54 protein-coding genes are annotated in these 56651 nt (G+C 60.8%); 16 read left to right on the top strand and 38 right to left on the bottom strand.

The genetic code is table 11. The features are described from left to right. Positions 1-343: 343 nt before the first annotated feature. The 6 genes from QTI33_RS31915 to QTI33_RS31890 form a co-directional block, all read right to left on the bottom strand. Complete coding sequence (locus tag QTI33_RS31915; protein WP_286510590.1) at positions 344-2260, bottom strand: site-specific integrase; 1917 nt, start codon at positions 2258-2260, stop codon at positions 344-346. Beyond that, positions 2257-2664: a hypothetical protein gene (locus tag QTI33_RS31910; RefSeq protein ID WP_286510589.1), complete on the bottom strand. Its 408-nt coding sequence runs from the start codon at positions 2662-2664 to the stop codon at positions 2257-2259. The genes QTI33_RS31915 and QTI33_RS31910 overlap by 4 nt, the downstream gene beginning before the upstream one ends. 77 nt (positions 2665-2741) lie before the next feature. Continuing rightward, positions 2742-2987, bottom strand: a complete 246-nt coding sequence (locus QTI33_RS31905) for a hypothetical protein (protein ID WP_286510588.1) — start codon at positions 2985-2987, stop codon at positions 2742-2744. Positions 2988-2997: 10 nt separating this feature from the next. Next, positions 2998-4077, bottom strand: a complete 1080-nt coding sequence (locus QTI33_RS31900) for a hypothetical protein (RefSeq protein WP_286510587.1) — start codon at positions 4075-4077, stop codon at positions 2998-3000. A gap of 17 nt (positions 4078-4094) precedes the next feature. Next, positions 4095-4304 (bottom strand): hypothetical protein, encoded by a 210-nt coding sequence (locus tag QTI33_RS31895; RefSeq protein ID WP_286510586.1) that lies wholly within the window; start codon positions 4302-4304, stop codon positions 4095-4097. Between the two features lie 123 nt (positions 4305-4427). Beyond that, on the bottom strand, positions 4428-4832 hold the full coding sequence (locus QTI33_RS31890; protein WP_286510585.1) for a hypothetical protein: 405 nt from the start codon (positions 4830-4832) through the stop codon (positions 4428-4430). 217 nt (positions 4833-5049) lie between these two features. Between QTI33_RS31890 and QTI33_RS31885 the strand changes: the two genes are divergently transcribed. Beyond that, positions 5050-5262, top strand: coding sequence for a hypothetical protein (locus QTI33_RS31885; RefSeq protein WP_286510584.1), 213 nt, complete (start codon positions 5050-5052; stop codon positions 5260-5262). Positions 5263-5369: 107 nt separating this feature from the next. Further along, complete coding sequence (locus QTI33_RS31880) at positions 5370-5627, top strand: SWIB/MDM2 domain-containing protein (RefSeq protein ID WP_286510583.1); 258 nt, start codon at positions 5370-5372, stop codon at positions 5625-5627. Between the two features lie 271 nt (positions 5628-5898). On the opposite strand, the gene QTI33_RS31875 is transcribed toward QTI33_RS31880, so the two are convergent. Together QTI33_RS31875 and QTI33_RS31870 are read right to left on the bottom strand one after the other, a co-directional pair. Further along, positions 5899-7401 (bottom strand): DUF1254 domain-containing protein, encoded by a 1503-nt coding sequence (locus tag QTI33_RS31875; RefSeq protein ID WP_286510582.1) that lies wholly within the window; start codon positions 7399-7401, stop codon positions 5899-5901. 234 nt (positions 7402-7635) lie between these two features. Further along, positions 7636-8349, bottom strand: a complete 714-nt coding sequence (locus QTI33_RS31870; RefSeq protein WP_286510581.1) for a transporter — start codon at positions 8347-8349, stop codon at positions 7636-7638. A gap of 381 nt (positions 8350-8730) precedes the next feature. Between QTI33_RS31870 and QTI33_RS31865 the strand changes: the two genes are divergently transcribed. After that, positions 8731-9264, top strand: a complete 534-nt coding sequence (locus QTI33_RS31865; protein ID WP_286510580.1) for a PAS domain-containing protein — start codon at positions 8731-8733, stop codon at positions 9262-9264. Beyond that, positions 9155-9391, top strand: coding sequence for a LuxR C-terminal-related transcriptional regulator (locus QTI33_RS35220; RefSeq protein ID WP_353506367.1), 237 nt, complete (start codon positions 9155-9157; stop codon positions 9389-9391). The genes QTI33_RS31865 and QTI33_RS35220 overlap by 110 nt, the downstream gene beginning before the upstream one ends. 835 nt (positions 9392-10226) lie before the next feature. Here the strand turns inward: QTI33_RS35220 and QTI33_RS31860 are convergent. Further along, positions 10227-11054 carry a replication initiation protein gene (locus QTI33_RS31860; protein WP_286510579.1) on the bottom strand — a complete coding sequence of 276 codons (828 nt, stop codon included), beginning with the start codon at positions 11052-11054 and terminating at the stop codon, positions 10227-10229. A gap of 946 nt (positions 11055-12000) precedes the next feature. Here QTI33_RS31860 and QTI33_RS31855 point away from each other — a divergent pair. After that, a complete protein-coding gene (locus tag QTI33_RS31855) occupies positions 12001-12525 on the top strand; it encodes a PH domain-containing protein (protein ID WP_286510578.1) in 525 nt (174 codons plus the stop codon). Positions 12526-12621: 96 nt separating this feature from the next. Here the strand turns inward: QTI33_RS31855 and QTI33_RS31850 are convergent, their stop codons facing one another. The 7 genes from QTI33_RS31850 to QTI33_RS31820 all read right to left on the bottom strand — a co-directional run bounded on the left by QTI33_RS31850 (position 12622) and on the right by QTI33_RS31820 (position 19820). Further along, positions 12622-12801 carry a hypothetical protein gene (locus QTI33_RS31850; RefSeq protein WP_286510577.1) on the bottom strand — a complete coding sequence of 60 codons (180 nt, stop codon included), beginning with the start codon at positions 12799-12801 and terminating at the stop codon, positions 12622-12624. Then, a complete protein-coding gene (locus QTI33_RS31845; RefSeq protein ID WP_286510576.1) occupies positions 12798-13949 on the bottom strand; it encodes a KfrB domain-containing protein in 1152 nt (383 codons plus the stop codon). The genes QTI33_RS31850 and QTI33_RS31845 overlap by 4 nt, the downstream gene beginning before the upstream one ends. A gap of 106 nt (positions 13950-14055) precedes the next feature. Next, positions 14056-16005 (bottom strand): type IV secretory system conjugative DNA transfer family protein, encoded by a 1950-nt coding sequence (locus tag QTI33_RS31840; RefSeq protein WP_286510575.1) that lies wholly within the window; start codon positions 16003-16005, stop codon positions 14056-14058. Further along, on the bottom strand, positions 16002-17045 hold the full coding sequence (gene virB11 / locus QTI33_RS31835) for a P-type DNA transfer ATPase VirB11 (RefSeq protein WP_286510574.1): 1044 nt from the start codon (positions 17043-17045) through the stop codon (positions 16002-16004). Before virB11 ends, QTI33_RS31840 begins: the two co-directional genes overlap by 4 nt. Then, positions 17042-18295 carry a type IV secretion system protein VirB10 gene (gene virB10, locus QTI33_RS31830; RefSeq protein ID WP_286510573.1) on the bottom strand — a complete coding sequence of 418 codons (1254 nt, stop codon included), beginning with the start codon at positions 18293-18295 and terminating at the stop codon, positions 17042-17044. The genes virB11 and virB10 overlap by 4 nt, the downstream gene beginning before the upstream one ends. Further along, on the bottom strand, positions 18292-19062 hold the full coding sequence (locus tag QTI33_RS31825; protein ID WP_286510572.1) for a TrbG/VirB9 family P-type conjugative transfer protein: 771 nt from the start codon (positions 19060-19062) through the stop codon (positions 18292-18294). The genes virB10 and QTI33_RS31825 overlap by 4 nt, the downstream gene beginning before the upstream one ends. A 32-nt stretch (positions 19063-19094) precedes the next feature. After that, entirely contained in the window at positions 19095-19820 is a 726-nt protein-coding gene (locus QTI33_RS31820; RefSeq protein ID WP_286510571.1) for a VirB8 family type IV secretion system protein, read from the bottom strand. Positions 19821-20003: 183 nt separating this feature from the next. On the opposite strand from QTI33_RS31820, the gene QTI33_RS31815 reads away from it, so the two are divergent. Beyond that, the gene (locus QTI33_RS31815) at positions 20004-20513 is read left to right on the top strand and encodes a lytic transglycosylase domain-containing protein (protein ID WP_286510570.1); all 510 of its coding nucleotides are present in this window, start codon (positions 20004-20006) and stop codon (positions 20511-20513) included. A 366-nt stretch (positions 20514-20879) separates the two neighbouring features. Then, on the top strand, positions 20880-21305 hold the full coding sequence (locus QTI33_RS31810; RefSeq protein WP_286510569.1) for a hypothetical protein: 426 nt from the start codon (positions 20880-20882) through the stop codon (positions 21303-21305). Positions 21306-21361: 56 nt separating this feature from the next. On the opposite strand, the gene QTI33_RS31805 is transcribed toward QTI33_RS31810, so the two are convergent. The 21 genes from QTI33_RS31805 to QTI33_RS31705 form a co-directional block, all read right to left on the bottom strand. Further along, a complete protein-coding gene (locus QTI33_RS31805) occupies positions 21362-21838 on the bottom strand; it encodes an alanine-zipper protein (protein ID WP_286510568.1) in 477 nt (158 codons plus the stop codon). Between the two features lie 130 nt (positions 21839-21968). Further along, positions 21969-23618 (bottom strand): hypothetical protein, encoded by a 1650-nt coding sequence (locus QTI33_RS31800; RefSeq protein WP_286510567.1) that lies wholly within the window; start codon positions 23616-23618, stop codon positions 21969-21971. 83 nt (positions 23619-23701) lie between these two features. After that, complete coding sequence (locus QTI33_RS31795) at positions 23702-24280, bottom strand: type 4 pilus major pilin (protein ID WP_286510566.1); 579 nt, start codon at positions 24278-24280, stop codon at positions 23702-23704. A gap of 68 nt (positions 24281-24348) precedes the next feature. Then, positions 24349-25446 carry a hypothetical protein gene (locus QTI33_RS31790; RefSeq protein ID WP_286510565.1) on the bottom strand — a complete coding sequence of 366 codons (1098 nt, stop codon included), beginning with the start codon at positions 25444-25446 and terminating at the stop codon, positions 24349-24351. After that, positions 25443-27233 (bottom strand): GspE/PulE family protein, encoded by a 1791-nt coding sequence (locus tag QTI33_RS31785; protein WP_286510564.1) that lies wholly within the window; start codon positions 27231-27233, stop codon positions 25443-25445. The genes QTI33_RS31790 and QTI33_RS31785 overlap by 4 nt, the downstream gene beginning before the upstream one ends. Next, positions 27234-27713: a hypothetical protein gene (locus QTI33_RS31780; RefSeq protein ID WP_286510563.1), complete on the bottom strand. Its 480-nt coding sequence runs from the start codon at positions 27711-27713 to the stop codon at positions 27234-27236. Then, complete coding sequence (locus QTI33_RS31775; protein WP_286510562.1) at positions 27697-29034, bottom strand: type 4b pilus protein PilO2; 1338 nt, start codon at positions 29032-29034, stop codon at positions 27697-27699. The genes QTI33_RS31780 and QTI33_RS31775 overlap by 17 nt, the downstream gene beginning before the upstream one ends. Positions 29035-29047: 13 nt before the next feature. Further along, positions 29048-30958: a hypothetical protein gene (locus tag QTI33_RS31770; protein ID WP_286510561.1), complete on the bottom strand. Its 1911-nt coding sequence runs from the start codon at positions 30956-30958 to the stop codon at positions 29048-29050. Continuing rightward, positions 30955-31470 (bottom strand): TcpQ domain-containing protein, encoded by a 516-nt coding sequence (locus QTI33_RS31765; RefSeq protein WP_286510560.1) that lies wholly within the window; start codon positions 31468-31470, stop codon positions 30955-30957. Before QTI33_RS31765 ends, QTI33_RS31770 begins: the two co-directional genes overlap by 4 nt. After that, the gene (locus QTI33_RS31760; protein ID WP_286510559.1) at positions 31467-32333 is read right to left on the bottom strand and encodes a TcpQ domain-containing protein; all 867 of its coding nucleotides are present in this window, start codon (positions 32331-32333) and stop codon (positions 31467-31469) included. Before QTI33_RS31760 ends, QTI33_RS31765 begins: the two co-directional genes overlap by 4 nt. A gap of 30 nt (positions 32334-32363) precedes the next feature. Then, positions 32364-33587 carry a TrbL/VirB6 family protein gene (locus QTI33_RS31755; protein ID WP_286510558.1) on the bottom strand — a complete coding sequence of 408 codons (1224 nt, stop codon included), beginning with the start codon at positions 33585-33587 and terminating at the stop codon, positions 32364-32366. Further along, positions 33587-33898 carry a hypothetical protein gene (locus tag QTI33_RS31750; protein ID WP_286510557.1) on the bottom strand — a complete coding sequence of 104 codons (312 nt, stop codon included), beginning with the start codon at positions 33896-33898 and terminating at the stop codon, positions 33587-33589. Before QTI33_RS31750 ends, QTI33_RS31755 begins: the two co-directional genes overlap by 1 nt. A 9-nt stretch (positions 33899-33907) precedes the next feature. Beyond that, positions 33908-34624 carry a type IV secretion system protein gene (locus QTI33_RS31745; RefSeq protein WP_286510556.1) on the bottom strand — a complete coding sequence of 239 codons (717 nt, stop codon included), beginning with the start codon at positions 34622-34624 and terminating at the stop codon, positions 33908-33910. Continuing rightward, the gene (locus QTI33_RS31740; protein WP_286510555.1) at positions 34621-37020 is read right to left on the bottom strand and encodes a VirB4 family type IV secretion/conjugal transfer ATPase; all 2400 of its coding nucleotides are present in this window, start codon (positions 37018-37020) and stop codon (positions 34621-34623) included. The genes QTI33_RS31745 and QTI33_RS31740 overlap by 4 nt, the downstream gene beginning before the upstream one ends. Then, the gene (locus QTI33_RS31735) at positions 37017-37337 is read right to left on the bottom strand and encodes a VirB3 family type IV secretion system protein (RefSeq protein WP_286510554.1); all 321 of its coding nucleotides are present in this window, start codon (positions 37335-37337) and stop codon (positions 37017-37019) included. The genes QTI33_RS31740 and QTI33_RS31735 overlap by 4 nt, the downstream gene beginning before the upstream one ends. Continuing rightward, the gene (locus QTI33_RS31730; protein ID WP_286510553.1) at positions 37337-37600 is read right to left on the bottom strand and encodes a TrbC/VirB2 family protein; all 264 of its coding nucleotides are present in this window, start codon (positions 37598-37600) and stop codon (positions 37337-37339) included. Before QTI33_RS31730 ends, QTI33_RS31735 begins: the two co-directional genes overlap by 1 nt. A gap of 367 nt (positions 37601-37967) precedes the next feature. Then, on the bottom strand, positions 37968-39290 hold the full coding sequence (locus tag QTI33_RS31725; protein ID WP_286510552.1) for a sensor histidine kinase: 1323 nt from the start codon (positions 39288-39290) through the stop codon (positions 37968-37970). A gap of 2 nt (positions 39291-39292) precedes the next feature. Further along, entirely contained in the window at positions 39293-39922 is a 630-nt protein-coding gene (locus QTI33_RS31720) for a response regulator transcription factor (protein ID WP_286510551.1), read from the bottom strand. Positions 39923-40060: 138 nt separating this feature from the next. Beyond that, positions 40061-40435, bottom strand: coding sequence for a hypothetical protein (locus QTI33_RS31715; RefSeq protein WP_286510550.1), 375 nt, complete (start codon positions 40433-40435; stop codon positions 40061-40063). Then, positions 40432-41139: a StbB family protein gene (stbB, locus tag QTI33_RS31710; protein WP_286510549.1), complete on the bottom strand. Its 708-nt coding sequence runs from the start codon at positions 41137-41139 to the stop codon at positions 40432-40434. The genes QTI33_RS31715 and stbB overlap by 4 nt, the downstream gene beginning before the upstream one ends. Before the next feature lie 32 nt (positions 41140-41171). Beyond that, the gene (locus QTI33_RS31705) at positions 41172-41828 is read right to left on the bottom strand and encodes a hypothetical protein (protein ID WP_286510548.1); all 657 of its coding nucleotides are present in this window, start codon (positions 41826-41828) and stop codon (positions 41172-41174) included. 288 nt (positions 41829-42116) lie between these two features. On the opposite strand from QTI33_RS31705, the gene QTI33_RS31700 reads away from it, so the two are divergent. From QTI33_RS31700 to QTI33_RS31670, 7 genes are all read left to right on the top strand, one after another. Continuing rightward, positions 42117-42548 carry a plasmid mobilization protein gene (locus QTI33_RS31700; RefSeq protein ID WP_286510547.1) on the top strand — a complete coding sequence of 144 codons (432 nt, stop codon included), beginning with the start codon at positions 42117-42119 and terminating at the stop codon, positions 42546-42548. Next, positions 42532-45543, top strand: coding sequence for an LPD7 domain-containing protein (locus QTI33_RS31695; protein ID WP_286510546.1), 3012 nt, complete (start codon positions 42532-42534; stop codon positions 45541-45543). Before QTI33_RS31700 ends, QTI33_RS31695 begins: the two co-directional genes overlap by 17 nt. Positions 45544-45741: 198 nt before the next feature. After that, positions 45742-47739, top strand: coding sequence for a DNA topoisomerase 3 (locus QTI33_RS31690; RefSeq protein WP_286510545.1), 1998 nt, complete (start codon positions 45742-45744; stop codon positions 47737-47739). 139 nt (positions 47740-47878) lie between these two features. After that, complete coding sequence (locus QTI33_RS31685) at positions 47879-48109, top strand: hypothetical protein (RefSeq protein ID WP_286510544.1); 231 nt, start codon at positions 47879-47881, stop codon at positions 48107-48109. A gap of 163 nt (positions 48110-48272) precedes the next feature. Beyond that, a complete protein-coding gene (locus QTI33_RS31680) occupies positions 48273-49037 on the top strand; it encodes a ParA family protein (RefSeq protein WP_286510543.1) in 765 nt (254 codons plus the stop codon). After that, entirely contained in the window at positions 49034-50176 is a 1143-nt protein-coding gene (locus QTI33_RS31675; protein ID WP_286510542.1) for a ParB/RepB/Spo0J family partition protein, read from the top strand. The genes QTI33_RS31680 and QTI33_RS31675 overlap by 4 nt, the downstream gene beginning before the upstream one ends. Then, a complete protein-coding gene (locus QTI33_RS31670; protein ID WP_286510541.1) occupies positions 50173-50511 on the top strand; it encodes a hypothetical protein in 339 nt (112 codons plus the stop codon). Before QTI33_RS31675 ends, QTI33_RS31670 begins: the two co-directional genes overlap by 4 nt. 1028 nt (positions 50512-51539) lie before the next feature. Here the strand turns inward: QTI33_RS31670 and QTI33_RS31665 are convergent. Continuing rightward, a complete protein-coding gene (locus tag QTI33_RS31665) occupies positions 51540-52172 on the bottom strand; it encodes a hypothetical protein (RefSeq protein ID WP_286510540.1) in 633 nt (210 codons plus the stop codon). 452 nt (positions 52173-52624) lie between these two features. On the opposite strand from QTI33_RS31665, the gene QTI33_RS31660 reads away from it, so the two are divergent. After that, positions 52625-54709, top strand: a complete 2085-nt coding sequence (locus QTI33_RS31660; RefSeq protein ID WP_286510539.1) for a DUF3560 domain-containing protein — start codon at positions 52625-52627, stop codon at positions 54707-54709. 80 nt (positions 54710-54789) lie between these two features. Beyond that, positions 54790-55845 (top strand): hypothetical protein, encoded by a 1056-nt coding sequence (locus tag QTI33_RS31655; RefSeq protein ID WP_286510538.1) that lies wholly within the window; start codon positions 54790-54792, stop codon positions 55843-55845. The last annotated feature ends 806 nt before the right edge of the window (positions 55846-56651 follow it).

Here is a 56651-nt window from a genome sequence, read left to right as displayed (position 1 = left end):
GCCTGCACGATGCGTCGTCCCGGTCGCTAAGCTCAATTCCGTTGAGACAAATTCCGTGGGCTTGTTGAAGTATGCGAATAGGAACGTGGCTCTCGTGCCGCGGTACTGATTAGCGTCATTGAACAGAAGTGCCCTTGGTCGGAGTTCGACTTTTTCTTCATGACGTATAGAGCCTCTTAGATGCGCAGGTTGGCCTTGTTCACTCGACATGCGGTTCTCCTGTTTCGTTCGATCAAGCAGGATGTGCCCATACGTGCATAGGAGGTGATGTACCAGATGTACGTGATCAAGTCATCCTCACATTGAGGGAGGCCAGTTCCCTTGAAACGGCTAGCCGGATCAATCACGTCGTCGGCGCGTTCTTGCCCCAGAAAGCAGACATTGCCTTGAGGCGCTCGGTTTCTTCCGTGTTCAGATAACCCGAGGTTGTTGCGATCGACGAATGGCCGAGGTTGTTTTGCACAACCAGAAGCGGGACCGGCGTCTGGCCTTCCCGCCCCTTCAGCGCATGTGAGGCGTGCGTATGGCGCAGCCAATGCGTCGATGCCATCCGGATCCGCTTGGCGTCACTTTCATCGAGCTGCAGCGCGAGGCGCTGCATGAAGCCATGGATAGCCTTGTACAAACCGGAGTCGGACCAGGTTGCAGGCGGCACAGCGGCACCTCCTTTGCTGAACCTGGCCAAGATGGCGACATCGGCGTTTTCCTCTGCCTTGACGTTCATCGATCTGCCCATCCGAGCAAATTCGTCACCCAGCTCGTCAATCAGCTCTGGAGGCACAGGGACTTCCCTGAACTTGCTGCCTTTCCCAACTACACCAAGCAGCCAACCCACTCTTTCGACCCCTTCCGCGTCCCTGAACTCGTGCTGACGAAGATCCGAGCATCGTGCGTCCACCATCTCAGCTAGGCGTAGGCCGGTGGCATAGAGCCAGCGAATCGCCCGATCGCGCCGGCGCGCCGCGATGTTGTCGGGATCCTGTCCGAGCTGCGAGCTGATGATGTCCCATTGCTCAAACGATAGGGCCCGTTGAGAGCCCAGTTTCCGGCTGGTTTCGGCAGGCAAGGTCACCCCGGCAAACGGGTTGCCCACCATGTAGTTCTGATCTCGCAAGAACGTAAACAGCCCGCGCAGGATGATCAATGCTTGTCGCACGGCAGAAGGTTTCAAGGCGCCCTCAAGGGGTCGCCACAAGGGCGACCACCGCTGGTGATACCGGTGGCCGCACCACGACCGCGGCGGAGCTTCCAAGAACGCTTTGAATGCAGTGACGTCTGCGACTGACAGCGAGGAAAGGGGCTTTTGTCGCTCCAGGATCGACCAGAGAAGTAGGCGCTCCGCCTCCTTGCGATAGGCCCGCTGGGTCGACGATTGCTTGTCGCCTTCTGCGCTGCGCTTGCTTGAGAGCCATTCGACGATCGCCTCATAGTCATTCGCGGCTTCCAGCATGCACAGGGCGGGATCCGCACGGTAGCGGCCGGCCGATCCGTCCAGCTCGGCCGGCACAAGGAATTTCTCGAAAGGGACAAGCGCTGTCGACTGCGGCACCACGGCGCCAAGTTCTGCCGGCTGCAGCTGCATGCGGGGCTTTCGTGCGTGCTCACCGATCGTCATGCCGATCGCGGCCTCATGTATCTCCAGCCATTCAACGATGCGGGCGGCTTTCAGCTCGCCAATCCCAGGAATGCCGGTCCACCACCGCCGGCCGACTCCGTTGATGCGCTCGACAAGCGCGAAAAGGGTCGGCATACCGGCCCGCTCGATGCGATCTGCCAGCGCCGGCGTGAGCCACACGCCAACAGCGTCCCCGGGCTTTGGATCTTGCGCTACCAGGTGCTCGAGCCATCGAAGGGCATCCAGCTGTCGGTTGACGAGCTGGGCCCTGCGCGAGGTGCGGCGAGACTTGCCACCGTAGGTTTCCTCATAGGCCTCGGCCTGCTCGGCCTCGGAGAAATCCTCTAAGCCGCGCTCACGCGCGAATTCTTCGAGGGTCGGCAGCTTCACCGTTTCCGGCAGCAGCGAGGCATCGATGAGGACCAGGCGCGCTGTCCCCGGCTTGGCTTCGCGCCGTGCCGCTGCAGCAAATTCAGAGCGTATCCATGCGATCGTCGAGTTCACCTTGCGGGTGTCGACGTGCTCACCTTCCAGGCGCAGGTAGCGGTCCCAGGCCGAGCGCGCGTCGAGCCCTTGGGCCACCGCCCGCATGAAGGCGAAGTGGCCGCTGTGCAGCTTGCGAGTTCGCTCGGGAGCGCGCTTCACGGGCGGGGAAACCTCTGTGGGCGATCCTCGGCTTCCGCTTCGACGCGCTTGAGTTCCGCCTGAAAGACCTCCATCACGGCGTCTTCAAAGTTCGACGAATAAATGCGCGTTCCATCTGGTCCGAACAGTTCGAAGACCGAGCCTTGCTCGCAGCCTTCGCCGTCTACCACGACCTGGCGCAGCAGGAGAAAGCCGCGGTCGGCACACACGAAGTGCGTGCGCCAGTGGCGCTGTCTGCGCAGATCTTCCTGGCGGGCTTCGATCCACCGAAGTGCTGCAGTGGCGTCCTCTTGCAGAAGGCCGGGTTTGCCGCGACGCGCGGCTTCCAACAGCAAGGCGTGGATGCGCCCGGGGAAGGGCTCGTAGGAACGTTCGGGGGCGGCGTCAGGATCGAGAGTCAGCATGCCTGCTTTCCTTTTCATGGTTGGCGTTCAAATTCACGTCCACGGGGTTCGCCAGCGCGCGCCTCGCGGGTTGGTCTTCACGCATCAGGGAGCGTGGGCGGCGCTGTAGCGCCTCCTACGTCGTCGGCAATCGGACGCGCGAGCAAGGCGGTCATCGCCGCCATGGCCTCATGCACCTGTCCAAACACGGGCGGCATGGTCACGCCGTCCGGGCCGACAAGCTCATAGGCCACTGTGCCCTTGCTCGTGTTCACCTTGTAGACGCGGTAGCTACCGGCCGAGGCCACCTGTTCGCCTTCGTGTGGATCGTCGGGTTTTCTCATCTGAGCCTCCTCAGAAACCGTAAGGATGCACGCTCCAGGCCTTGAGGACCTGATAGTCATGCTCAGGCAAGACGATTTCTCCATTCTCTGCGGCCTTGATGACGCGATAGGCGGATTCGTCATGGACTCGATTGCCGTGCAGCATGTAGAAGTACCACGCGAAGGGCACTCCTACGCGGCGGTCCAGCTTGTCGAGTCGCTCATACAGCTCGTGCACACTGCCCTTGCGGCCTTCTACCTTTGCGACCTTCTGGGTGAAGGTCCAGGCCGGGATGATCGACATCCAGCGTTCGCCCTTTGCGTCCGTGTGATCTGCTGTCTGAATCACCCACTTCTCGCACAAACGGGCGCCGCTGCGTCCAGCGCTTGAGGCGGCCCAATCCAAAAAGAACCGTCTGGCCTTCGTCGGGCGGCGGTCCCATCCGGGATTGAGTTCGTCGAACGACATCATGCGGTCCGTACCCGAGTCCATATTGGTGACGCGGAGTTTGTGACCTCGACGCAGATCGTTTTTTTCAGATTCAAGCGTGTCCAGTTCGGCAATGAATATGCCGATGTCCACGACCTTTTGCAGTCTGTAGACCATCGGGCGCACCCGCTTGCGATCCGCTTGGTCCAACTCCAGGCCGGGCTGGTCCATCAGGTCGCGCACGTCCCGTGGCGTACTGAAGGTCCAATCAGAAAGCAGATGCCTGTCGGTCCATTCGTCTTCGACGAGGACCTCGGCCTGTACAAACTCCGCGGGATTGCCGGTGCCCTGATCGTGGACCAGGTACAGCGTGGTTAGGCTGCAGTGCGACAAAATATATCCGGCGCCCTTCAGGCGCTCGTATGTGCGTGCAGCATCCCCGCCATCGGCTGCAAGTTGTTCCCCGAACCATGCCTCGTGATCCTCGTGCACCACAGTGCCATCGGCGTTCAGGACCATCCTCTTGACCAGCGAGTAACCGTCGCGCGTTGTCGCTAGCCGAGCGTTCTTCAGCGGCTCGAATGACCGAAGGGTAGCGATGAGCTTTTCATGCTTGGGCGTCACGCTCGACGCGGCGATTGCCTCTGCGAGGCCAGCGATTTCAAGTCTGCTGTTGGGCATTCTTTTTCCCTAGATCCTCAGGTATTGGCTTCGAGCCAGTTCTCCGGCGTGAGCCACGAGTCGTTGTCGATGCCCGCCTCGGCGGGCAGGCTCCCTGCAACCCAGACCATTGCGCCAAGACAGCGCGCTGCGGCGTCCAGGCCTTTGACGTACCCGATGAGTTCATCGATGTCCGCAGCATCGAGGCCGGTTTGCTTGCCGTTGTCGAACCTGCAGAAGAGCATCATGGGAACACCACGGCTGTAACGAGGATGGATTTAAGGGTCCGGTTCATGGTCGATTCGGGTTGAGCTAAAGCCCTGGCAGGGGGGCCGGGGCAGCAGATCGTAGGGCCTCGAGCTGGTCGGGGGTTAGACGAGAGCTGCTTTCAGCCGGGCCTGCAGCGCCGGCGAAACCGGACTCCAGCGCGGGTTGACGAACAACCATCCAATCGGGTCCTTGTTCGCCCTGAACACCTTCTGCAGCCAGGAGCGCTTCGGGTGGATCGGGCCAGCTTCGAAGGTCACTTCTTGCCATTCGATCAGCGGGTCGAGGTGCTTCGGGTAGTGCTCGAAGACCCGGATGCCTTGGGGCAAAGTGTCTTTCAAGAACTTCGCATGGACCTTCGTCGTTAGATCCTCGATGAGGTTTGTGATGCTGGTTTTTCCCAGATCGTCAGCGACGAAAACCAGGGCCGTCTTGCCGTCGAGCGGCGCAGTGTTGAATGGGTAGCTCTGCGACTTGAAGTCGAAGCCTTGGATTGAGATGGTCCGCATAGCGCTCCTTAGGTTGCCGTTTAGATTGACGTTAAGGATTCTAGGCGAACTCCTTTTCTTGACAATCCCTATTCTCATCCATTCTATTTTTCATAAATAAAAATCTGGAACGTCCATGGGCAGAAATGTGTTCGCGGTTTTTGCGCAAATGTGGTCGCGCCTTGATGTCGACGCTCACCGTGCTTGAAGTTTGCTTCCTAAGGCTATGCTGGCGGTCATGTGGGAACCCAATCCGCCGATCGTTCGCCACGGCATCACGCTGAACCCGCGCCAGGCGTGGATCCACCTGTTCCACCAGGAATGGGTGCGCCTGGCCGAGGGACTCGCCGAGGACCAGAGCGTCCTCGAGGTGGCGGCCGAGCTTCACGAAAAAGAAGGCACGCGCGACCCCATCGAGGTTGCCCGCGAGTTGTTCGGGCCCGCCGCCTAGATGGATCCGGCCAGGTCTGAATCCGGCCACAACGGCCTTTCGGCGCCGGCGCCCAGCGAAACCTTTTTTGGGGCGTTCGTAGAATTCACCGCTTTGCCGAGACAAACATGACCACTGCCAAGAAGCAAACGGCGTTCACGCGCCCCCTGACACCCAGCGTCGAGCTCGCAGCCGTCATTGGCTCCGCACCCCAGCCTCGAACCGAGGTCACCAAGCTGCTGTGGGACTACATCAAGCTGAACAACCTCCAAAACCCGGCGAACAAGCGCAATATCCTTTGTGATGCCAACCTTCAAGCGGTGATGGGCAAACCCGAGGTGACGATGTTCGAAATGTCGGGTCTTGTTGGCAAGCACCTGTCCTGACGAGCGTTGCCGCACGCACGCAGCCGGCTCCTGCCGGCCATGAGCCGCCCTTGGGTCGAGTGATCTGGATGACCGCTCAACCTGGTAAAGCGGTCATTTCTTTTCTACTTCGACGCCGCTGCGGCACTGCCCAGCTTGTCATGTCCCGCCGTTGCCGAACAGGTATGCGGGGGTCCGCTACGGGCCGGCCCTAAGCCGACTTCTGCGTCGCTCCGAACCGGACCTTCATGGCGACCGGCTTCCGCAGATTGTGCTGCTCACCAGCTGGGCCTCAGCGCTCCCTGACCACTGCTGGTGGGGACCACTGCCTATTCACGATGGCCGGGTCCGGCCAGTATGCGCGGATGTAGACGGAAAACTCGCCCGCCGGGGCAGGCAGCCAGTTGGCCACCTTCTCTGCCTCGCGCGGCTTGTCGTGCGAGAGGTAGAGGGTGAGCGAACCGTTCGCTGCGTACTTCAAGTCCTTGTTCTTCGTGCCGATCGAGAAGCGGTTGATCTCGTTGGGCTCAAAGAAATGCTCTTTGTTGTACATGGTCAGAGACCAGAAGCCCTTCACAGGCGGAACCGCGCCTGCGGGGAAAGTCAGCGTGTAGTCGTTGGCACCGCTCAGGCGCTGGCCATCCGGGCCCAGGTCCAATGCGAGGTACATGGTCTCGTTCGGCGCATTGGAGAAGATGTTGGCCTTGGCCGCCGACACGCGCGTGAGGTAGTCCGCGCCCCACTGCGCGGCATTGGTCTGCATGGTCCAGCCCGTGGGCAGGCGCAGACCCTGGTTGCGCCATTCGAAGAGTTGGCTCTTGAGCAGTTCCTGCTCGGTTTGCGAGGCCGCCTCCTTCAGCGCCGTCGCCACGGCCGGGTCGCGCTTGGCGGCCGCCACAAGACTACGCGCCTGCGTGTAGATGGCCTCTTCGCCCGCCTGCGGCGGCACTTCGTCCAGCAGCGTGGGCAGCAGCTCGAAGAAGGTTTCAGGGTTGACCCACACGGCCTCGCCCGAGCCGCCGGCCGCCGCCGGGAACTTGCGCGACTTGCTCCAGTCGCGCACCTTTATCTTCCCGTCGAACTGCGAGATCGGATACACGCCGATCCGATTGATGAGCGGTTGCACTGCTGCCTTGTCCTCCGGCGTGTCGTCCTGGAACACGCGCGGGAACACGAAAGCGCCTTTGGTCGGCGATCGGAAGACCGCCGTGATGCCCTTGGGCACGTTGCCCTTCCAGTCCGGCCCCACCAGCAGGTAGAAGCCGGGCTTGCTGCCATACATCTTGCCCAGCCGCCCGAAGCCATCGGTGCGCTGGTCGGCCATCTGAAACACCCAGAAGCGCGAGCCGAAGTCGGGCACCTGCACCACCACCGCTTCCTTGTCCAGGCGCAATGCCGACAGGCCATAGACCACGTCCTGGTTGGGCGCAGCCACGAAACGTTGAGCGGGATCGATGTAGTCGGTGAGCATCGACAGGCTGTTGATCGGCGCCACCGGGAGAATGCCGCCCTGCAGGCCCGGCTCAGGCACCTGCTCCATCGCCGCTATGCGGGCGTGCGTATTGGCCATGGGCCAGGCCCACACGTAGATGAAGCGACCCAGCAGGCGCGCGTAGTCCAGAGGCATGGTCGTGCCTTCAGGCGTGCCCTGAATCGGAGCTGCGGATGGCGGCGAGATCGCGGGTCTGGAACTCACCGCGGCGGCGGTTTCCCGAGATTGGGCCGTTGCCACAGGGGCTTCGACGACGACGATCGCCGCCGCTAGAACTGCCACGCGAATGCTGAATTCCTTCATTTGACACTGCCTTTCTGACGAACAGGCAAGCGAAGCACTCTCTCGCTTGTTGAAACGTGTCTTCGCCCGTCGGAGCATGCCCTTAGGAGCTACGAGTTCGCTCCTCATCCAGTTCTGACCGATCCGGCCGCGCCTGCTGGCTTCAAAGATGTTGCGAACGATCGCTACCGCAAGCCCGACGAGCAAACCGAGTAACGACACGACACGGCACGCGGGGGGATTCGACATCGCGAGTTACTTCGGAAATAGGAAGGTGACGACAAGCCGAACACCCAGGTCGTGCGGGCCAACTTCCGTGCTTTCAGCCCAGTACCGCAACCCGCCGCCGATGCTGACCGGCTGATCTCCAAACTTCATAAGCTTGGTGACCAGCAGGTTGATGGGCACCTGCCACTGCTTGTTCTTCCAGTCGTAGGTGGATTCGGTATTGAGCGAATAGGTCCAGGCGTCCTTGGTCGTGTACGAAAGAAAGGGCTGCAGGAAGGTGCTACTGACATCCGGGCGCGTGCTGACGCCTCCCGCGCCCCAGATATGGTTCGCCAGCAAGCCGTAGGTCCAGGGCCCATCCTGCTTGAGAACGACACCGGTCGGGCCGGCGCCCCACTTGCGAGCGCTCAGCTGAGACTCGGTCCCGGTCGGCAGCAGGAACACGGGGCCGATGCCCCAGATCAAGCCGCCCGCGGTGGGCTCCTTGGGCGAGAAGAAGAGGCTCTGCGTGATGTCGCCAAAGCCGCTCTGGCTCGATCCAGGCACCACGTTGTGCTGGCTGATGATCGGCACGATTGTGCGGCTGATCACGTTCCAGTCGGCGTTTAAGCTGATCGGGACGACGGGTTGAAAATTGAGGTAGCTCTTGTGCCCGTCGTCGGGTCCGATGTGATGGTCGTAGTTGTATTGCAGAGGCACGCTGATGAGCGCGGCGACCGGGTTGGACAGCTTTTTGGCCAAGTCCGCATCGCTTTGCGCGCATGCGACGTCTAGGCCGAATACAGTCAAGATCAGCGCTGCACCAACGGCCGGCACCTGCCGGCAAGTCACGGCACGCCGTATCGGGGCCTCGCACCAATGCTTGGAGGGCGACCGTCGAGCAGGCCAGTTTCCTTGTGTCACGCGCCCTTCCTTTCTCCGCCAGGCGACCCTCGGCGACATGCCTCTGCTCACGCCGAAACTACGGCGTTCGACACACCGCCCGGGCCCGCTCACCCCTACAGCTGGAGCGGCTTTAACCCTACTTTAGGATCCGGCGCTCTGCGCGGCAATACGGCCTTTAGGCCATGTCCGTGCGCCGGATTCGCGGCCCGGGCACGAACAAAATCTGAGACTTCATCGATGAACGCTCCTCCTAGGATTGCAGGCAACAGCCTAGAGGCCGCCCTCAGCAGTTCGATCGTCATTTCGCCCATAGCGACCGTCCTCACCGATCCACGGCAAACTGACAATCCGATCGTCTGCGTCAACGATGCCTTTTGCGAGTTGACCGGATATGACCAGGCAGACGTTCTGGGTCGGAACTGTCGCTTCCTGGCAGGAACCGCCACAAGCGCTCGCAGTCGGGCTTCGCTTCGGGAAGCGGTCACGAATGCGCAGCCCTTGCTGACAGAGGTTGTGAACTACCGGAAGGATGGGAGCCCGTTCCGTAACGCCGTGATGATCGCGCCGGTTCGCGCGCCGGATGGTGAAGTTCATTTCTTCATCGGGTCGCAGATGGACGTGTCGAAACAAGCCCAACTGCCATCGAGCCTGCAGGCGCAAAATGCGGCACGCCTCGTCGCTTCGCTCTCACCACGGCAAACGGCAAGTGCTCGATCGCTTACTGGACGGTTATCGCAACAAGCAGATTGCCCTCGAACTCGGGATTTTTGAGAGGACAGTCAAGATGCATCGAGCTGCCATCTTGGTGAAGCTTGAGGCCCGCACGACGGCCGAGGCGATTCGCATAGGTTTAGCAAGCTCCTTGGTCATTGGTGATCGTGGAGGCTCGAACGGATGAGCTGTCCTGACGCCTGCAATTGAGCAGGATTTGGACCGCAGACAACCATGGGGTGTTGTCCTTCAAGCCTCCGTGCCAGGGGTGCCGGACTGCAACGGGCCCATTCCGACTGTACAAGGGGCGCGATAGCGGGCATCGATCGTCCCCGTCCACCCGCATGACGTCCGACAGCGCACGCGCATGTTCCACGCCGCTTGCACCCCCTCCAAGGGGCTTGCCAGCTCAGCATAGCCATCGAAGACCCTCTCTGAAATCAGTGCTATCGCGATACCTCTTCTTATCGCGGTAGCTGCACCAGTCGCCCAAACCGAAGCCTCGTCCACCTGTGCGAGGCCCACGCACACAATGTGCGCGAGCGACATTTGACCCCACCACAAAAGTGATCCATCAGGAATCCCGGCCTCGGTTTAGCTCAAGGTCTTGGAGCCGATTTCTGACGAACACATTGCTGAAAACAGACGTGGAACGAGAGCAGGGCGGCCAGACCTATTCGGACAAATACCGGTGCTTGCGGCTGGTTCGAGCCATTCGGACATTTACCGGGTTAGTCGGACTCGATGGGGTCGATGTCCGAGACTTGCAGGGCTATTCGGACATATACCGGGTTAGTCGGACGCCGTAGGAGTGGCGTCCGGTATCGAGTGAAGCTATTCGGACACTTACCGGGTTAGTCGGACGCCAAGGGGACGGCGTCTGATTCATTTGGCGCTACAGGGGCTAGATCAGCGAACTCGGACACAAAATCGTCGGAATCGGCCACCTCCACCAGGTCAGGATTGCCCAGCGTGGAAGGCGCCGCGCTGCGCCATGCTGGACTATTCGGACGGATGCCGGGTCAGTCGGACGTCGATCCTTGATGTCCGAATGCATCGGAATCCTCCTCGGACAGGTCCTCCCCGCCGATATCTAGACGCCCCTGCGGATCCTTTGCAAAACGGAATTCGAGTCCCGACACGCGGCGGCTGCCGGCTCGAACCGGCTTCCAGTCGATCACCATCTCAGCTTTTGCCGTGATGGATTCGACGGCCGGCTCTATCACTCTGAGGCGCAGCGCTTTGAAGTCCTTGCGGCAACTCGGGGGCGCTTGCATGGCTTCCCAAAACGCCTCGATGTCCGTGGCATAGAGGCCAGTGTTCTGCCAGGACTTCAGCAGCTCGAAGAGCCGCCAGGCATAGACGCTGTCGAATGCGGCTGCATGGCTCAGCTTGTACGTTGTGAACTGTTTTCTCAGCCCCAGCAGATGTGGCGCGATCTCAGGACTGAAGTTGATCTCGACGAAGCCCTCGCCCGGCGCATAGACAGATCCTGACACCCACCGGAATTTTTTCTCCTCCGCTTCCCCGCGTCGGCCTTTGACCTGATAGCGGAAATAGCGCTCGAACAGGTTCTCAGCCGCGGCCTTGAGTTGCTCGTAGGCCGTTGTGGGGTGGACGCCAAAGGTTTCCGAGTATTCAAGGGCGTTGACCTTGGCCTTCCAGCCGGCATTTGTCGCGAGAGCCAGCCCCTTCATCGGGACCGAGTCCGTATTGGCCAAGGCCAAGGCCACCATGCGCTTTTCCGCTAAGTTAAGGCCCTGCGCTGCCCGGGCGAGCCGGTTGCTCATCGAGACGTGGCGGTCTGGATGCTCGGGAGGGATGACAGAAAGATCAGAGAGCGAGGTCATTCGGACATTTACCGGGTTAGTCGTACATCATGAGGATGATGTCCGACTATTGTCTGATTCGGACGCCATGGTGTCAATGGCCGAATACGGGCATATGCGCCCCTTGATCGGCCTTTGTGGATAAGCACCGGTCGTTGTCCGACTCCATCTGTGGATATCCACCGGTCGATGTCCGACTGACCCGTCAACGTGTCCGAATGGCACCGGTGGATGTCCGAATAGACGAAAACTTATCCACAGTCGAAACGTAGGCGCCATGCGGCCTGCAGCCCGATTTCGACGATCCGGCCGAAGCGGTAGAAACAGAAGAAACAATATAAAGAAACTTCGCGGGCGCGCGCGATCGACAGCGAAGGGGTGCTCTCCGCCTCTTGGGGGTCCGCTTCGCTCCCCCCCGCCGGCTCCTCCGGCCTTCGGCCTCCGCCCGCGCTTCGCGCTCCCACCCGGCATCCCCCAGGGCCTGCGGCCCTCGCGCTGCGCGCTCACCCTCATCCAGTCCCCAGAGGGGACAAGCACAACCCCAACACGAGACGACAAAGGGCTCAACACGGCCAGGACGGACGATGCGTTGATGCGGTCCCCGCCAGCGTCTGCTGACGCTTCCCAGGCAGGGGCTCCGCCCCAGACCCCGGGCTGCGCCCCCGCGCCGTCGCGCGGGCCCCCCGCTCAATCTGTTTTGCAGTTGGTGGGTTGACTCTTCGGTTTTGGGAAGGTGCAGGAAGGGGCAGAATCGAGGGCTGGGGCCTTGTTTGGGTTTGGTTGGTGGGGTGGGGGCTTGAACACCGTTCAGCCGCTGCACGAGCGATCCGAGGCTAGGGATGGTGAGCCGCTGCCAGGACACCGGCAATCGATGGAAAGTGACAACAGAAATCGGTTGTCAATCGAGTGAAAACAACTTAAAATGAAACCGAATAGACAACTTAATACAGACGATCAGGGGGATCAGATGAATGCCGTTATCGAATACACGCCGGTCAAAAGGGCCGCTGCTGCCAAGGTTCAAGGGCATGTGAAGCCCTCGCAGGCCTACAACGCTGGGCACTACCTCAGCTATGCCTTGATGGCCGTCGCTGTCGTTTGGGCCTACGTCGCCCTGCCGTGGGATCTGCATTGGGTCTTCCTGGCTGTCCCGCTGGGCCTCATTGCCTTCCGTGCTGTGTACCGTTGGGTGGATTTCATGTTCTTGTCCTATCGCTTCGACGACAGGGAACGCATCGTCTGGTCATGGGGCATCCTGAGCCGGCATACCGGCTCGCTGGAGGTGTTCAGGGTTCAGAACATCACGTTGCACCAGTCCTTCTTCGAGCGCTTGGCCGGGGTCGGGACCGTCATCCTCGAAACCCGCGATGAAACGAATCCCCTCCTGCGGTTGGTCGGCATGCAGAAGCCAGAGGAACTTCGCGCCTCCTTGACCGACTACGTCCAGCAGGTTCGTCGCGCCCGTGGGGTTTCCGAAGCTTCAGTGAACTAAGTTCGGGGCGCAGGACCAAGCAAAAAGGCCGGGGGGTTCCCCGGCCTTTTTTTGTCTGCAAACTTCCCCCCAGCAGCTCGATCGAAGACCACCAGGTCAACGAAGGCCGTAGCGGTCCACCAGCTCGTACAGGACGAGGCACGGAATCCCGAAAAGCGGCACCAGAATCCAGGCCGGCCAGACGCCGGCGATCAGGAGGGCCAACCCAGGACAGGGCGCTGCGCAGAGAAAAAGCCGCGCAAGCGCGGCCTTTCCTTGATGCGTCGACTTGCTCACCGATCGCGTTGCATGGAGCGCTGCGGCGCAGGCGCCGGGGCAGCTCGTTGCGGAGCAGCCGGCGCCTGGCCAAGCTCCTTCGTCGCCGCAGCCACGTGCTTGAGGAACGTTTCACGTCCCTTGGCATTGGTGATGTTTTTCTCCGCCCAGGCAGTCAGATCCCGATTGATCTCCGAGGCGCGCTGCTGATTGAAGGGGATGACATTGGCGAGGCCGGTTTCCTGGCCGTATTGCACCTTCATATGCATGCCGCGCTTGAGCTTGCCCGAATCGATGTCGCTGGCCAGCGCCTGGCCGTTCTCAAGCTTGGAGAGGTCATGTGCGATCGCCGTGCCGCGGCCGACGCGCTGCACGATGTGCGAATCGGTCACAAGCATGACCTGGCCGCCGTACTCGGCACCGGCCTTCGGGATGTAGACCTTGCCTCGCTCACCAGGTGCGTAGGCCTTCAGCAGATCGATCGACATTTGCCAGTCGGGCTTGGGCATGTTCGCGCCAATGCGCTTCACGTCGGCTTGCGGTTGTTGTGCAGCTGCTTCCATTTGTTGATACTCCCTGAAATTGACGGGTTGAGGTTCGGCGGTCGGGCGACCGCGGGATGCTTGAATGCCGAGCGACACGAGCCGCTCTTTGTCGACCGCCGAAGCGTGATGGTCTTCCGACCAACGCTCGATCTCGGCCAGGCCGTGCAGCGTGACTCGCTGCCCGTCCTCATTGATTTCCACACCGCGACCTTCGAAATTGGCGCGCATGAGGGCATCAGGAACCGATTCGATGACAGTCCACTTTTCCGAGACCATGCGCTCGAGCTCAGCCGCTTTGCGGTCTTCCTTCAAGTTCGACTTCGCTTGGTCGAGGGCAACCGCAGCCTCGATTTCCGCAACGATCTCGGGAGATTGCTGCTGCAGCTCGGCACGGTAGGACGGAAAGGTCTCGGCGATGTCGCCGATCGCCGAGGCGTACATGCTTCGGAGATCGGGCGTATCGAAGGTCTGGAGGCGCGCAAGGTCTTCTTGCAGAAGATCTTTTGCTTGCGAGGGTGAAAGGCGGTTCGGCTCGATGGATAGCAGCTCCTCGATGCGTCTGCTTCCAGCATTCCAATCCGCCGAGCGTCCAGTAGCCAGAGACGCACTTTGTGATTCGGCCATATTTCTCCCTGTTCAAAAACACCCCGAGGGGTAGACACGACCCGTTGCGGATCGCTTGGGAGAATTATGCCGCTAAGTCAACCGAAAAGACAACTTAAAAACAATCCTAATCGGAAACCCTACCCTGTTCGAACATCGCCGCATACTCGTCGACCTTGCGCCGAGACAGCGCCATGCACAGCGCGTCGAGTTGCTCGGGCTGCATCATCTGGGCCTCTTGGTTGATCAGATCAAGGATCGAGTCCTCCTCCGCAGCCATGAACTGAGGCGACAGGTCGCTGAAGTCGTCCTGCAGGTAGTAGTCCGAGCGGTCAACGGCCTGGCGGAAGACTCGCCAGTTGTTGCGCGGCAGCGGCCGCGGCTGGGGCACCGAGCGGACCTGCCCGTTGATGGTCACTTCGCGCATCGGCACCGCCTTGAATCGTTCGCTGAAGAACGGATCCGAGTAGTACTGGATTTTCTGAGCGTTGATGACCGGGATGCCAGCGCGAACGACCAGCTCGCGGGTCTTTTCCATCGACAGGATCTCTTGCGGGAGCATCAGGGCTCGCGCATGAGGAGACTCAGTCTCGTTGATCGACGAGTTTCCCGGGTTGAAGGCGCCGATGTTCGATCGCTGCTTGGAGTTCGATTGGACCGTCTGGTAGCCGATCAGCTTCGAGTATTCCTCAGCTTCCTTCACCTGGCTGGGCGTGAAGACGATCAATGCACCCATGTTCTGGATTATGTTGTGGGCATCCTCCTTGCCGTAGACCGACTCAAGCTGCGACCGGTCCTGAATGATGATCGAGGCCCGCATGTTGTAGCCAGCCATGTAGCCGACACCCTTCGCGATGATCGCGACCTTGCCCATGGCCGTGAACTCGTCCAGGAGCAGCAGACATTGGAACTTCAGATCAGGGTTGTCTTCCGGCAGCTCGCGCACGTTCTCGTTGATGAGCTGGGAGAAAAAGAGGTTGGTGATGAACCCCGCCTGCAGGACCTCGTTGGCCGGGATGTGGATGTAGATCGACATCTTTCTCTTTCGCACATCGCGAAGATCGAAGTCGTCGGCCGACGTAGCCTTGTCGACAACCGCATTTCCCCACATCGCAAGGGGCGCGACGAAGCTCGAAAGGATGTTCTTGAGGGTGTTGTCAGGGTTGTTCAGGAAGCGATTCAATGCATCGACACAGGGCCGCGATAGCGGCGTTCCGCTTGCTGCCCTCACGTTCATCGCATGCGCGAGGTAGTCGGCCATTTGCTGGCCCTTCCCGGAGCCCTGTCGCAGCACCTCCCCGATCGTCTTCGGCAGCAGCGGCGTTTCCAACACCAGCAGGGACAGACCGACGAACAGGTTGCGCGCGGAGTCGACCCAGAAAGGATCCTTGGGATTCGCGGGGTAGACGATGGCGGCGAGTGCCATCAGATCATTGACCCTGAAATTCGGATCCTCGGAGATGTAGGACAGCGGGTTCCACCGACTGGTTGTCTCCGAGAAAGGGTTGAAGTAGAAGACCTCGTTGCCGAGGTATTGGCTTCGAAACTGCCCAGTTAGGTTGTAGTTCTCCCCCTTGATGTCGAGCACGACGACGGAATCAGGGAAGGTCAGCAGATTCGGAATGCAAAAGCCGACGCCCTTCCCTGTCCGAGTCGGCGCGGCCAGCATGACGAACTCGTAGCCCGGCAGGCGCAAGAGGCTCCCGTCGTCCTGCTTTCCAAGGATCACGCCAGTCGGGCTATCGAGCCCCTCCTTTGTGATGTCCTTCTGGTTTGCAAACCGAGCATTGCCGTGCAGCGAGAGGCTGTTTCCGCGAAGGAAGCCTTGCAACAGGAAGGCAGGACCGCCGAGCGCGATCAGCAGCGCAACGGCGATGCTGGCCTTGACCTTTTTCTCAGCATACGGGGTTTCAGCGGATGTCCAGGCCCGTTGAATCGTTGTGAACTCTGCACGCTCGGGGTTCTCTTTGTAGGACAGGAATAGAACCACCCCGGCGAGGTAGTTCGCGAACGCAAGGCATCCAACAAGGGCGACCACGCCGGCCAGGGCGACAAGGGACTTTCCGGTTTTCGTCATTGCATGGCCTGCAGTTTCTTCTCGGGCGCGTAGTAGATCTCGCTGATGAAGCGCTCGCCGCCCACGTTCTGGAACTGGATGACTACATCGATGGTCAGCGTCAGCAGCCGCTTGATGACGTCGAACGTCAGATTCGCACCACCAGGTGAGTCCTGAATCATGATGGCCATCTGTTCGAAGGCCAGGGCCGGGGTGCCCGCGTGGCAACTGGTCATGCTGCCAGGATGGCCAGAGGCGGCGTTGCGCACGTAGTAGAGGCATTCATCCCCGCGCACCTCGGCCAGCAGGATCCGATCGGGCTTCATTCGCAGACAGCTTTCGAGCAGGTCCTTCGGCCTCACGTTCGCGGAAGACTGGCCGCCCTTGCTGTAGAGCAGATGGACGGCGTTCTTATGCGGCAAGAAAAGCTCGCGCACGTCTTCGATGGTGATGAGCCGTTCGGTCAGGGGTATCTCGCGCACGAGGCTTTTCATGAACGTCGTCTTGCCGGAGCCGGTAGCACCAGAGACAACGATGTTCATACGAGATTCGACGGCAAGCCTGAGGAACCCTTCATAGTTCTTGGCCGACAACAAGTCCTTGAGCTGCGCTTCGTGCGGTAGCAACTTCCCCTGCATCTCGCGCACCTGCTTGAACAGGCCCGCTCGTGAGAAATCATCGAGGCTTCGCGAGATCTTCGCCGGCCGGCGCAGCGTGAACGAAGTTCGGCCGTCCTCAACAGCAGGAGACCGGACCAGCTGGATCCGTGAACCGTCCGGAAGGGACGCGCTCAAGAGCGGCACAGTACGGTCCCACTTCTGCTTGCTGAAAGTCGCGACTGCCGTGCCCAGGTTGATGACGCTTGCTTCTGCAACATGATCGGACGGCCTTGAGGACCAGGTCGAATTCGATTCGAACCACACACGACCGTTGTCGTTGACGGCAATTTCCGTCACTTCGTCGTTCTCGATCAGATCTCTGTAGGGTGCAAGGAAGTTCTGGACCGAGGTATCTCGTTCCAGGGTATGAGTGATCGGGACGATCTCTGCAGTGTGGGTCATCGTGATTTCACCAGCTTGTACGTGCTGTCAAACCACAGGTCTCGATTCACAAAGATCATGATTCGATCGCCGCGGTTCTTGTAGAGCGTCGGAGGGATGTTGATCGTCGACTCAAGGACCTTTTCGGAAAGCCGCTTCGTCGAGCTGATCGTGTTGCTGGGCAGGTAGACGTTCGCTCCACCGCCCAGAGAGTTGCCCGACTGGTTCTCCTGACGAGCAACGGCGTATGCCATGCCGTCCTCGATGAAGGAGAGGAGAACAGCCGCGCCGATGCGGTCAAGCCAGTGGTTGTCGACATATCCGCCGGCACCAGTGGTGCCGACCTCGTCGGTAGCGGGCGAATCCACATCGATGACGACGCCGCGCGTCGTCTTGATCCGCGCCCACTGCACAGCGATGCGCTGATCGCCCACCTTGAGCATGTTCCCGAAAGCGCCTTGAGCGTGCGAACCCTTTTCCACAAGCAGGGCCTTGCCATCGTCCGAGTACACGTCTTCCGGCACCACGCAGCTCGTGTTTCCTGCGACAGTGGAATTCAGTTGAGTTTCCAGAATGCAAGGGATCCAGCTGCCGCGCGCCAGGACGAACGATCGATCGCCGAGATGGGCCGCCGATGCTTGTGCAGTTGCCGAAGGCGCTTGCCCAGCTGCTTTCTGAGCAGCCAACGCTTGAACCGTTCGGTCCTCTTGCTTGGGCGCTGCCAGCGCAGTGGCTTGCGCCATGGCCAACGCAGGATCCGGTGGGCCTCCGAGCATCATCGACGGCGGCGCCGGCTTGGGCTGCTGAGCCGGTCCGGGACCTTGCAGCTGGCCCTGCGGCGGCGGCGACATGGGGAGGGGAGCGCCGGCGCTTGTGGGAGCGAACCCGGAAGGAAGCGGGCCACCAGGTGCAGGTGCAGCCTTCGGAGGCTCGGGCTGTGGCGCCTGAGGCGCCGACTTGGGCTCCTCCAGCTCGAGGCGCTCATCAACGTTGAAGTCTCGCCCCTGGCGAACGGTCGCCATTTTTTCCCGTTCGACCTTTTCCTTCGTGGCTTTGCTGTCAGCGAATTTCTCGCGGTACTGTTTCACAACAAACCCACCAGCCGCCAGTAAGGCAATGAGGCTGACAACTAGCATCAAGCCGCCGATCAGCTGCCGTGTGTTTTTCCGCTTGGCAACCTCAGCGCGGAATGGTCGATCTACCTGTACGACGCTTTCCGGCTCGGGCTGCGCCTCGAAGGCCTGCGGCTCTGTGTCGGGATGGGTGCTCATTTGCGAAGCTCTCTTTTCATGCCGCTGATCGTTGTCCCGTTCACTGGCGCGATGCCGGTAGCGTTGAAGGCGTCGTTGAAGACGCCGATAACAGTGCCCGACAGCCGCAAGTTCCACGACGCACCAACACCATGGACGACGATGAAATCGCCATCGCGATGGCTGTTCACCAGCCACTCTTCCGTTGAGCCCGGCGTGCTCTTGTAGATAGCAGGGATGGGAAGGTTGTCTGGGAACCTGAAGTAGGTGAAGCGGCCATCGTCGAAGACTTCGCGCGGGCGAATATCGACGCTCTCGGCCACGGCCTCGAGCGAGTACTGATCGTTGCGCGGACCCTTGAGCGCTTCATCGAGCGGCGTAGCCGCTTCCTTCAGCTCCTTGCTCGCGGCGACTTCATCTAGATCCTTGTCGACCGGATAAGTCACAACGATTTTGGAGACGAAGTCGGTCGGCATCGTCTTCGAGCTGCCGGGCACCAGGTCGAGCACATACGTGCGCGATTTCGTCACGATGAGCGTCGTCGCAAATCTCGCTCCTTCAAGGGGCCGGGCGAAGAAGCGTGAGCCGAGCTTGAAGACCTCCCAGCCTGCGATCTTGCCCCCTGCGGCATCTTCAATCGGCTCCTTGGGATCCAGCTCAAGAACGATCGGATGGTCGGCGTAGCCGACAGCCCTCAGTACGAGGCTGTCTTTGTATTCAACGCGCCGCACGCGGGTCGAATCGTCGTAGCTAGCGCTGTACTGCTGCGCAATGGCGGGGGCAAGCAACGCGGCGCAGAGAACTGCTACTGCCGCCCTCCTCACCGCTTCACCTCTTTGGCCTCGCCACCCAGCTCGGGATCCGTCTGATACGCCGTGACCGTGAATCCGAGAGGGTTCGCGATGGCGTCTTTTTCAACGGTCAAGTTTCGCGACTGGTACTCGTAGCGAAGCGTCGCAACGCGCCGAGTGACAACGGGCGGAGCCGTGGTGCGGTAGTCCTTTGTGCGCAGCTCGTAGCGCACCGTTGCCATGCCGCTGCCGTTGAGGGTGATGCTAAGCACCGTTGGGATGATTTCGACATCGTCCCTCAGCTTTTTGTCGAGCGACTCGGAGCCTTCGAAGAGCGGCGTGTAGTTCGACCAGGTCTGATTCCCTGCGAGCCTCTTGACCGTGTCGTAGTCGAACTGGACGAATCGATAGACGTATCGCTCGCGGGCGATCAGGAAGCTTTGAATCCAGTGCTTGTCCGACAGGCTGCTAGTCGTCACGTACTCCTGCGCAGAGGGGACCACCTGGCTCTCGCCAGTCAGCTTGTCCACCATGACCACCATTGGCACGACGCTATGAAGCGGGACCAGCATGACGAGGGCCGCAGCCTGCGCAAGGCCAACCGCCACGGCAGCGCCGGCAACTCGCCATGCGATGGTCTTCGACTTGCGAGCATTCAGGACCACATCTGCTTCCCAGCTCAGATCGGTCAGCTGCTTTTCCCGGTGCGCCGCCACCGGCTCTGGCCTCTTCGAGGCCTTCACCTTTTCGAACATTCCACTACTCCCCTTTGGCTTGCACAGACAGCGTGGCCCCTCTCCGAACCTTGCATTTAGCATGCTAAAGGTTGTCCGTAGAGTTGCCGTTAAAGGTGTAGTATAAGGTTGCTTTTAGGTTGTCGGTTGCGTTGTTCCAACGCGCCCTAAGAGCCAGAGCGCCCCCTCGGGGCCGCTGAAACCATGCTGTCAAAAATCCAATCTCCCACGCATCGCGCCCTTCAGGCGACATTGCTCGCAGCGGCCTTGTTCGCATCGCACCAAGCAGCTTCCAATGCGCAGAGCACCAAGAAACCTAGTCCGCTCAACACCCCTATCGCAGTGCCATGCGTCGAGGAGGCAGCTGCCTTCCATGGCGTCAGCTCGATGTTGCTTCGGGCCATCATCTTTCATGAGTCCCGAGGCAACGCCTCGATCGTGCTGCGCAACACAAACGGTTCGGTCGACGTGGGCCTCGGAGGCCTGAATTCGATTCACTTCCCGGAGCTTGCGCGATATGGGATCGCGCCGAACCATCTGCTCGATGGCTGCGTGAACACGTATGTGGCTGCTTGGCATTTAGCCAAGCAGGTGAAGGCCTATGGCAACACGTGGTTCGCGGTGGGGACCTACCACTCCAAGACCCCAGAACACAGAGATCGCTATGCCGGCCAGATCTATGCTGTCTTGCAGCGCTGGAAGGCGGTTCCATGAGCGCATCCAGGAGCCCAACAAGAAGCCGCCTACGGGCGGCTTTTCAGTTCATGTTTTGTTCCCGTCTCTGGACGGTCCCCGCTGGCGTCTGCTGCCGCCTCCCAGGCAGGGGCTCTGCCCCTGGCCCCCGGGCTGCGCCCCCGCGCCGTCGCGCTGGCCCCCGCTGCTTTTTTGGTTCGGCAGTGGATGGGTGTTTTTCGGTCCGGGTCTTCTGGGTTCGGCTGGGAAAATAGTGAGTAGTTTTGGGCTGTGTGGCGACAACACAAATCAGTTGTCAATACCTTAGAAGCAACTTATAATGATACCCAAAGGACAACTTAAATTAATGCTTTTGGTGTCGTGGTAGATGCCGTTAAGGGAGTAAAAATGAAGAATCTCAAGTGCGCTGTGGTGTCGGTGTTCGTTCTGTGTGCTTCGGTGGCAACGGCAGCCCCCGTCGGCGAATGGAATTTCAATCTGGTTCCCAATGGTGTTGCGTCGAACGTGTACGCCAATACCAATGCTGGATATCGGAAGGCAAGGGCTCAGCTATTTCAAGACGGCTCGGAGTACACGTTCCGCCTCCAAGGCACCGGTGTTGACGACTGCTTTCTGCGTGAGTTGAAGTCGAGCGTGGTCAAGACTGAAGCCGTTACGACTATCACGCCGGAACCCGCGATGGGGGCATGCCCCCGGGTCCGCATCGTCGTGAAAAATGATGGCACCGGAGGTCAGCTTCTGGTGAAGATCGGCAAGCGAAATTCTGACGAATGGGCCGAAGACGAGAACGACTATGGGCTCACGAAGCGATAACGCTAGCTCAAACAGAAAAAGGCCCGAGGGGCCTTTTTTCTTGGGCGAAAACTGACCTACATCCCGCCGCTTTCCCCGGGATTTTGGCCTTTCGTGAAGACGATGGCTCCGCTTCCTGGCGGACAAACCGGAGGAACGGAGTTGGTATTTCCTGCAACGCAGATCAACGTGTAGTAGGTGTCACCATCCCTGACACTTCCACCGGTAACGACGCTTCCTGGCAGACCACCAGCGAGTTTTCCGTTCACATAGTTCGCCGTGTCGTTTGCGACATTCGCGGTGTACTGGGCGTTGTTGCCGATGTTGACGGCGGTATTTGCCACGGTGTACGCCGAGTTCGCATAGTTCCAGGCGTTGTTTCCAGCATTCAGGGCGTTGTTGATGTTGTTGTTGATCGTCGCTTGGTCAACAGCAACCACAGCTCGACGGCCAGAGTCGGCCGAGCTGGCAGGAATGGACTGCGCGCTTGCGCAGACCGAGATGATGAAAAGCGCCAAAGCGCTGAGCGCCTGACGCGGGATAGCCGTTCGCATTTTTTCTCTCCTTGATGTGGCAGGCGATGAAGGCCTGCGGAATGCTTCGGTCATCCCGAAGGACAACCGAAGCGACAACCCGTATCTTAGATAGTCCTGCCGCCGTTGTCTCGCGACGGCGGCACCTATCTCACGGGTAGTAGCAGAACACTTGCATGATTGCGCTCGCCGAAGGACTTGCCGAGAGCGCTGCGCCGGCGCCGTTGGTCAACTGCACGGTCCAGCTGGCCCCGCTGTCGACCACGAAGCGGTTAAACCCGCTGTCGTTGCTCGACTCGACTTTCGGAATGAGCTGCGCGATCGGCGTCACGGCCTGGCCAGGTGCAAAGGTGCACGCAGGCTTGGTCACCACACTTCCATGGGTCACCTCGTACGCGGTCACGAACACAAGGCTCGTCGTGATGTCCTGAATCCGGAACCACCGCGCAACGCCACCCGAAGGATTTGCTCTGCACACCAGCGCCGAGGATCCGCCGCCAACAGACACGATCGTGTAGCCGATCGCACCAGGTACGTTGCAAGCACCGCCCACCGTGGCCGGGGGCAGGAAGTCGGTCATGTAGTTCCAGATGCCGTTGAAGCAGTAGAGCTGCCGACCTTGACCGTCAACCGCGCCTTGCCCTTCCAGAGGGCAAGCGCCGCCTGCAGCAGCGACCGTGCTTAGCGGCGTCCAAACTGTGCCCGAGCACACAACCAAAACACCTCCAGTTGCCGTGGCGGACGATCGCGCAAGGGCGCCCGCATCTGTGCACGCGGACCCAGGCGCGTAGGCGCCGGTAGGAATGAGGCGATCGCCTGCAACTTGGCCAGACGTTTTCACCATCGCTTCGACGCCGGCACCACCGCTGGAAAGCAGGGCGAACTTGCCGTTGTTTCCCGTGAAGCCCGCCGGCGCGTCTGAGGCCAGCACATTGCCGCTGGAGACCAGGTCAACAGCTCGCACGCCACCCGTATAGCCGGGCGGCAGATCATTGGGATCGAGGCAGCTGAACCCGCCTCGCCCATCAGCCTGCAGCTTGACGCAGTTGTTGACGTTTACATCGCCAGTCGTGGTGAGCGTGTTGTTGACCGTCACCGGGCCGGTGAAGGTCGACGAGCCGCCGATCGTCAGATTCTGTGCAACGGTCAGGTCGCCTTGAAAGTTGGGATTGCGCGGATCGTTCAGGACCAGGAAGCGGCCAAAGCCGCTCGCGCCGAAGCCGAAACGAGCACCGACGACGCCCTCAGGTGAGCCGCTGACGGGATTCGTGATCGTCACGCCATTGATGCCGACCATGTTCCCCGGAGTCGTGCTGAAGGCGACGACAACGTCACCCCCGACTTTCTCAATGATCGAGCCAACCTGAATGCCAGCAATGTTCGTTGTACCAGGCTGCCGGATCGGCTGATCGACGTAGACAACGCCGGTGATGTTGCACGCGGTGCCCACGCATCCGGCCGGCTGCTTCTCGATCCGCAGCCGATAGACGCCGCTGTTGAGCTGGGATGTATCTCGCGTGCCAGCAGGCAGGTAGTTCATCGCGATGAGGTTGGCCACCGTGGGCGACAGCGTTTGACCGCTTGCCGCCCCAGGTGTCAATGTCACGCCGTTTACCGTGACCGGCTGGTCAAGCTGGAGCTGCGGGTAGGCCTCCATCGTGTAGTTGTTGGCAGCGTCTTTCATCAAGCTGAGGACATCGCCTTGCAGTCGACCTGCAGTCACCTTTTGCTTGAGCTGCTGAGCCTCGATCTGCCCAGCCGTGAGGATTGATGCCACGACGAGCGCGAGCAACACGGACAAGAGCGAGAAGCCGCCCTGCCGCGATCGACCGGGGAGGTTTTGAACCGTTCTCATATGAGGCGACCAGGTGGACTGCTGTCCGCTTATTGGCCGCGACCGATGGTCATGACGAAATCGCTATTCGCGTTCGCATCGCATGCGTTCGCAAGGGCAGCGATATCGACGGTGCCGTCTGCTGCCTTGACCTCAGTACCGCCGATGGTGATACGGCGGGTCATAGGATCGACGCCAAGCACCAGATCTTGGCAATCTTCCCGGCGCACGCCGCCATAGCCGAAGGCCAGGGAATCGTTCGCCGAAGTGATCGTTGCAGGCGCAAAAGTGATCGGGGCGTTGTAGCGATTCTGGGCAGTGTTCGTGCCCTCGATGCGCAGGCGCTTCGGTACAACGGACGACTGGACGACGATGGCGGTTGTCACCGCCGCATACTGGTTCGTCGTGCCGTAGATCGTTTGCGCGCCGGCGATCATGTCGACGATCTCCGCCTTGGCTGCATCCACACGGGCCTTACGAGCTGACGAGATGTACTGGTCATAGGCGACAGCCACGATGAATGCACCGACTACCAGTGCGAGAAGCAGGGAAATCATGTTCACGCCGCGCTGACGGCTCGGGCGAAGGCGTGCATGACGAGTGGCAATGGCGATGTTCTTGGTTTGCATGGAAGGCTCCCTAGGCGAAATGGGGAAGAAATTTCCCCGTATGAAAAAACGTGTGAATGGTGTTGGCTTCAGCGCCGTTGCTGCGAGCGCTGGAGCATTCGTGACGGATCCGCTTCATCTGAAAGAGCGGTTGAGATCGTCATCATTCCGATCGATAGAACGACCGCGATGGTTGCGAAGAATCCAGTGAGGGTCCAGTTGGCGGAGACGGCCGAAACGTTGACCCGCTTCTCAAGGCTCTTGACTTCGCTTGCGCCGAGAACGATGAGCGCATCACCAAACGACTTCGCAGAGTCGAGCAGGCTTGCCAGCCGTGCGCGGACGGTCGGCGGCATTAGCCCGCGGCTGAACGCTGAGAGGTAGTCGTTGGGGTTGTCCTCGATCGACGTGATGATCCGAGTGAGGTGCCACCGCAGCCACGGCCGCGCATCGGTGCGCAAGGCCTCAAGGGCTTCGCGCATCGTCTTGCCGGACCGGATCATCATCGCCAGGGCGCTCAGGACGATGGCCGCGTTGTAGTCCCTGTACAGCCCGAAGATCGGCAGCTTGTCAGCTTTCAGACGTGCATTTCCGGTCCACCGGGGCAGCCGATACAGCAGCGTCGCGATCGATGCTGCCAAGGCCACGCCGATGAGAACCGAATACTCATTGATCGACTCAGCCAGCACGCGAACGAAGCCGTTGAAGCCGGTCCACACCTCGGGAGGCGTATCGGCGGAGATCCCCACGATGACTTGCGCCAGGATGACGGAGAGGATGCCGACCATGGGGATGGCCAGCAAGGGCACAACCAACTCAGAGGCGATCGTCACCAGGGTGCGACGCTGGAAGTCCACGGCATCCGCGGTCAGCTCCAGCGCTTGCGAAGGGTCCGCGCCGGCATCGTCGACCGCCTGCATCAGCATTTGGTCGGAATGCGGTGCAATACCTCGCATGAGCTCGGCCAGACTCGTCCCCTGCCCGGCTGCAAGCCTGGCGCCGAGGGCACGCATGACACGTAGCGACGTGCCATCCTTCAGCATGAGGGCGTTCGAGGCGGACCGCTCGAGCTGGTCTCGGATCGCGACCTTGCGCGAGAGAGCGTCCGCCAAATCCCGGTAGAAATCCGCACGCTTGAAGGACCAGAGGAAGCAATGAAGCTTCAGGATAGAACGATCGAAGTTCATTGACGGTCCTTCGTCTGTTTCTCGATTCGCTGCATGAAGCGATGCCAGGGGTCAAAACGAGAGCATTGGCGCGCGTCCACCTGGCCCTGCAGTGCCTTGAACAACGTGTGTTCGAAGACGGTTTTCCCCGTCATGTTCGGGCTGGTCAGGTCGCCATCGGAATGCGATCGGTAGACCTCAACCGCTTCGCTGTCGCGCCCCTCCCGGATGTGGCGTAGCCAATCGTCATCAGGCATGAGCATTTCTGCGACAACCGTGAGACCGATCGTGCCGCGGTGGTTGCAGCGTTCGCACCCCGAGCTGCATTTCCAGCGCATCGACATCGTGTCGAGATTGAGCGACATGAGGCGCTTCGCAATCTGGGCCACGCCCTCGCTTTTGGCGGCCGCTACTTCTGTCGACTCGGAGCAATCGGGGCACAGCTTGGGCACCAACGCTTGGTAGGCCAACAACGTGATCATGTTGGGTCCGGTCAGGACCGCGCGGCTCATGCCAATCTCGGGATTGACCAGGCGGGGCACGATCCCCGACAGCAGGTGAGCGTGAACGGTCCCGAGGGCCATATGGCCCGATTCGGCAAACTGCTGCGCGGCGTTGCTGCTGAAGCGATCTCGAATTTCCCCGAGCATGACCACATCAGGATCGGCCCTCATCAGGCCGGAGATAACCTCCGAGTAGCGTTTCGCCGACTCTTCAGGGTTGGCAAGATCACGTTGAATCGGAATCTGATGGGCGCCTCTGATGGGGTATTCCACCGGATCCTCGACCGTGTACACCGCGCTATGGGGCGTGTTTGGGTTCAGTTCGATGAACGACTTTTGCGAAGTCGATTTTCCTGAGCCAGTCACGCCCGAAATGAAGACCGCTCCAGACGGTGTTTCCATCGCCTGGCGCCAGAGTTCCACATGCGAAGGCGCGTAGCCAAGGGCGTCGAAATCCAGGGTTTCTTGGTCCTCGTCGACGTGGAGCAGCCGGAGCACCACCTTTGGGCCCTCGTTGCCTTTAAGAGATTGATAGCGCAACTTGAGGCTGTGGCCCGGGATCTGCGAGTACGGCACCATGCAGTACAGATACTTTTCCGGGTTGAACAAAGAATCGTTGCCTGACTTGGTCTGTAGCTCGTTGTTAAACAACGTGCTCATCACCTTTTGAACGAACGCTGCAGGGTACTTGCCGCCATGCGGCACCCGCATCGTTTCGATCTCGCCGTCGACTCGAAACTTGACGATGCCCATCGAGCCGCGAGTTTCGATGTGGATGTCGTTTGCCCTGTTCGCGACGGCATAGCCGATCCATTCGCTGGCGGCGGCCATGAATTCGTTTCCAATCGATCGAGTTCCGTTTCCGCCCTCGCCGTTCTCGCTGAATTGATAGATGGACCGCACGACGGCCGGTTCAGCAGTGGCTACCTTGAGCGTGAAATTCCGTTCGCGCAGCTTTCCCTTGATCGCCTCCAGTTGGGCGCGATCACAGTTCGAATGCACGATGAGCGCCGCGCGGCCAGTCAGCTCGATGATGGCGACGGTTTCGCGCTGTTCCTTCATCAGGGAGATCAGCGGTTTCTCACCGGCGCTCAGGAGCCCTTTGAAGCTTGGAACGTCCGCATAGGTTCGGTAGTGCGCTGTCTCTGGGGCCAGGGACGCCGGCGGCTGCTGTGAATCCTGCAGCGGCAGTGCGTCGGAATTGGCCGCTTCGGGCAGATCGAATTCCACGCGCCGCACCGGCGGCGGAGCAACTGCCGCCAACGGTTCTTGGCGGGCAGCATCTTTGCTACGGAAGAAACTCATTTAGAGCACCCCGCCGACGTTGACGATGCGAGTGCCGCATGGTGCTTTTTCCCGCACGTCTTGAGCCGTGCACGCCTTGGACAGCACCAGGCCGCGTTGCTCAACTGCAACCACTTTCTGACCACGAATCTGCATGCCGACCAATGCCAGGCTCAGACGCTGGCCCTCGGCCAGCTCGGCAACCCAGACCCCGTCACGTGCATAGAGGGCGTGGACGGTAATCTTTGGGCGGAAGGTCTCAGCGACCTTGCGCATCGTTGCTGCGTCGATCGTGGGCACGCTCGTCGGTGCCTTCGATTGGTCGAGTCGTGGCGTTGCCTCGGCAGCGGCTTCACGCTGGATCTTCGCAATCTCCGTGCGCTGCTTGATCCGTTGTGCTTCCGCCAGTTCCCCGAGCGTTTGCGCACTGCACGAGCCGGCAGCAATGATGCTCACCATGCCGACCACGAATGCGACGTTGAACTTAGTTGTTCTTGACATAGTAGGTTCCGATCAAGCGCGCCTTGGCGCGCGAAAGTGGTTCTTGCCTGAGGTCGCCGATTTCGGCGATCCAGCCTGTCCAGCTCACGTTCTCCGGTGCCCCGGCGAGAGCCTCGGCCAGCTGGGGCAATGCGATGGCGTTGGCTTCGAATTTCCCTGCTGCCACGGCCTTCGGGTGCTTGAAGGTGGCGGGCACGCCGGGAACCTGCGGCCAGAGCTGCGGCGGGGCCAGTTGCAGGGTCACGCCGGCCACGAGCCACGTTTGAAGCTTCGAAGCTTCTCCGCCCTGCACGAACGCTCCGACCGAAGGCAGCTGCGCTGCATTGATCAGCGGCGCCGGCTTCAATTCCTGCGTCCAGGTCATCCGTGCCTCATTCAGATTGATGCCCGGCGAAGGGACCAGCTCGAGGAACGGGATCGCGGCCTTGAGGCCGGCGTATGTGCCCGTCGTACGAGACAAGATCACATCGCATCCGGCATTCACCATGCATGAGATGCGTTTGACGACCCAGCCCTCGGGCGTCAAGGGGATGCGCATCGCGGCCACCAAGGAATCACGCAAGGCCAAGCGGTCAACGCCTGCGTTCTGCTGGGCGACAGCAAGTGCATTCAGGTACTTGGGGATCGGATCGGCAGCGCGCTGCGCGGCCAGCGCGAGCTGGCGAGCCTTTTCCGCCTCCGCCTTTTTGTAGTACCAGTACCCTCCCAGAGCGCCCAAGGCCAGGATGGCGATGAGCATGACCTTGGCTGTGTCGACCGGAATTTTCTTGAGGGCTGTATTCGGTCGGGTTGCGCCGGCGATCTGCGGGAGCAGGTTTTCCCAGGCAAGCGACCTTGGATAGGTCTCGATGTCGTCGGAGAAAACAGAGATGTCGCTGTGCTCCTTGATCCAGGGCAACGACAGCTCGCGCGCATCCTCGCTTGTCTTGACCACCTTATCGAGCACAGGCAGGCCGTTGTCGACCACGACCACGGCAAAGGTGCCATCGGGGACTTGGACGTTGAGCAAGGCTCTCCCATGCTCCCGCGTCCATGCTGCGAATGCTGCAGCAAGCGAATGCGCGTCCTTCGGCGGCTTGGTCGCAGAAACGGTCGAATAGAAGCCTGCAGAGGTTCTACGGGCCTGCCGCGCCTTACCCTTGACCTTTACCTCTTCTGCGGTTGCCGCGGTTGCGACAACTGCATGGGAGACGGATGACCGGCTACTCGCCCCTTCGCGCAGATGGCCGTCGACTGATCCGGTGAAGGGCTGCAAGGCCCAGTCCAGGCCGCCGACCAGGTGCACGCCCTGGGGGCTCTTGTAAACCACACTGTTCGCCATTGCCGGGTTCCGGTCAGAGCTGAACGGCGCGAACGACGATCAGAAAATCTTCGCGCTTGTAGCCGAGCTTTCGACTGCCTCCGGCGATGATCGGCACACCGTCAGCCAGCGAACGCATGTCGCCCGTCGAGACGCGACGAGAAAGGCCGGTTACAACCATGGCCTCGCCCGGCATCAGGCGCACCGTCGTTTGATCGTCAGTCCCTGAGGTCACGGGTGTTTGGACCTTCTGGAACGTTTGCCCAGAACCTGCGCTGACTTCGAACAAGGCGAGCAGCTCCGTCAGCGACATGCCGAACTTCAGCAAGATCGCGCCGTTGTCCAGGATCGCCGGCTGGACAAGGAACTTGTCGCCAGTCACGACCGACGATGTCTTGAGGCCAGGGGAGCCGCCGCCACTGATCGACGACGCTACAGCGGGAGTCGTTTCCGACAGGTAGCCGTCAGTTCTCAGATTCGTCTTCCGAGCCCACTGGCGGTTGAGCGCGATCATGGACACCGGGCGATAGGTCGCCGTGTCGCTGATCTGGTTGAGCAGCGTCAGCATGGCCGAGCTGTTGCCAAAGCGTCCGATCTTCGTCGGCGCCGACTCGTCCTGCTGCAGGATCGTGTAGCCCATGCTGCCGGCAGTGGCTCCGACCAAGCTGACCGGGGAACGCAATGTCGCCCCCCACGTGGCCGACAGGTTTTGGAAGACCACGTTCCAGTCGACGCCGCGCTCATCGCTGTCGTTCGTCGTCACGCTGTACACGTCGAACTGGATGTGGGCTTGGCGCAGCATGGTGTCGCCCTCATGCTTGATGACGCTGCGCACACGGCTCATGACGTCCTTGGTCGCGGTGACCGTGAAGCGCCCAGACCCTTCGCTCAAGACCACAGAACCGCCCACGGGCGAAACCATCGCCTCGATCGACCGCTTGACGGACTCAAGGGCGGCGATCTTGCCGCTTTCATTCACGTCCAGGGAAGACGACGCCGAGCCGCCGTTTCCGCCGCCGCTGCCGCTACTCGACGACTGGCCCGAGTTCGTCCCGTTCAGCGACATCTTGAAATCCTGCGTGCCGGTGAACGCTGCAAACTCGAAGTTCTCGGTGACATAGCGCTCAACGACAACGACGCCATCGCGATAGACCCAGCTGAGGTTCAGGCGGCCGGTGACGTGATCCAGGAAGGATGAGAGCGTCCCATCCCAACGCATCTCGACCGAGCTGACATCCGTAATCACCTGCTGGAAGGGCGCAGGATTGAGCGAGGCAACCTCGCCGAAGCCGATCGGCATCGTTGCGCCGGTTGGGATTGGGGCGTTGCCGGCCGGCGTCGCCGCACCGAGAGGGAGCGTTGTGCCTGGCGGCAGCGGAGTCGTCGGAGATTTCCCCGGAGCAGGAGCAGTGCCTTGCGGGGCACCTGCTGGCAACAAAGAAAGGCCTGCTGGGGCGCCCTGGCTGCTTGCGACCGTGGGTTGCGCTGCGCCCTGCCCTTGTCCTTGCCCGTAGACATCCTGCTTGACCCGAACGGGGACGTTCGTAATGCGGCTCAGTCGCTCCGCGATCACAGCGATCGACACTCGACCGTTCGTCGAACGGTCATCGAAGTTCAGCTTGAAGTTCTCCGAGAAGACTGCAGGAAGGACATCGTCACTTTGAACTGCCGTCATCCGGGCGCCGATCCATGCGCGCGATGCGCGGCGAGCCACAGGCATCTCGCGCGCCTGCGCTGCGACCTTGTCCGCATAGGTCGGGGTGCCGACCGTGTCGTCATCCACGGGCAGCGGGGCTTGCCGAGTGCCACGGTTGACGGTGGACGCATGCTGACGGACGACCAATCCGTCTTCGGCGATTCGCTTGGATGTGCCGCATGCGGCAAGGACGCTCAGGCCGAGACAGGCGAAAGCGATGCGAGAGATGCGAAGGCTGGACGTGTTCATTTGCATTCCTTGAGTTGGTCGCCCTTGCGCGTCACGCGGGCCAGTGGAGGCGTATTGGGGTAGAAGCACACTTCAAGCGGATAGGCGCTGTAGGCGATACCGGGCGATGCGAGTTGCGCAGCAACAGCGTCTTCGAAGGTGCCGCTGTAGGTGTCGGGCGCATCCACCATGACGTTCTGAGCGGCATCCCACCGCACTCGCCAACCTGCTACAGCCGCCCAGCGCTGGAAGGTGTTGGCCAAGGTCACATCCTTGGTCTCGACGTTCCAACTCCGACCGGGTGCCGGCGCTGCCTGCACTGCCGTCACGACAGGTGCGCTCAGGGCCGTGTCGGGCGCCGGCACCGCCTTAGCCGTCTTCTGCGCGCCGATCACCAGGTCGGGCTGATTGCCGACCGTAATGTCTTGCGCGAGGGCGCAGCAGCCGATCAACATCGACGACGCGACTACGCAGATCCTTGTAGACCTTGTTTTCATTCTTGACTCCCTGGAATTGATCGAACCGTTGCTCATGGCGCATCCGCCATGTCGTAGACGCGCAGAGCTGTCCCGTTGTCCAGGAACTTCATGCCGAGCGGTGTTTTGAATTCGCCGTACTGACCAGCGAGGTGGCCGAGGGCCTCCCTGAAGCTTCCCGAGTACGTGGCGCCTCGTACTGCGTCGCTCGACGGGTGTTCAGCCTTGCTTTCCCAAACGAGCTTGATGCCTGCGAGCGCGGTCCACTTCGCCAAGATCTCCTGAAGCGTCTTGCCGTTGTCTACGGCCCAAGCCGTAGGCGCTTTCTCAGGGGAGGGTGTCTGTGTCACTGCAGCCGGCGCAGCAGGTACTTCAACCGGGGGCGCTTCAACCGCAACCGGCAACTCACCGTTCTGCACAACCACGCCGTCAGCGGTCATCGAGATGACCAGCGGAAGGCGGACGCCATCCAGAGCCGCGCGCATTTGCTCAAGCGCTCCTTCGAGGTCGGTCGCGTCGATCGCACGCATGCGCGAAGTGATCGGATAGTCGACTTCGCTTTCCCATGTGAAATCAACCCGCGCTGTGCGCGCCCAGCGCCGCAGAACGGTCATCATCGAGCGCTCGTTGCCGTTGACCAGGTACACCCTGAGCTGCAACGGTTCTGGGGGATGCTCGATAGCTGCCACCACGGGCTTCTTGCCGGTGGCCTGCGCGGTCGCCTTGGCTGCTGTAAGCGGCGCGGCCGAGCCGGCAGATGCTGGTGACGTTTGAATGGGGGCAACCGCAGCCGCAATGGGCTTCATGGGCGCGTTGATGGCGACTCGAGTAGAACTGCCGCTGGGAAATTTCACGGTCGGCGCCGAGGTGCAGGCGCACAAGGCCAAGACCGCCGCATAGAGCGGTGCTGTTTTCAACATTTCGAACTCCCTGAAAGACTTGTTGTGTGGTTAGCGGGCGCGCGTTTTTGCGCGATACGCCATGACCGGATGCGATGGAACGTGCTGTTTCTCAACGGGCCTAGCTGATGCCACGGGATCGCCTCCGGTGATGGAGCCGGTGCCGCCACGGCCGAGAGAAAATGCGTTCTTGAGGCCTGGCCCCGTCATCGCTTCGGCCAGTCCGCTTGACGCGCGCGCCGCGCCCGCGACCTTGGAGCCGAGGTTCGTTTCTGCCACGGCCCGGCCAGCCTTGCCGAGTGCTTCACCTGCAGCGGAGCCGGCCATGCGCCCAGCACCAAACGCGCCCGCTTTCGCAACTCCACCGACAGCTCCGCTCGCCAAGGACTTTGCCGCCGACAACGGCGTTGAAGCCATCGAAGGGCCAAACGCCGAGATGCCAATCCCTCCGACGATGTCGCCCGCGATGCTCGGGATCCGCGATGTCAGAACGCACAAGATCACAGATGCCCCGACTGCAGCGAATGCAGCCGTGACGAAATCGAGCGCGCCTGCGCTGGCGGCCAGGGCGCCGGTGAACGTCTGCAGGATTCCCATCCCAATGCCGACCACCGCGGAAATCACAACGGCCGTGAACGTGTACTTCAGGACGCCGCCCATCCATGCGTCCGTGAATCGAGCTGTCGACTGAAAGGCGAAGCAGGCAACAAAGATCGGGCCCAGGGCAAAGATCAAAGCGAGAGCGAAATCAATCACGATGAGATTGATCGCGCAGAGCGTTGCGAAGATCAGCATTGCGCCGACCATGAAGAACCAGCACCCGAGCGCAACGATCCCGGACGTGTCGGGCGATGTCGAAATCAGCGAGATGTGTTCGGAGGCCCACGCCCAGGTCGGATCCCAGCTCGACAGTGCAGCCGAGACGGCAGTGTCCAGAGCTTGGTAGCTCGTTGCGTTGCCGCTGACGAACATGCTTGTCAGGCCACTGCGCAATTCTTGGAAGAACCCGACCACGTTTTCCGAATAGGCTCCTGCAGAGATCGCTAGGCCGACGACCAGGAATGCGCGAATGAACTTCGCGAAGACATCGAGGATGGCGTGTTGACCGCCGGCACCACGCAGGATGTTGAAGCCGTGCCACATGATGGTCAGGGTGACGCCGACCAGGATCGGCGCCATGACCAGACCGCTTAGCTTGCCGGCGACACCGGACCAAGCATTCGTCGCATCAAGGATCTTCGACGCCAGGGGCGCGATGACTTGGAAATCAGCCATTAGCGTGTGTACTCCCGGCCGAAGTAGATGAGATTGCCGTTCTCACGCAGAGCGGCGATGGACTGGGCTGACACGAGACCACCGAACTGCACTTGATCGCCTGATAGCTGGCCGATGGCAGGTGCACCGGACGTGTAGTCGTGCGCTTCGAAGACCAGCCTTCCGCGCCCCTCGTGCGACACGGTCAGCGTCTCTTGCGGGTACTTGACGCGATGCCAGTTGCCCACAAATTTCTCAGCATTCCCAGAGGCATTGCAGCCGCCCACAAGCAGGCAACTGATTGCAAATAGCGAAGCAGCGAGAGCTTTCATGCTTTCGGGCTAGTTCAGGTTGAAGGGATTCGAACCGCCGCCGCTGGATCGGGTTAGGCGCTTCGAGCCCTCCTCTGCCTGCTGCTGACGGGTAAGGGCGAGCTGCTGTTCGCGCTGCTGGAGCGCCATATCCAGCATCACCTTTTCGTTCTGGATGTAGGCGATTTCCACGGAGAGGCGGTTCGCCAAGTCCGCGGCGGCCTTGGCGTCCGAGGTGTCGACTGACGACTGCAGTTGCTTCAAGTCCGTCTGCCGCTTTTGCGCAGCCTTCACTACGGTGTTGAGCAGCGAGATGTTCTCCGGTGCCGCCATCGTCGAGGATTCACAGCTGATGCGAGACCGCTGGTCGGTGGGGAACTTCTGCGAGCAGTCGTAACGCTTGACGTTTTCGTAAACGGTCCTTGCTGCGCTCGAAGCACCTGCAGCGCCTTGAGTGCGCAGCTGGTCGTACGTACCGGCGAAGTCACTCGGAAGCTCCTGCCGCGCCATGTTCCCCGCGAGCTGGGCCATGCCGCGACCGCCCTTGACCGCTTCAAGCTGTTCCTTCTGCGCCTTCAGCTGATCGGCCATCTGCTGGTACTGCTGAACCCAGGAAGCCACTTGCTGAATTTCTTGTGCCAGGCCGAGCAAGTCGGTCACTGGAATTTGCGCGAAAGCGCCGGCGGACGATGCCGCAAGCAGAACTGCCGCTGCCGCATTCCGCACGACTGCCGTAATGAATTTCATGATTCCCCCTTGATGAATGGAGCGAGCCATGCGCTCGGCTCATCGCCGAACCGGACCCGCAGTTTCTCGAGCCGAGCGACGTTGTCTGTCGTGCCCGACAACACCTTGAGTTCGTCGCGAAACCTGTGCAGGTCCAGCGACGCGAGATAGAAGCGATTGCCCTGCTTGATGGCGAACATCCGCGAGCCCTTGGGGAGTGCGGCGACGACATCGAACTCAGCGTCGGTCAACTTGAAGCCGCCGACGTATTCGGATCTGTCGGCTGAGACGTTTGGCAGAAAGATGAACGTCGCCGTTTGCTCGATGAGGGTTCGAGCAATCGGGCTTGCGAGCGTGTCGGATGGGCTTTGCGTCATGTAGACGCCAAAGCCGTTTTGCTTCCGGATCGTCTTCTGCTTGTTCTTCGCGAAGTCCTCGAAGTAGCTGACCGAGAGGGCCTTCCAGTACTCGTCCATGAAGAACGCGAAACGCCGACCGTCGATCAGTTGCTCGACGCGGTACATGAGGTACATCATGATCGCGGGGCACGTGCGGTCATCGTCAAGCAGTTCGGTGTAGTCGAAGCCGTAGCAGCGACCGTCTTCGAACTGCAGCAAATCGTCATCGGAATCCAAGGCCCACCCGAGAGGACCTTCAACGTCAGTACCCGTGCGACACCACTTTTGCAAGCGCGCGGCGACGCTGTTTTCTTCGGTGTCGGGCAGGTTCTGGAGGACCGCCGCAAAGCTCCGATGCTGCGTTGGCAGCATGCTGACGGCCATGACCGCATGGCGAATGTCAGCCTCTTCCCTTGCGGTATGGGGCCGCCCGCTCACCATCGTGCAGAACATGATGAGGTCGCCCCAGAACAAGAGCGTTTCCGGCGTTGGATCCATCTTGAACGGAGCGAAGCCAGTCTGGGCCCCGCGCTCCAGGGCGAGGTACTTGCCACCGATGGCGCGCACGAAAATTTCAGCGCCGCGGTCCTTGTCGAAGACCACCGTTTGTGTTCCGTACTTTGCGAGGTTCTGAAGAAGGAACAAGGCAAGGACCGTTTTGCCGCCGCCTGACATGCCGATGATTTGCGTGTTGCCAAGCGCTTTCTCGTCGAAAGCGTCCTTGTCCCTTTCGGTATCGTGAAAGTTGAAGTAGACGGGCTGGCCAGCGGGCGATTGGAGAATGGTGACGGCCTCACCCCATGGGTTCCCGTCGCGCTTGCCGTTGCTGAAGTTGTGCAGCGAGCAAAGCCCGGTGAAGTTACGCGAACTGAGATTCGCGACACGCGGGCGCGAACGCCAGTTGCCCGGCATCTGCGCAGCGAATGCATGGTCCGTGACCAGGTCAAGAGGTACGCCGAGGAATGCTGCATCCCCCAGCGCATCGATCGCAGCAGCTCGCGCAACTTTCACTTTCTCAGGCGAGGTGCCCTTCACTTGGATCGTGTAGTGGTACTCGCCGAACGAGAAGTTGCCGCTGATCACATCGTCGATCGCCTGCGTCATCTCCTCGACTTGCGACTGCGCGTTGTCTTCGGAGCTGATGAGCTGGTTGCGTTGCTTCTTTAGGACGGCTTGAGCGTCACGGGCGTTCATGGGCGAGAACGAGTGCGTTTCGACGTACTCGCAGGGAAGGCCCAACATCGTGTTCAGCACACCGGGAGACGTGAAATCAGCGTAGTCCTTGATGTCGACGAACGCACTGAAGATCGATCCGTGCTCGTCGCGTGTCTCGATCATTTCGGAGCCGAAGAACAGCCGTGCACGCGAAAGGTAGCGGTCCAGGGGGACATTCTTCAGAGGCACCGGCCGCCAGCTTCCATTCGCGAGGAAGGCATACAAGGCGAGCTGGTCGCTGAACTTATGGCCCTTGGATTCGTAGGCGCCCAGCAGCGTAGGACGGTAGTCGGCCAGCGTGCTCATGACCTGGCGGTTCAGGTTGTCCATCACATCCAGCGCGGCTTCGTTCTCCGCGCGGAATTCCTCGGCAGTGCGTGCCACGTTGCCGAAGATGCCGCGTGCTTTCTGCGGGTAGGGCCTGTAGACGATCGTCAAATAGATCTGCGTTGCCATCAGGCCGCCGCTCTCCATTTGCTCGTAGTACTTCGCCATCATTGCGTTCGCGAAGCCTTCGGGTGGAAGGTCCAGGCTGTCGCCGATCGCGCGACGAATGCGATGAACCCAGAACGAGTACTTCCCATTCGAAAGGCTTCGAATGAGTTGATTCAACGAGTTCATTTGCGCGAGCGCTTCATCGTTGCTCAGGCCCTCGAAGGGGAGCCCTTCGATCAGCCATGAGGAGACGTAGTCGCCGGTCTTCAGTACAACGACCTCTTCGGTCAGTGCATACGACATGGGGATGACGCGGCTGGGCGAGTCTTCCCGCGAACTCAGCTGCATCGAGTTAAGAACGGCGCTCACGGCCCTCCCCTTTTCTTGTAGTTGGTTGGCGACATGCTGTGCGCTCGCCAGAAATGCGCGTTCCGGCGGAATGGCCGGCTGCGCAGGTACATCAGGTACTGATTGAGGCGGTGGTCATCCTGGCTCGACATGTAGCGCATGACGGCGATGACGAAGACGAGCACGACCAGGACGGAGAGGCCAGTGACGGCCCCGGAGAACACCAGAGCCCACATCGCCAAAACAATGAAGGCCCCAATCACCAGAATGCACGGCACGATTGGGACCCCAAGCATCATCGCGGGGCGCGTGGCGCCTTTGAAGATGCGATCTCGCATCAGAAGAACAGCGACGAAATCGCGCTGCCGCTGCCGACCAGAATGCCACCCCAGAAGACCGGCGCGGTGTCTTTCCACTGAGCGGCCTGGAACATCATGCGAAAGCCCGTGAGCATGATCGCGAGCGTCACGACGACAGCGCCGATCGACAGCAGCCACGTCTGCACCTTGTTCAGTCCTTGCGTGGCTTTTTCGAACTGCGCGTAGGCCGGCGAGCACATGAAAAGCACCGCCATGAGCGCATACGCATTGCGAGCATTCACGACGGCGCTTTGCGCGCGCTCCGAGACTTTGAACAAACCAGTTTTCACTTCTAACTCCCGAGACCCCTCAGGCCTCTGTTGATGTCAAACCAAGCCGGGCCGCCTCTTGGTGGGCGTACCCGGCACACTTAATTTCTCCCTGAGCGCCTTGATGTTTCGGCCTGCTTTATCACAAGAGTAAACCTAAAAATAATCTTGTTTGCCAACCGAAACGACAACCGAATATACACCCAACCGCACCCTTGGTGGGTTGTGCGAGCCGAGAAAATTGCGGACGTGCAGAGTCCTGTCGTCTGCTGCGGTGGAGGCAGCGATAACGGGCCGAGAGCGCGCCTGAAGGCGACCTCTCCAGGGCGCATTGCGCGCCCTACGTTGGCGTGGGAGACAGCCGGTGTATGGGCAGCTCGATGCGGAAAACGGAGCCTCGCCCTACTCGGCTTTCCACCGATACGCGATGCTCAAGTCGATCTGCGAACCGCTTGACCAGAAAGAGGCCGAGGCCGAATCCTCCTGCCTGGCGGCTTGCTTCACTTCTGTCCTGATGGAATGCCTCGAAGATGTCGGGCATGACCTCCGGTCGGATGCCCGGCCCTTGGTCCCAGACCTCTACGAGGACTTTGGCACCACGGCGGCGCGCGGCCACCAGGACCCCGCGGCTTGTGAATTTCACAGCGTTCGAAAGAAGGTTCTCGAGCATTCGCTGCAGCATCGCTGGATCCGTCACGACCTCGATGTCTGTCGTTCTGAACATGAGCCGGATGTCGCGCGCTGCGGCGACATTCTCGAATTGAAGATCGAGCTTTTGAAGCAGGCGCTGCAGCTGCATGGGCCGCACCTCGGGCGCCATGTCATGCGCCTCGATGCGCGCGAATTCCAGGATGTGTTTGAAGTAGTCCTCAAGCTCTTCAACCTCATCGGACATCCGACTCAATGCCCAGCGAGCTTTGTCGTCTGCAGGCAGGTCCGCGATCGTCGAAAAAGCCATCAGCTTCATCGCATGCAGCCGCTGTTTGAAGTCGTGGCTCGCGCCGGCGAAGAACGTCGATCTACTCTTGAGGGTCGCGGCCGCTTCGCTTCGCATCTCTTCGAGCTGCGCATTCGTGCGCCGCATTTCGACAACGATCCGATCGGCTTGGTCCCGTCGTTCCATGAGGGGGCGCAGACGGGAATGCGAAATGATCGAGATGACCATCATCAGCACGACGCAAGCATTGAGGACGATGAGCACATTGATCCCAACCAGGTCGGTCAGCGCTGCCTTGGTCGACAGCGCAAGCCATAGCGCAGCGACGTACGTCGTCGCATGCACAGGCTGGGCGATCCAGCCGGCCATCGCCGCGATGCTCATCATCACGAATGCCACGACCAGCACGACGGAAGTTGTTGTGAAGTCTGTGCCGATGAACACATCGACCGTCCAGGCCCAGTGACTGACGGCAATTGCAAGCATCGCGATTGCGACCACCCTCCCCCATTCGGGTCCAGGGAGATGCATCCTGGCGCTGTACAGCGCCCATCGGACCAACCAGTTCGTGATCGATGCGACGACCCAAGCGGCCAGCCTCGCCTTGCTGATCGTTGGCTCCGCAACTTCTGCAACGTAGATCGCTATGACTGCGAGCACGAAGGCAACTTGGTTCGCGATCCAGGAGGAGATCGACCAAAAGCCTGCGGGTAGCGCTTTCTGCATGCTCAGTGCAGCGTGCCGAAACCCAGCATCCCGCACTCGATAGCCTTTGCCACCGCATGGCTCCGTGTGCTGACCTCCAACGCGGACATCGCCGCGTTGATGTGGTTGTTGACGGTTCCCTCTGAGAGCTTCAGCGATCTGCCGATTTGCTTGGAGTTGGAGCCTGTTCTAACCAGGTCGAGAATCTGCGCCTGGCGGCGTGTCAGCCTGACCACCTCGTGCCTGACTTGGGCACCCTCCGGCAGCGCAGCGAACGATTGCACTCCGACAAAGATTTTCCCGAGAGCTGCAGCGAACTCGTCGACCGGCGTAGCCTTGACGATGTAGCCGAGGAATCCCATCGCCTTGATCTGGGCGACGTAGTCGCTGCGGTGCGTGGCCGTGACCACACAGGCGATTCCTGCCAACCCCTGCCGTTGAATTTCCGTCGCCACCGACAGGCCGTGCGCTCCAGGTATATCGAGATCCAGCAGGATCCGATGCCATGCCCTGTTGGGATCTGTCAGGGCTTCGATTGCTGCACTCGCGTTGCTTCGTACAGTCGTACTCACCAGTGGGTAGGCCCTGCTGAGCAATTCCTTGGTCGCTTCGGCGACGAAAGGATGATCTTCGACGATGAGAACTTCGTTCATCTCCGTCCCCTGCCCGCTTCCAGGCGCCCTTTTCTCAGTCCTCGCATATGTGGTCCTCGGGCCGGATTTAGCATGCTAAACGGCCAACTTTCCGGTGACGCCCCCGGACCGACCGATTTAGCATGCTAAATGGCCGGTTCAGCGGCTGAGCAATATTGCGGCGACGAGGAGCGTGTTCATGCAGGTCAGGCCGCAAAGGAGCCAGAAGTACTTCGTGAATTGCTCCAGGGCACTCTTGGTCCCTCGCGCGGCTTCGGCATTCGCCTTGGCGGAAGCAATCCGCTCTTCGTCGACCTGACGTCGAACGACCTGCACCAGGCCATGGCCCATGGCCTCGAAGTCGGCCAGCGCCTTTCCTGCTGCGACCTTCACGCCCTCGGCGCTACCGTTGATATCGGCCACGATGGCAGGAAGCTGTAGCTGGAGTTCGTGAACTTCGCCCGCTAAATGCTGGATATCGACGAGCAGCTCCGCATGCACTGCCTCGATCAGCGCCTTCGCGCCGCCGCTCATGCCGTTGCTGGGCCGAAGAGCTTCGTGAAGACCGTATCCAGTTCCGCCTGAATGCCACGGGCCATGCGCGAAAGCACCTGCGCGGTAGCCAATTCGTGCTTCGCTTCCTTCGTGGCGGCCTCGGCGATTTGCTTGCGGAAGTCCCGTCCTTCTGCTGCCACATCCTTGACGGTGCGGCCAGTCAGGTAGGCGAAGCCTTCGCTTTCATGGACGATGGCATGTTCGATCTTGAGTCTTTCCAGCGCCTCCAGGGCAATGTCGAAGATCTTCTCCACGTCATCATCGGGATCCACATAGTTGAGGATCACCTTCATTTTCGAAGTCGGGACCCCGAGCACAGCCAGATCGCGGATGACCTTGACCGTGTCGTTTTGCTGCTTGGCCTTCGAAACCGTTGGGATCAGGAAATAGTCGAAGCCGTCCAGAACATCACCCATGCGGCCGACCTTGGCGAAGACTTGCTCGATGTTGCTGCTGCCGATGTCGACGATGGCCCGGTCAGCGGCGAGTACATCGATCATGACGGTCGCGAACTCTTTGCCCTTGACGTTCGATTCCTCGTCGCCTCCTTCGTTGATCGACTCGATGAACGTAATCGGGCATTCGCTCATTCGGGGCTGCAGTAGATGGCGGGCCAACGTCGACTTGCCTACGTTGCCCGAGTAGTTCAGCACCGCGATTTTGAACAAAGCGTTCTCACTCATTCCCACACTCCCTAACGGATAGATGAATGCGCCTACCCGCCTCCATCCCCTGGCGCTTTATCGCGCTCAGCGAGACGAAGACGCGCAAGCGCTCGATCCGATACAGCGCCCATATCCCGTGCCTCCGCCTTTTGAAGAATCGCGTTCAGGTCGGCGATGATCTTCATTTTCTCTTCGTTGGGTGTCTGAACGGTTGTACCGTGGGTTGATTCTACAGTTGCTTTAACGGTTGTCTCTGGGGTTGTCGATGCGGTTGCTGCTTCCGCACCGCCAGCCGCAGCGGCTGAGGCCTTGACGGCTGCCGAGGGAACTGGGGCAACTTGCGCTTCGCCACGTGTCCTCCCCGGCTTCCCCTTTTGCTGAGCGGCTTTCTGGGGCGTGGAAGTTGGCGCGGTCTCCGCGCTGGATCCGGCCTCTGAAACAGCGGCAGAGCGCCGTTCCACAAACGCCCTCGCCTCCTTGTCGAGATCGACGTTGGCGCTCAGCCAGCGCTGGAACGCCGTTCGTGAGATTGCGATGAGACCCTGTTCGGTTAGCGCTTTGAATATCAGCGCCTTTGAGTACCCGCTGACATACATCCGAATGATCGCGGGCCGGAACAGTTGCATGTAGGTCAGCGAATCTGGCGGATTCGCGGCCATGAACTGCTCAATGCGGGAGTCGATTTCCAGGGGGCTTGGTGGCAGCATGGATTGATGATACTGCAGCGAAGCCCGCAAAAGCCCGCAAAAGCCCGCAAACGCCCACTTGGGCCCGGCTGGAGCCCAACTCGTCTACAAAAGCCCGGTGCACTCAATCGGGCTCCAAGGAAGCCCGCATAATTCCAGATTTCCTCATATCTTCGGCAGAGAGGCACGTCTGGTATGTTTACAGCCGGCTACGCCTCTGTAAAATACCCGTGCCAAAGGCGCTGCCTTTGAAACCTTTTCAACCGGCTACGCCTCGCCGTTTAGCATGCTAAATGGGCCCCCAGGGACATGACAGAAGAACACGCACCAGGCTCCTCGGCCGACCAAGCCCTCGTCGACTCGCTTCCGGTTTCGCATGCTAAATCTCAGGGTGAAGCGACCAAGACGAGGGTCGTTTCATTCCGGATCAGCGCTTTGGCGCACGCCCAGATAACGTTCAAGGCGGAAGAGGCGGGCATCTCTACCCGTGCTTGGCTTGAACAAGCGATCCTCGGAAACCGGACGCAGATCGTTGCGCGGATGACGCCCCACCATGAGTTGAAGCCCCTGCTGTTCCAGGCCTGCAAGGCGGGGAACAACTTGAACCAGCTCGCACATCGGGTCAACACCCTTCGGCTGGAGGGCAAGTTGACTGCACAGGAATGTGCCGCGCTCCTCAAGGAGCTTCAGGCGATCCAGGCGACTTTCAGGGAGGCCGTCGCCAATGCTCGCGCGGATTAACTCAGCTGCCAGCGGCATCGTCGAGTACCTTGAGTCGGGGAGGAAGAAGGGCAGGGAGTTCGATCGCGATCTGATCGACGACCGTATTCCCCTGGCCGGCGACATCGAGTTGCTGAACGCTGTGATCGACGGGATCGTGACGAAGCAAGAGGGCGATTCGCGCTACCTCCACATCACCCTGGGCTTCGCCGAGCAGTTCACCGCGGCCGAAGAATGCGAGCCGGGCCAGATCAATGCGAAGGTGCTTCACGAAGTCGTAGACGCCTACCGGGAGGCAGTCATGGCTGCCTACGATCCCAGCGAGTACATGTTCTACGCCGAGGCGCACATTCCGAAGGTGACGCACGAGTTGAACGCGCGGTCCGGCGACTATGAGAGCCGGCTTCCTCACGTTCACATCGTCATTCCGATGCGCAACCTTGAGTCCGACAGGTTCATGGACCCGTTTGGCTACCTCAAGGAAATGTCCGTCCCCGAGGCAATCCAGGAACAGATCAATCAACGCTTCGGGCTCAAGAGCCCGAAGCAATCAAAGCGAGATCCGGCCGCCCCGGAGCATCCCCTAGGCCGGCACGAGGCATCCTTCGAGGGTCAGAGCCCGAAGCAGATCCGGGCCTACCTTGCGTCTCTCGTGGCCGAACGACACGTCGACACGTTTGAACAGCTCGTCGAAGCTGCGAGCACCATCGGCGTGACCACCGTTCGGCAGGGCAGGGATGGGACCTATATCAACGTCAAGCCGGATTGGGCGGACAAAGGCATCAACATCAAGGGCCTGAGTCGGGAGGGCTTTGCGGCCGAGGCGGAGGCGCTGCGCGCTCCCGCACCGGCCTCGGACTACGACCAGGTCGTAGAGCAGTGGCGGGCAAGAGGTTCTTTCGTGGCTCGCTATGTCGCGTCCCCCCGCCTCAAGAAGGCCTTCAAGGGGATGTCCTCGGCCAAGCAAGACGAGTTTCTCAGCGACTGTCGTGCGAAGACCCGTGCCCGGCTGGCTGTCTACGACGAGCCCATCGAGCGGCAGCTTGTCGGCGCCGCAGCTGAGGCAATCAATCGAGCGATGGCGAGGGTGGAAGAGCAGGGGGTTCCCACCCCGCGCCCGGCCGGCTTCGCTGCCCGTATCAAGTCACTTATCAAGGAACTCAAAAATGGAAGACCTGAACGAACTTTCGGCGTTGATGGAAACGCTGACAGAGCAAAACCTAGCGATGGCGCTGACTTTCGAGAAGATCTTGGCCGAGATGGAAGGGCCGTCCGAGGACGGCTTGGTCAAGACCCTCGAAAAGCTCCTCGTGCCGCTGGTGGACAGTTCGGAGCAGATCAAGGGCCATCTCGGGATCTGACCGACGCCGAACTGAAGGGCGAGACAGACCCGGAGGTTGTTCTCGCCGTCGCCCAGGAGCGCTTTGGGATTGACCTGGCCGAGTACCTCGTCGCGAAGGGCAAGGACGGCAAGCCGCGAATCCTTCACGCTGGTCGCCAGTACAACCTTGGCGACTTTTTCACCAAACACCTGAAGCAGCCTTGGGCCGAGGCCCTGCCGATCTTGGCCGAGTGCCATGCGCGCACGCTTGCAAAGCGGAACCCGAATCATGATGTCACCGACCCCCGAGCAGATAGCCAAGGCGATCGCTCAAGCCAAGGCCTACTCCGCCGCGCAGCAGCGGCTATCGCGCGCGGCCAACAAATTGCTGCTGACCCTGCGCAAGTCGCGAGGTACTTCCAGCGTCGAAGTCTTGGCGCAGCTCTTGATGCCACTTTGCGCGGACTACGGGAAGATCGCTCGCAAGACCAAACTCCTCTGACACCGAGGGAGCGCCTTGACCGCTCGGCCGCGGCCATTGCGCGTGGCGCCCAGGTCGCCAAGGATCCCGCGGCGATCCGCGCCGCGCTGGACCGCCGCAATCTCGGCCAAGCTCTTGCGACCACGCTGCGCAGGCTGACGATTGACCGGCCACAGGATCGCAAGTCGCAGACCGTGATCGAGGCGATTGCGGCCTCGGCTCACCGCGTTCCGCTGGCACCCGATCGGCTCAAGGCCGACACCAATCCTGCGATCGTCCTCACGGCCGCGCAGAGGCTCTACGGGATCGATCCCGCTGCCTATTCCATAGGCACCGGCTCTGACGGGTCGCCGCGGATCATTCACCAGGACAAGCAGTACAACCTTGGCGACTTTTTCACCAAGCACCTCAAGCGGCCATGGAAGGAGGCAGAGGGGGTGCTGAAGGACTGCTACCACGCGAGCATCTCCGATGCGCTGCCGCCACCGGACAAGGCCCTTTGGCGTCAGTTTTCCCAGTGGCGTAGCCGTCAGTTTGAGGAAGTCGCCGCCCGTAGGGCAGCGGACAGCGAGGGCTTTCGGACCCGCGTGCTGCAAAGCCGGGAGGACTACAAGCGCAAGAAGCAAGACGCGCAGTCGTTGCCAGGCCGGATGCGTGCTGCCGCCGTCACCCGAGCGCGAGCAGATCAATTCATCGCTCAGCAGACCATTGCCGCGGAACGTGCCCGTGCATCCTCAGAGGCGCGCGTGCCGCGTCGCAATGCCCACTACCGTGAATACTTGGTTGACCTGGCGAGCGGAGGAGATACCGCCGCGCTCGCCGAGCTGCGCCGTATGGCGCCTCATGAGAAGGATGTCGACCTCAAGATTTCAGGCGGGCGTAGCCAGCCGGTTTTTCCTCTGCCCACATACACCGTTGATGCCAGGGGCGGGGTCACATATCGCGCCGATGGTGGAGCAATCGTGCGCGATGCTGCCCAGGGGGTCACTGTTCTGACGCCTCAGACAAAGGCCTATGACGCCGCGATTCGAGTTGCCATCGCCCGGTATGGAAGAACGCTCACGCTCAACGGCGACGCTCAATTCGTCGCAGCCATGACCGACGCCGCTCGACGCACCGGCCTCGAGCTGACCCTTCGGGATTCTTCGAAACCTCAGGCGATGCCAATCGTGCTGCATGCGCGGGGCAGGGCAGCACCGAATCGGGAGCGCTGACGCGCCCCAGGCTGGCGGCCTTTCGCAAGGCGGAGGCCTGCATTTAGCATGCTAAATCGGGGCCCTGGCCCCGCTGCCAGTCAGCTTCACTCCCTCCCTTCCCAGCGTTGCGATTACATTTAGGTTGTCTCTAGAGTTGTTTTTAGAGATGACGATTAGATTGATCGTCCGTGCGATTGAGTTCAGGGAGAGAGATCGATGCAACGACTTTTCATCGCAGAAAAGCCTTCCGTGGCAAAGGAGCTGGCGGAGCTGCTCGGCGTCACCAGGCGGGGGCAGGGCTACTTTGAGTGTGGCAACGATGTTGTGAGTTCATGCTTTGGCCATCTGTTCGAGATGCCCAAGCCTGAGTTCTACAGCTCGGCGTACAAGCAATGGGACTTCGGCAATATGCCAATCGTCCCGCCTCAGTTCGTCGTCTTGCCCAAGGACGACGCCAAGGACCGGATCAAGCTTCTGACCCAACTGATGCGCGATGCGCAAGTTGTGGTCAATGCCGGCGACCCGGACAACGAGGGGCAGCTACTCGTCGATGAGGTCATCGAGCACGCGAAGTTTCGCGGACAGGTCCTGCGGTTCTGGTCGAACGCACAGGATCCGGCCAGCTTGCACGCAGCGATGGCAAACCTCCGGGACAACCGCGACTTCGCCGGCATGCGCGATGCGGCTCGGGGCCGATCGCGTGCCGATTGGCTGATCGGGATGAACGGCAGTCGCGCTTTTACTCTGCGGGCCCAGGCGCTGGGAAATCGTGGCGTCGTGCCGGTCGGGCGCGTCATGACGCCAACGCTGGCCATGGTGGCGAAGCGGGATGCTGAGGTCGCGAACTTCCGTCCTGTTCCTTATCACTTCGTCACGGTCCAGGTGCGTCATGCAGCAGCGGAATTCCGCATGCGATGGCAACCGCGCGAGGACCAGGTCGGCCTCGATCCCGATGGCAGGCTCGTCGATACCGCAGTCGCGGACGACATCGTCCAGCGCCTTGAGGGCGCGGTGGGTGTCATTTCCGAATACAACACGGTGCCCAAGGCTGAGCATCAGCCCAAGGGCCTCTCCCTGGCTGGCATCGGCTTGCTCGCCTCGGAGATGTTCGGCTACACCGCGGCCGAGACGCTGCAGATCTGCCAAGCGCTCTACGAGACACATAAGCTGACCAGCTACCCGCGCACCGATTGCGAGTACCTACCCGAGAACCAGCATGCCGCAGCCCCCGCGATCTTCGATGCGCTGCGCGAAAACCTGCCAGCAATCGGCGGGTGGATCGATGGCACCGATACCTCGATCAAGTCGAAGACATGGAACGATGCCAATGTCACAGCGCACCACGGCATCATCCCGACCACCATGCGAGCGGACTTGACCCGTCTGGCCGAGTACGAGCTGAATCTTTATCAGCTGATCGTCCGGGCCTACATCGCGCAGTTCTACCCAGTCCATCGCTACGACGAAATCACCGTGCACGCCACGACGCTGGGCGAAGACTTCGCCGCGCGAGGGAAGGTTGTCACCGAGCCCGGGTGGAAGCAGCTCTATCAGGCGCCGGTGGAGGAGGATGACGACAGCCAGGATCTGCCGATCATGGAGCTGCAGGACCCGGTCGAATTCCACTCTGCCCGCCGGCATGACAAGCGGACAAGCGCGCCGAAGCGTTTCACCGAGGGCACCTTGCCGCCCGCAATGGAAAACATCTACCGCTACATGGACGATCCTGTGGACCGCAAGGCCCTGCAGGATGGCGACGGGATCGGCACGCCGGCGACGCGCGGGGCGATCATCGAAGAATTGAAGCGTCGGGGTTTTCTCACGAACAGCGGCAAGTATCTGGTCAGCACCGAGGCCGGCCGCGCTGTCCTCGACATGCTTCCGCCCACAGTCAAGAGCCCCTCGCTCACTGCCCACTTTCAGCGGCAGTTGCGCGAGATCGAGCAGGGCGCCCGGAGCGTCGACCAGTTCGTGAGCGACCAGGTCGCCTTCGTCAGCGACCTCATCGGCCAAGCCAAGCTTGACCTCCCGGTCATCGAGCGCATCGACTGCCCGGCATGCGGCGCGTTGTTTCGCCGTGTGGCCAGGAAGGACGGCAGCGGGCACTTCTGGAGTTGCTCCGCCTGGCGGGACGGCTGCAAGTTCACCGCGAACGACGTCGAAGGGAGCCCGGACCTTGAACGTCGGAAAGCTGCGGCGTCTACCTCAAACTGAATGCTTTCGACCACGTTCGCCGTGCGAATGGAGAGAAAACCGTGTAAATCTGCACATTCCCAAACAGATTGCTACATGTTGCAATACTTTCACCGCACAACGTCAACCATCCACTCTCACAACGAGTACGAGAACCTCCATGACTGCAACCGCCGCCGCCCAGCCGATCTCGAAGACCTTCACTCGCGCTCAGGTCGCAGACGCGCTCATCTCCGCGGGCAACGATTCGCGTTCGACCGATGGGGATATTCGGCGCCTCACCACCGTCCATTTCCACATGATCGCGCACGACATGCAGACCATCGACAGCGAGTCGATGGACGACGAAAAGACCGCCCAGCTGTTGGACTATTTCGCTCCGGCGCAGTAACAATCGCAGGGTCGGCCTCGGCCGACCGGGTCAGCTTCAAAGCCGCGTACCCTCCCGGGTCGCGGCTTTTGTCTGCCGGAAGGATCAATTGCAAGGTGTTTGGGTTGTCGCTTAGGTTGTCGCTTAGGATAAGATCGCGACACTCCAAACACTTCGAGGAAACATGAAAACGATCACCATCGCGAATCAAAAGGGCGGCGTCGGCAAGACGACGCTGTCGTCTCACCTGGCCTTTGCCGCTGCCGGCGCCAACATGCGCGTCCTGCTTGCGGACTTCGATCCCCAAGCCAGCCTTTCGCTCGGATGCAACGTCGTCGTTCCTGACCCTGAGTTTCTGTCCACGATGGATCTTTTCGCCGAGCGGCCGGTATCGAAGCCGCTGCAGCCGGTCGACGAACACGTCAGCCTGATCCCTGCCGGCGATGAAGCCTTGTACGAGCTGCTGACAGCAAAGACCGATGTGGTCATTCGGGCGCGCACGGCGCTGCGCGCCCTCGCTTCAAAGTTCGATCTGTGCATCATCGACACGCCCCCCGAGCGAAATTCACTCCTTGTCGGCGCTCTGGCCGCCGCCGACTTCGTCATCACGCCGATGACGCTGGGCCTCTACGAGCAGGGCGGGGTGGCCAAGCTGTTCAACACGATCCAGGGGACGCAGTCGGCCCTGAACCCCGATCTTCGGCACCTGGGCATCCTTCTGATGAAGACGAACGGCCGCAGCGCCAAGGAGCGAGCGATGGTCCAACACATGCGCTCGGAGTACGGTGACTACGTGCTCTCCGCAGAGCTGCCCGAGCGCGCCGCAGTGCGGCACGCGGTCAACACCCGATCGCCAGTTTGGGAAAATCCTCGCGGCTCCAGCCACGAGAAAGCAGCGAAAGAATGGCGCGACGCCTGCACCATGATCCTGAAGGAAATCTCGAAATGAATGCCGCTGTGAACCCCGCCGCAAACCCCCTTGGCCTGAGCATGAACGAGATGTTCGCGAGCGTGAAGAAGGCCGCTCCGACCGAGGTCGACATCGACGTGATCGACGTTGCGCCGCAAGTGCGCAAGGAATTCGAGGACGACAACAACAAGCTATCGGACATGGCTGAGACCATCAAGAGCCATGGCGTGATCCAGCCCGTTTTGCTCCGCGTCCGGCCGGGCGGCAGGTACGAGCTTGTCGCCGGCGAGCGCCGTTTGCGCGCTGCAAAGCTCGCCGGCTTGACCAAGATCCCGTGCGTGATTCGAACGCTCACGGATGAGCAAGCGATCGAAGCTCAATTCATAGAGAACATCCATCGCAAGAACCTGACGCAGCTCGAAGAAGCAGGCAACCTCAAGAAAATGCTGGCCGGGGTGAACGGCGACCGTGCCGCGCTCGCCAAGAAAGTGCAGAAGAGTGCGGCGTGGATCGCCCAGATGCTGAACTTGCTTGACCTTTCGCCGCAAGCCCGCCGGCTGATCGATGAAGGCATCAGTTCGGATGTCACGGCAATCAACAACGTGCGTCAGATCGAGAAGACTAATCCCGTGCAAGCTAAGGCGCTGGTCGACCAGGCCGCGGCCAAGCCCGGCGTTACGGATCTGCGCAAGAAGACTGGCGAAGCGAAGAAGGAAAACAAGGTGCACACCCTGCCGGGCAAGAGCCCGGCACCAGTCAAGCCCTCGGGACCGGCTCCGTCGACCGCCACGCCTCGCGATCGGTCGATGGAGGAGCCGGGAACCCCTTCCGTCATGGGCGGTGGGAGCATTTTCCCGACCGCTCCCATGAAGCCGCACGAGAAAGCGATTACTGCTTTAGTAGACGCTTCCAAGAAATCGGGCGCGGTTGCGGTTACGATTGTTAATTCGGTTGCCCCTTCGGATCTGGAACTTGTTGCCAAGCATGGCAAGACTTTCTTCGACCGTGGCCAAGCTACCGAGGACCTCGCGCCGGCGCTGATCGCTGGACTCGCTCGCAACGAGTTCGGCAAGGGGCCGGTCGAGCTGTTCAATCTGACCGCTTTCCTGCAAGGGCATGGAAAGGCGGAGACCTTTGAAGTTGACAAGGCGATAGCCAAGATCATCAGCGCGACATGACCAAATTTTCCGAGACCTTGATGAGCCCCGACGAGTTCGAGGCCACGATGAACTACTTCCTCGTTCGCACGGGGAATAGTCGCGACATCGCGCACGCTTATCACGTTCTCGGAATGCCGGCCAGCACCATCGCAGCCCAGTTCAGCTGCACGAAGCAGAACGTCGTGAAGGTGCTCGCGCGCTTCAGTACGGCGTACGAACGCTACAACGCAGGCAAGCGCAATGCTGCCGCGAATGACGCAGCAGCGAAGCCGGCCGTGAAGAAGGTTGCCGCGAAAAAGGTTGCTGCCAAGCCAGCGACGAAGAAGGCAGCTGCCAAGAAGCCAGCGCGCTAGTCCTCACGTCCTTGCAGTCGCACACCTCCTCCGACGTCATAGCGCCAGATACCAAAGGCTTTTGGCCGGCGGAACCCGCCCTTAGCACGAAATTTGTTCGCCAGGCGCGAGCAAATCTGCCAAAGTTGGCAACCGAGCATCGGTGCCGCCTCGGGAATAAGACGAACACATGCGGCTCCACTCCTGAGGAGACGGACATGTTGATGCGTCAATTGCTATGCGCCGTGGCTTGCGTGGGCCTGGCTGGGGTCTCACATTCGCAAGGTGAGGGAGACGTAGGATGGTGCCTCGACGGAGACGCAGACTCCACAATATTTCAACAGCCACAACACGGGTATTGCCCTTCAGTCGCGGCCGGAGCGGTGGTTGGCAACTGGTACGGGAGTGTGGAGGCTCAATGGGTTGCAACCATGACGCAACAAGAGTGGACCAGGCGCGGCGCGCAGGTCCATGCGTGTTCAGGCAATCCCGCAGACCAGCTCAAGGCCGTGGGGCTCGCGGCTGCCTGCCAGTGTCATAACACCGATGCTGCGGACTGGATTGTCAACAATCCGATTCCGACGATTCGGGTATTGCGCCGGTGGGCGCGGTGCTAAGAGGCAGCTGAGGCGCTGCTTTCTCTAACGAAGTGGTGGCGCCGTCTTGTTGCCGTCAGCGAGAACGGATCCACCTCGGATCGGACAGTGAACCGAACACCTTCCGCCAGATTGCGGTAGCAGCCTTGTAGACCACATAGCCGGCGATCAGCCACCCGATCGTACTGGGCCACCGTCGACTTCATGTTGGTGAAAACTTGCTGTGCGCCAAAGAACCACACGACGAGCACGAGCCCAATCGAGTTGAACCAAAACCCAATTCGGAACAGAGCAAACATAGGATCGATCGACTGAGCTCGGGTGCCTTTTCGTGCCCCGCATCCGCTGCAGACGCTAGCGGAACTAGGCACTTCAGTTTTGCAGAACGGGCAGACGAGGCCATGGGTTGAATCGCTCATGATTTCTTCGGAGTCGGTGGGTTGAAGTGGGTGGCTAGAAACGAACCGATCGGAGCAGCTGCGGCCCGACGTTCACATCGACGACGTAGGGCGATTTCGCCGGCTCCATCGTCGTGACTTGATCGAAGACCAGGACGGTTTTCGTCTCAGGTGCGTCTTGCGTTCCTACGTTGAACGTGAGCGTCCCGAGCGACTTTCCCACGCAGACTTTGTTGGCTCGAGTTGCCGAGTTTTGCCCGCTACCTTCCCCGATCCCCGTGAGGAAGGTGACGCCTGAGGGCACGTCGACTGGTCGATCGTTTTGCCAAGGCAGCTTTGCCGGGGGTTTCGACACCAGGGCCAGTTGGTTGAAGGTGCTCGAAGGCAGCTGGACTGCTTGGACCGTGTCATCGAGGGCTCTCGTTCCGTCTGGACATTGATCGTAGGGTCGGTAGGCCGGTTTCATGGTCGCCGGGGCCCCTTCAGGACAGCTGGGAAAAGGCTCTTTCGGATCCTTGGCCTGGCCTTCGATGAACTTCCGAATCGGGGGGTCGCATTGAGGTTCTGCCGTAGGTCCGTTGGGGTTGGAGAGGCACATCAAGACCCTGCAGCCGTAGTCGTCCGCGTAGGCTTGTCCCGTGAAAGTTGCCGCCGAGATGATGGCGATCGCGCAGAGAGATTTCCTCACGTTGAACTCCTTGAATTTCGTTTTAAAGGGTTTAATTTTAGGTTGTCTATAAGGATTCTGGCGTCGACCGTGCAAGCCGGTCCCGGGCTTTCAGTGCTGCGCATCGAGCTCGTGCCGATCTCGCCCCTGCCGGGCACCAATCCCTGACGCACGCGGCCCGGCAGGGCCGCTGAAGACCAACACCTGTAGATCCTCCGACGCCGGCGCCGGCGTCGTGCGGGGTCGTTCGCTCCAGCTGGTCACGTGTGGCTGATCTGCCCTGCGGTCCGCCTCTCTCCGACGCATAGCGCCATCCCTGCGCGTGCGCTCGTCCTCGTCCTCACCCGGTCCCTTCGTTTCGCTCTCGGGCTGCGGCTTCCGGTCCGCTCCTCCCTCCCGCGCCTGGCTGTCGCTGGCCATGCGTCGAGGCGGCTCCGAAGAGCAGATTTTTTCAACCAAACGAAAGGCCAGTCATGAGCGAAGCGACCACACAAGACATCAACACACTTTCCACCGCGGCCGTTCCTTCCGCACCTCCCGAGGCTCACCAAAGAGCAGACGTGGGGGTCGGGGAACCTGAATACCGGGGGCTGTCGGCGACCTATTCGCCGGAAGACAACAAGCTGCGGCTGTATTCGCTTTCGCGCCTGGGCGCTGACCTCTACGCGCGGGTCAAGGGCGCGGGTTTCGCATGGGCACCGAAGCAGGAAGTGTTTGTGGCTCCGATGTGGACGCCCGGCCGTGAGGATCTGCTGATCGAGCTTTGCGGCGAGATTGGCGACGAAGACACGACGCTAGCCCAGCGCGCCGAGGAACGTGCGGACCGCTTCGAGGACTACAGCGAGAAGCGCGGCGCGGATGCGAGCGCGGCGCGTGACGCTGCGGCGTCGATTTCCTCGCGGTTCGAATTCGGGCAGCCGATCCTTGTCGGGCATCACAGCGAACGCAAGGCGCGCAAGGACAAAGAGCGCATCGACAACAGCATGCGCAAGGCCGTGCAGATGTGGGATACCGCGAACTACTGGCAAGCGCGGGCCAAGGGTGCGAAGCGGCACGCCGAATACAAGCAACTGCCCGCCGTGCGTCATCGTCGCGTCAAGGGCTTGGGCGCAGATCTCCGCAAGCAAGAGAAAGCGCTGAAGGAACACGAGACGTTTCTAGCGATGTGGCAAGTCCATGGCCTGACGGTTGAGCAGGCCGTGAAGATCTCGAACTTCGACTATGTGACGATCCAGCGCGAAGGCAAGCCCTATCCCGATTCGCTCTATTCGCTGCTGACCGCTGGCGACATCACGACCGCCGAAGCCGTCGCCCTGGCGGTGAAGAAGCACAACAGCGGCGCGACATGGTGCCGGCGCTGGATTGCCCACTACACGAACCGCATGGACTACGAGAAGGCCATGCTTGACGAGTCGGGCGGCATCAAGGCGGACGGATTCGACATCCAGGCGGGCGGGCGTGTGCTGGTCGATGGCGAATGGTTGACCGTGACGCGCGTAAACAAGGCGGGCGGCGTCATCAACAGCGTTTCGACCAATGCGCGATATGTGAAGGTGAAGGGCATCGAGGAGGTCAAAGGCTACAAGGCACCCAGCGCCGAAGACGCCGACAGGGTGAAGGCCGCGACGACCCTCCCGCCGCTTTGCAACTACCCCGGCGAAGGCTTCCATTCGATGACTAAGGCCGAATGGGACGCGACCCACAAGGATTACAAGGGCTCACGCGAGCTTGGCCAAGGTGCCGCGCGTTCGCGCGCGGGCAGCGGCCGGCCTGACATCAAGCCGGGGGAGGGCGTCGAGCTGGTCGGCCGTCATCGCGTGCGGTCCGTGGTGCATCGTGGTGCCTTAGTGGCGGTCTTCATCTCCGACGCGAAACGCAAGGATGCCCCGGCGCCCGTCGCCGCTCCCGCTGATCCGGTCCAGCTGCCGATCGTTCGCGATGTCACCGAAGCCGAACCAGCTCGCCCAGTCCAGCAGCCTGCGCAGCGGACCGAGTTCGACGCGATGCGCGAAACCCTGCGGGCTGGTGGCGTGCAGACCGTGACCGCTCCGCAACTTTTCCCGACGCCGGCAACCCTGGCCGAACGCATGGCACAAGAAGCCGGCATGAAGGCGGGTTGCTCCGTGCTGGAGCCGAGCGCGGGCACGGGTTCGCTACTGCGCGCCGTTGCTGAGCAGCTCGCTCCCGCGACTGCCCAGGTTGTCGCCGTCGAAATCAATCCGTCGCTCGTCGCCGCGATCAACAAGGCTTTCCCCGATGTGTCGACGATCTGCGGCGATTTCATGCGCTGCGATCCCCGCGACCTTGGGTTTTTCGATGTGGTGCTGATGAACCCGCCGTTCGTTTTGGCACAGGACATCGAGCATATCCAGCACGCGAAGAAGTTCATTCGACCTGGCGGGCGTCTGGTCGCGATTTGCGCGAATGGTCCGCGCCAACAGGCAGCGCTGAAGCCCCTTGCCGAGGCCTCTGGCGGCTTCTACGAGCCCCTGCCGCCCGGCACGTTCAAGGAGTCGGGCACCGGCGTTAACACCGCCCTGCTTTTGATTGAAGGCTGATTGAGACCCCCGGGCGCTGATCGCGCGCCCGGCAACTCGAGCGCGTCCCGCCCATTTCCCAAAGCATCCGAAGGCATTCCATGATCGAACTGAAATCCCGCCCTGCACAAAGCACCGCCGCCGAGGGTGGACCGGTCCTCACTGCTGCGCAACGTCGCGCGCTGCGCGATGCCCTGGCGGGCAAGCCGCTTGCACTGTGCTTTGGATCGGGCGTCGATTCAACCGCGATGATCGTCGCCCTGCATGAGGCCGGCATCCGGCCCGATGTCATCACGTTCGCCGACACGGGCGGCGAAAAGCCCGAGACGCTGGCGCACGTCGACAAGATGAAACGCGTTCTACGCGGCTGGGCGTGGCCGCTGATCGACGTTTGCAAGAAGGTGCCGAAGGAGACGACCGGCTACACCGATCTGTACGGCAACTGCATGGCGAACGAGACGCTTCCGTCCTTGGCCTTCGGAATGAAATCGTGCAGCATCAAATGGAAGGGCGGTCCTCAAGACCAGTTTCTCAAGGGCGCGAAGAGCGGTCCAGGTGCGCGTCCTGCGCATCCTCTCTGGGTCGATACGCAAGCCGCAGGCCTGCGGATCGTGAAGCTGATCGGCTACGACTGTGGCAAGGCCGATCTGAAGCGCTCTAGCAGCGTCAAGAAGGCCGATGCAGACTTTGATTACTCCTACCCCCTGCAGCTGATCGGATGGACGCGCGGGGACTGCGTCCAGGCCATCACCAGCGCCCTCGGCGTCGACATGGTGCCGATCAAGTCGGCGTGCTTCTTCTGCCCGGCCTCGAAGCAGTGGGAGCTGTACTGGCTGGCGGCCCATCACCCGGAGCTGATGGAGCAGGCGCTTGTGCTGGAGCGCAATGCGCTCACCGGGCGACACAGCCGATTCGACGAGGTCGAATTCGGAGCCACATGGGAAGACATGGTGCGCAATGCGGACAGCTTCCCGAGCAGCAACACGACGGTTGGGCTCGGCCGCAGCTTCGCTTGGAACCAGTGGGCGCGGGTGAACGAGGTTGTCGACGAGGATTTCAAGGTCGATCGCTCGAAGCGCTATCGCTTCATCGCGATCGCCGATGCGATGCGCAGCTCGGACAACGCGCTGGACGCGCGCACCGTTCGCCGGCCTTGAGGCCTCAGGCCGAGCCGCATCGCGGCAGGCGCTCAACAGGGGCAACCGCCCCTTTCGCCGCGCGGCTTAACCCTAACGAGCAGAAAGGCGCAAGGAGCGCCGGCCCTCATCGACCTGATGGTTCGCGACATCGCCGGCGCCTGGCGACTCCCCGAAGCGAACGACTGCTATCGGACACGGCGACCGTCTGGAGTGGGCCCCAAGCGGTCATAGCCGCCGCTCCAAAGCGGGCGTTCGACAGTAGAGTGGTCGCTTGTCGGCGTCGGCAACTGCCGAATCCCAGGGAGCTTTGGACAGACCCCGCGCACCGCCTTGCTAGTCAGGCAAAGCAGCGCGGAGATTCACATACTCGCGTGTCTTTCTATTCTTTAGGGCGCTCTTTAAGGCTGAAATTCCAGTGCCTTGGAGCGTCAATCCAGCACCGTGTCCGGCAGGGATAACTTCCAGCGGACTTTTAAAGAACTTATTGTGGACTTGCATCAAGCGGAGGTCGACGGTTCCAATCACTCCGAGGTCTACGGTTCTTAGGTCGGGAGCTTCCCCCTCAAGCCGCTCCAAGGTGATTTCGGTATAGACCGTGCCGATTGGCACGTTGACGTAATCGTGGAGCCGTACACCGTCCCATCGTCGGCAATCTGGTCCACAAGAAAAGTGATGAGTCGCATATGTTCGAAGTCGCTTTGGATGTCCGGTTATGGCCGAGGCTGTGTGGAAACTCCCTTGATGGTCGCCTATATTGAGCCAACCCGTCTGAACGAGGTGGTGGTCCATGAAGAGATTCATCGAAGGCGAAGACCGACAGCAGG

The sequence above is a fragment of the Variovorax davisae genome (genome assembly GCF_030316845.1).
GTDB classification, from domain to species: Bacteria; Pseudomonadota; Gammaproteobacteria; order Burkholderiales; family Burkholderiaceae_C; genus Variovorax; species Variovorax davisae.
The sequence above is the reverse complement of the archived record's forward strand: the minus strand, read 5'-3'. Positions and strand labels throughout refer to the sequence as shown.

What these genes read in the sequence shown, in the direction of transcription:
- QTI33_RS31910 (WP_286510589.1), bottom strand. Translation starts at nt 2,664, where the DNA reads ATGCTGACTCTCGATCCTGACGCCGCCCCCGAACGTTCCTACGAGCCC.
- QTI33_RS31905 (WP_286510588.1), bottom strand. Translation starts at nt 2,987, where the DNA reads ATGAGAAAACCCGACGATCCACACGAAGGCGAACAGGTGGCCTCGGCC.
- QTI33_RS31900 (WP_286510587.1), bottom strand. Translation starts at nt 4,077, where the DNA reads ATGCCCAACAGCAGACTTGAAATCGCTGGCCTCGCAGAGGCAATCGCC.
- QTI33_RS31895 (WP_286510586.1), bottom strand. Translation starts at nt 4,304, where the DNA reads ATGATGCTCTTCTGCAGGTTCGACAACGGCAAGCAAACCGGCCTCGAT.
- QTI33_RS31890 (WP_286510585.1), bottom strand. Translation starts at nt 4,832, where the DNA reads ATGCGGACCATCTCAATCCAAGGCTTCGACTTCAAGTCGCAGAGCTAC.
- QTI33_RS31885 (WP_286510584.1), top strand. Translation starts at nt 5,050, where the DNA reads ATGTGGGAACCCAATCCGCCGATCGTTCGCCACGGCATCACGCTGAAC.
- QTI33_RS31880 (WP_286510583.1), top strand. Translation starts at nt 5,370, where the DNA reads ATGACCACTGCCAAGAAGCAAACGGCGTTCACGCGCCCCCTGACACCC.
- QTI33_RS31875 (WP_286510582.1), bottom strand. Translation starts at nt 7,401, where the DNA reads ATGAAGGAATTCAGCATTCGCGTGGCAGTTCTAGCGGCGGCGATCGTC.
- QTI33_RS31865 (WP_286510580.1), top strand. Translation starts at nt 8,731, where the DNA reads ATGAACGCTCCTCCTAGGATTGCAGGCAACAGCCTAGAGGCCGCCCTC.
- QTI33_RS35220 (WP_353506367.1), top strand. Translation starts at nt 9,155, where the DNA reads ATGCGGCACGCCTCGTCGCTTCGCTCTCACCACGGCAAACGGCAAGTG.
- QTI33_RS31860 (WP_286510579.1), bottom strand. Translation starts at nt 11,054, where the DNA reads ATGACCTCGCTCTCTGATCTTTCTGTCATCCCTCCCGAGCATCCAGAC.
- QTI33_RS31855 (WP_286510578.1), top strand. Translation starts at nt 12,001, where the DNA reads ATGAATGCCGTTATCGAATACACGCCGGTCAAAAGGGCCGCTGCTGCC.
- QTI33_RS31845 (WP_286510576.1), bottom strand. Translation starts at nt 13,949, where the DNA reads ATGGCCGAATCACAAAGTGCGTCTCTGGCTACTGGACGCTCGGCGGAT.
- QTI33_RS31840 (WP_286510575.1), bottom strand. Translation starts at nt 16,005, where the DNA reads ATGACGAAAACCGGAAAGTCCCTTGTCGCCCTGGCCGGCGTGGTCGCC.
- virB11 (WP_286510574.1), bottom strand. Translation starts at nt 17,045, where the DNA reads ATGACCCACACTGCAGAGATCGTCCCGATCACTCATACCCTGGAACGA.
- virB10 (WP_286510573.1), bottom strand. Translation starts at nt 18,295, where the DNA reads ATGAGCACCCATCCCGACACAGAGCCGCAGGCCTTCGAGGCGCAGCCC.
- QTI33_RS31820 (WP_286510571.1), bottom strand. Translation starts at nt 19,820, where the DNA reads ATGTTCGAAAAGGTGAAGGCCTCGAAGAGGCCAGAGCCGGTGGCGGCG.
- QTI33_RS31815 (WP_286510570.1), top strand. Translation starts at nt 20,004, where the DNA reads ATGCTGTCAAAAATCCAATCTCCCACGCATCGCGCCCTTCAGGCGACA.
- QTI33_RS31810 (WP_286510569.1), top strand. Translation starts at nt 20,880, where the DNA reads ATGAAGAATCTCAAGTGCGCTGTGGTGTCGGTGTTCGTTCTGTGTGCT.
- QTI33_RS31805 (WP_286510568.1), bottom strand. Translation starts at nt 21,838, where the DNA reads ATGCGAACGGCTATCCCGCGTCAGGCGCTCAGCGCTTTGGCGCTTTTC.
- QTI33_RS31795 (WP_286510566.1), bottom strand. Translation starts at nt 24,280, where the DNA reads ATGCAAACCAAGAACATCGCCATTGCCACTCGTCATGCACGCCTTCGC.
- QTI33_RS31790 (WP_286510565.1), bottom strand. Translation starts at nt 25,446, where the DNA reads ATGAACTTCGATCGTTCTATCCTGAAGCTTCATTGCTTCCTCTGGTCC.
- QTI33_RS31785 (WP_286510564.1), bottom strand. Translation starts at nt 27,233, where the DNA reads ATGAGTTTCTTCCGTAGCAAAGATGCTGCCCGCCAAGAACCGTTGGCG.
- QTI33_RS31780 (WP_286510563.1), bottom strand. Translation starts at nt 27,713, where the DNA reads ATGTCAAGAACAACTAAGTTCAACGTCGCATTCGTGGTCGGCATGGTG.
- QTI33_RS31775 (WP_286510562.1), bottom strand. Translation starts at nt 29,034, where the DNA reads ATGGCGAACAGTGTGGTTTACAAGAGCCCCCAGGGCGTGCACCTGGTC.
- QTI33_RS31770 (WP_286510561.1), bottom strand. Translation starts at nt 30,958, where the DNA reads ATGAACACGTCCAGCCTTCGCATCTCTCGCATCGCTTTCGCCTGTCTC.
- QTI33_RS31765 (WP_286510560.1), bottom strand. Translation starts at nt 31,470, where the DNA reads ATGAGCAACGGTTCGATCAATTCCAGGGAGTCAAGAATGAAAACAAGG.
- QTI33_RS31760 (WP_286510559.1), bottom strand. Translation starts at nt 32,333, where the DNA reads ATGTTGAAAACAGCACCGCTCTATGCGGCGGTCTTGGCCTTGTGCGCC.
- QTI33_RS31755 (WP_286510558.1), bottom strand. Translation starts at nt 33,587, where the DNA reads ATGGCTGATTTCCAAGTCATCGCGCCCCTGGCGTCGAAGATCCTTGAT.
- QTI33_RS31750 (WP_286510557.1), bottom strand. Translation starts at nt 33,898, where the DNA reads ATGAAAGCTCTCGCTGCTTCGCTATTTGCAATCAGTTGCCTGCTTGTG.
- QTI33_RS31745 (WP_286510556.1), bottom strand. Translation starts at nt 34,624, where the DNA reads ATGAAATTCATTACGGCAGTCGTGCGGAATGCGGCAGCGGCAGTTCTG.
- QTI33_RS31735 (WP_286510554.1), bottom strand. Translation starts at nt 37,337, where the DNA reads ATGCGAGATCGCATCTTCAAAGGCGCCACGCGCCCCGCGATGATGCTT.
- QTI33_RS31725 (WP_286510552.1), bottom strand. Translation starts at nt 39,290, where the DNA reads ATGCAGAAAGCGCTACCCGCAGGCTTTTGGTCGATCTCCTCCTGGATC.
- QTI33_RS31720 (WP_286510551.1), bottom strand. Translation starts at nt 39,922, where the DNA reads ATGAACGAAGTTCTCATCGTCGAAGATCATCCTTTCGTCGCCGAAGCG.
- QTI33_RS31715 (WP_286510550.1), bottom strand. Translation starts at nt 40,435, where the DNA reads ATGAGCGGCGGCGCGAAGGCGCTGATCGAGGCAGTGCATGCGGAGCTG.
- stbB (WP_286510549.1), bottom strand. Translation starts at nt 41,139, where the DNA reads ATGAGTGAGAACGCTTTGTTCAAAATCGCGGTGCTGAACTACTCGGGC.
- QTI33_RS31705 (WP_286510548.1), bottom strand. Translation starts at nt 41,828, where the DNA reads ATGCTGCCACCAAGCCCCCTGGAAATCGACTCCCGCATTGAGCAGTTC.
- QTI33_RS31700 (WP_286510547.1), top strand. Translation starts at nt 42,117, where the DNA reads ATGACAGAAGAACACGCACCAGGCTCCTCGGCCGACCAAGCCCTCGTC.
- QTI33_RS31695 (WP_286510546.1), top strand. Translation starts at nt 42,532, where the DNA reads ATGCTCGCGCGGATTAACTCAGCTGCCAGCGGCATCGTCGAGTACCTT.
- QTI33_RS31690 (WP_286510545.1), top strand. Translation starts at nt 45,742, where the DNA reads ATGCAACGACTTTTCATCGCAGAAAAGCCTTCCGTGGCAAAGGAGCTG.
- QTI33_RS31685 (WP_286510544.1), top strand. Translation starts at nt 47,879, where the DNA reads ATGACTGCAACCGCCGCCGCCCAGCCGATCTCGAAGACCTTCACTCGC.
- QTI33_RS31680 (WP_286510543.1), top strand. Translation starts at nt 48,273, where the DNA reads ATGAAAACGATCACCATCGCGAATCAAAAGGGCGGCGTCGGCAAGACG.
- QTI33_RS31675 (WP_286510542.1), top strand. Translation starts at nt 49,034, where the DNA reads ATGAATGCCGCTGTGAACCCCGCCGCAAACCCCCTTGGCCTGAGCATG.
- QTI33_RS31670 (WP_286510541.1), top strand. Translation starts at nt 50,173, where the DNA reads ATGACCAAATTTTCCGAGACCTTGATGAGCCCCGACGAGTTCGAGGCC.
- QTI33_RS31660 (WP_286510539.1), top strand. Translation starts at nt 52,625, where the DNA reads ATGAGCGAAGCGACCACACAAGACATCAACACACTTTCCACCGCGGCC.
- QTI33_RS31655 (WP_286510538.1), top strand. Translation starts at nt 54,790, where the DNA reads ATGATCGAACTGAAATCCCGCCCTGCACAAAGCACCGCCGCCGAGGGT.